The sequence below is a fragment of the Bradyrhizobium sp. AUGA SZCCT0222 genome (genome assembly GCF_018130205.1).
Classification (GTDB): Bacteria; Pseudomonadota; Alphaproteobacteria; order Rhizobiales; family Xanthobacteraceae; genus Bradyrhizobium.
In genome coordinates, this window is record NZ_JAFCLX010000015.1 from 57,672 (window position 1) to 113,658 (window position 55,987).

Annotated in this window: 57 protein-coding genes and 2 tRNA genes (2 of these 59 only partly in view); 29 read left to right on the forward strand and 30 right to left on the reverse strand. The window is 62.8% G+C overall.

Features of this window, described 5'->3' with window-relative positions; all coding sequences use genetic code 11:
* The 3 genes from addB to trxA all read left to right on the forward strand — a co-directional run.
* On the forward strand, positions 1-1,008 hold the end of the coding sequence (gene addB, locus JQ629_RS15590; protein ID WP_212413438.1) for a double-strand break repair protein AddB. 2,139 nt of this gene lie to the left of the window's left edge; 1,008 of the gene's 3,147 nt are visible here — the last part of the coding sequence; its start codon lies beyond the left edge, outside the window; the stop codon is at positions 1,006-1,008.
* Positions 1,002-4,529, forward strand: a complete 3,528-nt coding sequence (addA, locus tag JQ629_RS15595) for a double-strand break repair helicase AddA (protein ID WP_212413439.1) — start codon at positions 1,002-1,004, stop codon at positions 4,527-4,529. The genes addB and addA overlap by 7 nt, the downstream gene beginning before the upstream one ends.
* Before the next feature lie 68 nt (positions 4,530-4,597).
* Positions 4,598-4,918 carry a thioredoxin gene (gene trxA / locus JQ629_RS15600; protein WP_192736238.1) on the forward strand — a complete coding sequence of 107 codons (321 nt, stop codon included), beginning with the start codon at positions 4,598-4,600 and terminating at the stop codon, positions 4,916-4,918.
* A 36-nt stretch (positions 4,919-4,954) separates the two neighbouring features.
* On the opposite strand, the gene JQ629_RS15605 is transcribed toward trxA, so the two are convergent.
* The 11 genes from JQ629_RS15605 to rpsA all read right to left on the reverse strand — a co-directional run bounded on the left by JQ629_RS15605 (position 4,955) and on the right by rpsA (position 15,689).
* The gene (locus tag JQ629_RS15605) at positions 4,955-5,644 is read right to left on the reverse strand and encodes a class I SAM-dependent methyltransferase (RefSeq protein WP_212413440.1); all 690 of its coding nucleotides are present in this window, start codon (positions 5,642-5,644) and stop codon (positions 4,955-4,957) included.
* A 5-nt stretch (positions 5,645-5,649) separates the two neighbouring features.
* Entirely contained in the window at positions 5,650-6,390 is a 741-nt protein-coding gene (locus JQ629_RS15610; protein WP_212413441.1) for a metallophosphoesterase family protein, read from the reverse strand.
* A 62-nt stretch (positions 6,391-6,452) separates the two neighbouring features.
* The gene (locus JQ629_RS15615; RefSeq protein ID WP_212413442.1) at positions 6,453-7,814 is read right to left on the reverse strand and encodes a bifunctional folylpolyglutamate synthase/dihydrofolate synthase; all 1,362 of its coding nucleotides are present in this window, start codon (positions 7,812-7,814) and stop codon (positions 6,453-6,455) included.
* Positions 7,811-8,752: an acetyl-CoA carboxylase, carboxyltransferase subunit beta gene (gene accD / locus JQ629_RS15620; protein ID WP_212264070.1), complete on the reverse strand. Its 942-nt coding sequence runs from the start codon at positions 8,750-8,752 to the stop codon at positions 7,811-7,813. The genes JQ629_RS15615 and accD overlap by 4 nt, the downstream gene beginning before the upstream one ends.
* Before the next feature lie 163 nt (positions 8,753-8,915).
* Complete coding sequence (gene trpA / locus JQ629_RS15625; protein WP_212413443.1) at positions 8,916-9,752, reverse strand: tryptophan synthase subunit alpha; 837 nt, start codon at positions 9,750-9,752, stop codon at positions 8,916-8,918.
* A complete protein-coding gene (gene trpB / locus JQ629_RS15630; protein WP_212386295.1) occupies positions 9,749-10,978 on the reverse strand; it encodes a tryptophan synthase subunit beta in 1,230 nt (409 codons plus the stop codon). The genes trpA and trpB overlap by 4 nt, the downstream gene beginning before the upstream one ends.
* Positions 10,975-11,634, reverse strand: coding sequence for a phosphoribosylanthranilate isomerase (locus tag JQ629_RS15635; RefSeq protein ID WP_212264072.1), 660 nt, complete (start codon positions 11,632-11,634; stop codon positions 10,975-10,977). The genes trpB and JQ629_RS15635 overlap by 4 nt, the downstream gene beginning before the upstream one ends.
* A 64-nt stretch (positions 11,635-11,698) precedes the next feature.
* Positions 11,699-12,091, reverse strand: a complete 393-nt coding sequence (locus tag JQ629_RS15640) for a lipopolysaccharide assembly protein LapA domain-containing protein (RefSeq protein ID WP_212264073.1) — start codon at positions 12,089-12,091, stop codon at positions 11,699-11,701.
* Between the two features lie 154 nt (positions 12,092-12,245).
* Entirely contained in the window at positions 12,246-12,551 is a 306-nt protein-coding gene (locus JQ629_RS15645; RefSeq protein WP_192736230.1) for an integration host factor subunit beta, read from the reverse strand.
* Between the two features lie 170 nt (positions 12,552-12,721).
* Positions 12,722-13,702: a signal peptide peptidase SppA gene (gene sppA / locus JQ629_RS15650; RefSeq protein WP_212413444.1), complete on the reverse strand. Its 981-nt coding sequence runs from the start codon at positions 13,700-13,702 to the stop codon at positions 12,722-12,724.
* Positions 13,703-13,988: 286 nt separating this feature from the next.
* On the reverse strand, positions 13,989-15,689 hold the full coding sequence (gene rpsA / locus JQ629_RS15655; RefSeq protein ID WP_192736228.1) for a 30S ribosomal protein S1: 1,701 nt from the start codon (positions 15,687-15,689) through the stop codon (positions 13,989-13,991).
* A 507-nt stretch (positions 15,690-16,196) separates the two neighbouring features.
* On the opposite strand from rpsA, the gene JQ629_RS15660 reads away from it, so the two are divergent.
* Positions 16,197-16,367 carry a hypothetical protein gene (locus JQ629_RS15660; RefSeq protein WP_212413445.1) on the forward strand — a complete coding sequence of 57 codons (171 nt, stop codon included), beginning with the start codon at positions 16,197-16,199 and terminating at the stop codon, positions 16,365-16,367.
* A 10-nt stretch (positions 16,368-16,377) separates the two neighbouring features.
* On the opposite strand, the gene cmk is transcribed toward JQ629_RS15660, so the two are convergent.
* Positions 16,378-17,007: a (d)CMP kinase gene (cmk, locus tag JQ629_RS15665; protein ID WP_212264076.1), complete on the reverse strand. Its 630-nt coding sequence runs from the start codon at positions 17,005-17,007 to the stop codon at positions 16,378-16,380.
* A gap of 251 nt (positions 17,008-17,258) precedes the next feature.
* On the opposite strand from cmk, the gene JQ629_RS15670 reads away from it, so the two are divergent.
* A complete protein-coding gene (locus JQ629_RS15670) occupies positions 17,259-18,248 on the forward strand; it encodes a Bug family tripartite tricarboxylate transporter substrate binding protein (protein WP_212413446.1) in 990 nt (329 codons plus the stop codon).
* A 16-nt stretch (positions 18,249-18,264) separates the two neighbouring features.
* Here JQ629_RS15670 and aroA read toward each other — a convergent pair whose 3' ends face one another.
* On the reverse strand, positions 18,265-19,614 hold the full coding sequence (gene aroA / locus JQ629_RS15675) for a 3-phosphoshikimate 1-carboxyvinyltransferase (protein ID WP_212413447.1): 1,350 nt from the start codon (positions 19,612-19,614) through the stop codon (positions 18,265-18,267).
* A 147-nt stretch (positions 19,615-19,761) separates the two neighbouring features.
* On the opposite strand from aroA, the gene JQ629_RS15680 reads away from it, so the two are divergent.
* From JQ629_RS15680 to JQ629_RS15690, 3 genes are all read left to right on the forward strand, one after another.
* Positions 19,762-20,181 (forward strand): TIGR02300 family protein, encoded by a 420-nt coding sequence (locus tag JQ629_RS15680; protein ID WP_192736224.1) that lies wholly within the window; start codon positions 19,762-19,764, stop codon positions 20,179-20,181.
* 65 nt (positions 20,182-20,246) lie between these two features.
* Positions 20,247-20,322, forward strand: a tRNA-Ala gene (locus JQ629_RS15685).
* A gap of 133 nt (positions 20,323-20,455) precedes the next feature.
* Entirely contained in the window at positions 20,456-20,692 is a 237-nt protein-coding gene (locus JQ629_RS15690; protein ID WP_212413448.1) for a GIY-YIG nuclease family protein, read from the forward strand.
* Between the two features lie 11 nt (positions 20,693-20,703).
* On the opposite strand, the gene JQ629_RS15695 is transcribed toward JQ629_RS15690, so the two are convergent.
* Entirely contained in the window at positions 20,704-21,159 is a 456-nt protein-coding gene (locus JQ629_RS15695; protein WP_212032002.1) for a MarR family winged helix-turn-helix transcriptional regulator, read from the reverse strand.
* Positions 21,160-21,321: 162 nt separating this feature from the next.
* On the opposite strand from JQ629_RS15695, the gene JQ629_RS15700 reads away from it, so the two are divergent.
* The 8 genes from JQ629_RS15700 (at position 21,322) to JQ629_RS15735 (ending at position 28,562) form a co-directional block, all read left to right on the forward strand.
* Positions 21,322-21,750, forward strand: coding sequence for an organic hydroperoxide resistance protein (locus tag JQ629_RS15700; RefSeq protein WP_212264080.1), 429 nt, complete (start codon positions 21,322-21,324; stop codon positions 21,748-21,750).
* Between the two features lie 155 nt (positions 21,751-21,905).
* Complete coding sequence (locus JQ629_RS15705) at positions 21,906-23,108, forward strand: CaiB/BaiF CoA transferase family protein (protein WP_212413449.1); 1,203 nt, start codon at positions 21,906-21,908, stop codon at positions 23,106-23,108.
* 230 nt (positions 23,109-23,338) lie between these two features.
* On the forward strand, positions 23,339-24,652 hold the full coding sequence (gene ugpB, locus JQ629_RS15710) for a sn-glycerol-3-phosphate ABC transporter substrate-binding protein UgpB (protein ID WP_212264082.1): 1,314 nt from the start codon (positions 23,339-23,341) through the stop codon (positions 24,650-24,652).
* Positions 24,653-24,716: 64 nt separating this feature from the next.
* Positions 24,717-25,598, forward strand: coding sequence for a sn-glycerol-3-phosphate ABC transporter permease UgpA (ugpA, locus tag JQ629_RS15715; RefSeq protein WP_212413450.1), 882 nt, complete (start codon positions 24,717-24,719; stop codon positions 25,596-25,598).
* Complete coding sequence (gene ugpE / locus JQ629_RS15720) at positions 25,598-26,446, forward strand: sn-glycerol-3-phosphate ABC transporter permease UgpE (protein ID WP_212413451.1); 849 nt, start codon at positions 25,598-25,600, stop codon at positions 26,444-26,446. Before ugpA ends, ugpE begins: the two co-directional genes overlap by 1 nt.
* Positions 26,447-26,482: 36 nt before the next feature.
* Positions 26,483-27,574 (forward strand): sn-glycerol-3-phosphate import ATP-binding protein UgpC, encoded by a 1,092-nt coding sequence (locus JQ629_RS15725; protein WP_212413452.1) that lies wholly within the window; start codon positions 26,483-26,485, stop codon positions 27,572-27,574.
* Positions 27,575-27,819: 245 nt separating this feature from the next.
* On the forward strand, positions 27,820-28,245 hold the full coding sequence (locus JQ629_RS15730) for an Hsp20 family protein (protein WP_024584318.1): 426 nt from the start codon (positions 27,820-27,822) through the stop codon (positions 28,243-28,245).
* 50 nt (positions 28,246-28,295) lie between these two features.
* Positions 28,296-28,562: a BQ00720 family protein gene (locus JQ629_RS15735; RefSeq protein ID WP_192736215.1), complete on the forward strand. Its 267-nt coding sequence runs from the start codon at positions 28,296-28,298 to the stop codon at positions 28,560-28,562.
* Between the two features lie 226 nt (positions 28,563-28,788).
* Here the strand turns inward: JQ629_RS15735 and ptsN are convergent, their stop codons facing one another.
* The 7 genes from ptsN to JQ629_RS15770 all read right to left on the reverse strand — a co-directional run bounded on the left by ptsN (position 28,789) and on the right by JQ629_RS15770 (position 35,378).
* Positions 28,789-29,250 (reverse strand): PTS IIA-like nitrogen regulatory protein PtsN, encoded by a 462-nt coding sequence (gene ptsN, locus JQ629_RS15740; protein WP_192736214.1) that lies wholly within the window; start codon positions 29,248-29,250, stop codon positions 28,789-28,791.
* Positions 29,251-29,494: 244 nt separating this feature from the next.
* On the reverse strand, positions 29,495-30,094 hold the full coding sequence (hpf, locus tag JQ629_RS15745) for a ribosome hibernation-promoting factor, HPF/YfiA family (protein WP_212264086.1): 600 nt from the start codon (positions 30,092-30,094) through the stop codon (positions 29,495-29,497).
* A 71-nt stretch (positions 30,095-30,165) separates the two neighbouring features.
* On the reverse strand, positions 30,166-31,836 hold the full coding sequence (gene rpoN / locus JQ629_RS15750) for an RNA polymerase factor sigma-54 (protein ID WP_212264087.1): 1,671 nt from the start codon (positions 31,834-31,836) through the stop codon (positions 30,166-30,168).
* A gap of 93 nt (positions 31,837-31,929) precedes the next feature.
* Positions 31,930-32,961 carry an LPS export ABC transporter ATP-binding protein gene (gene lptB, locus JQ629_RS15755; protein ID WP_212413453.1) on the reverse strand — a complete coding sequence of 344 codons (1,032 nt, stop codon included), beginning with the start codon at positions 32,959-32,961 and terminating at the stop codon, positions 31,930-31,932.
* 189 nt (positions 32,962-33,150) lie between these two features.
* Positions 33,151-33,870, reverse strand: coding sequence for an LptA/OstA family protein (locus JQ629_RS15760; protein ID WP_212413454.1), 720 nt, complete (start codon positions 33,868-33,870; stop codon positions 33,151-33,153).
* Complete coding sequence (gene lptC, locus JQ629_RS15765; protein ID WP_212413455.1) at positions 33,867-34,610, reverse strand: LPS export ABC transporter periplasmic protein LptC; 744 nt, start codon at positions 34,608-34,610, stop codon at positions 33,867-33,869. The genes JQ629_RS15760 and lptC overlap by 4 nt, the downstream gene beginning before the upstream one ends.
* Before the next feature lie 153 nt (positions 34,611-34,763).
* Complete coding sequence (locus tag JQ629_RS15770; RefSeq protein ID WP_212413456.1) at positions 34,764-35,378, reverse strand: ribonuclease D; 615 nt, start codon at positions 35,376-35,378, stop codon at positions 34,764-34,766.
* A 165-nt stretch (positions 35,379-35,543) separates the two neighbouring features.
* Between JQ629_RS15770 and JQ629_RS15775 the strand changes: the two genes are divergently transcribed.
* Positions 35,544-36,299, forward strand: a complete 756-nt coding sequence (locus JQ629_RS15775; RefSeq protein WP_212413457.1) for an NYN domain-containing protein — start codon at positions 35,544-35,546, stop codon at positions 36,297-36,299.
* Between the two features lie 282 nt (positions 36,300-36,581).
* Entirely contained in the window at positions 36,582-37,853 is a 1,272-nt protein-coding gene (locus JQ629_RS15780) for an MFS transporter (protein WP_212413458.1), read from the forward strand.
* A gap of 222 nt (positions 37,854-38,075) precedes the next feature.
* Here the strand turns inward: JQ629_RS15780 and JQ629_RS15785 are convergent, their stop codons facing one another.
* Both JQ629_RS15785 and JQ629_RS15790 read right to left on the reverse strand, forming a co-directional pair.
* Positions 38,076-39,299, reverse strand: coding sequence for a PepSY-associated TM helix domain-containing protein (locus tag JQ629_RS15785; RefSeq protein ID WP_212413459.1), 1,224 nt, complete (start codon positions 39,297-39,299; stop codon positions 38,076-38,078).
* A gap of 15 nt (positions 39,300-39,314) precedes the next feature.
* Positions 39,315-41,603: a TonB-dependent siderophore receptor gene (locus JQ629_RS15790; RefSeq protein WP_249135077.1), complete on the reverse strand. Its 2,289-nt coding sequence runs from the start codon at positions 41,601-41,603 to the stop codon at positions 39,315-39,317.
* Between the two features lie 129 nt (positions 41,604-41,732).
* On the opposite strand from JQ629_RS15790, the gene JQ629_RS15795 reads away from it, so the two are divergent.
* A complete protein-coding gene (locus tag JQ629_RS15795) occupies positions 41,733-42,404 on the forward strand; it encodes a TetR/AcrR family transcriptional regulator (RefSeq protein WP_212413460.1) in 672 nt (223 codons plus the stop codon).
* A gap of 157 nt (positions 42,405-42,561) precedes the next feature.
* Here the strand turns inward: JQ629_RS15795 and JQ629_RS15800 are convergent.
* Positions 42,562-42,648 (reverse strand) — tRNA-Leu (locus JQ629_RS15800).
* Between the two features lie 225 nt (positions 42,649-42,873).
* Between JQ629_RS15800 and JQ629_RS15805 the strand changes: the two genes are divergently transcribed.
* On the forward strand, positions 42,874-43,842 hold the full coding sequence (locus tag JQ629_RS15805; RefSeq protein WP_212413506.1) for a complex I NDUFA9 subunit family protein: 969 nt from the start codon (positions 42,874-42,876) through the stop codon (positions 43,840-43,842).
* 165 nt (positions 43,843-44,007) lie between these two features.
* Here JQ629_RS15805 and JQ629_RS15810 read toward each other — a convergent pair whose 3' ends face one another.
* A complete protein-coding gene (locus tag JQ629_RS15810; protein ID WP_212413461.1) occupies positions 44,008-44,814 on the reverse strand; it encodes an undecaprenyl-diphosphate phosphatase in 807 nt (268 codons plus the stop codon).
* Positions 44,815-45,202: 388 nt separating this feature from the next.
* On the opposite strand from JQ629_RS15810, the gene JQ629_RS15815 reads away from it, so the two are divergent.
* From JQ629_RS15815 to JQ629_RS15825, 3 genes are read left to right on the forward strand one after another with little or no spacing between them, the layout of a single operon-like run.
* Positions 45,203-45,895 (forward strand): glutathione S-transferase family protein, encoded by a 693-nt coding sequence (locus JQ629_RS15815; RefSeq protein ID WP_212031986.1) that lies wholly within the window; start codon positions 45,203-45,205, stop codon positions 45,893-45,895.
* On the forward strand, positions 45,844-47,037 hold the full coding sequence (gene queG, locus JQ629_RS15820) for a tRNA epoxyqueuosine(34) reductase QueG (RefSeq protein WP_212413462.1): 1,194 nt from the start codon (positions 45,844-45,846) through the stop codon (positions 47,035-47,037). The genes JQ629_RS15815 and queG overlap by 52 nt, the downstream gene beginning before the upstream one ends.
* A 34-nt stretch (positions 47,038-47,071) precedes the next feature.
* Positions 47,072-47,869, forward strand: a complete 798-nt coding sequence (locus JQ629_RS15825) for an acyl-CoA thioesterase domain-containing protein (protein ID WP_212413463.1) — start codon at positions 47,072-47,074, stop codon at positions 47,867-47,869.
* Between the two features lie 103 nt (positions 47,870-47,972).
* Here the strand turns inward: JQ629_RS15825 and JQ629_RS15830 are convergent, their stop codons facing one another.
* Positions 47,973-48,443 (reverse strand): nuclear transport factor 2 family protein, encoded by a 471-nt coding sequence (locus JQ629_RS15830; RefSeq protein ID WP_212413464.1) that lies wholly within the window; start codon positions 48,441-48,443, stop codon positions 47,973-47,975.
* Positions 48,444-48,509: 66 nt separating this feature from the next.
* Positions 48,510-49,334, reverse strand: coding sequence for an alpha/beta hydrolase (locus JQ629_RS15835; RefSeq protein ID WP_212413465.1), 825 nt, complete (start codon positions 49,332-49,334; stop codon positions 48,510-48,512).
* Between the two features lie 249 nt (positions 49,335-49,583).
* Between JQ629_RS15835 and infC the strand changes: the two genes are divergently transcribed.
* Positions 49,584-50,123, forward strand: coding sequence for a translation initiation factor IF-3 (gene infC, locus JQ629_RS15840; protein WP_212264220.1), 540 nt, complete (start codon positions 49,584-49,586; stop codon positions 50,121-50,123).
* Positions 50,124-50,222: 99 nt separating this feature from the next.
* Here the strand turns inward: infC and JQ629_RS15845 are convergent, their stop codons facing one another.
* Both JQ629_RS15845 and JQ629_RS15850 read right to left on the reverse strand, forming a co-directional pair.
* On the reverse strand, positions 50,223-51,215 hold the full coding sequence (locus tag JQ629_RS15845) for a Gfo/Idh/MocA family protein (protein WP_212413466.1): 993 nt from the start codon (positions 51,213-51,215) through the stop codon (positions 50,223-50,225).
* Between the two features lie 75 nt (positions 51,216-51,290).
* Positions 51,291-51,710: a hypothetical protein gene (locus JQ629_RS15850; protein ID WP_212413467.1), complete on the reverse strand. Its 420-nt coding sequence runs from the start codon at positions 51,708-51,710 to the stop codon at positions 51,291-51,293.
* Between the two features lie 265 nt (positions 51,711-51,975).
* On the opposite strand from JQ629_RS15850, the gene rpmI reads away from it, so the two are divergent.
* Together rpmI and rplT are read left to right on the forward strand one after the other, a co-directional pair.
* Positions 51,976-52,176: a 50S ribosomal protein L35 gene (rpmI, locus tag JQ629_RS15855; protein WP_008539890.1), complete on the forward strand. Its 201-nt coding sequence runs from the start codon at positions 51,976-51,978 to the stop codon at positions 52,174-52,176.
* Between the two features lie 80 nt (positions 52,177-52,256).
* The gene (gene rplT / locus JQ629_RS15860; RefSeq protein ID WP_192736192.1) at positions 52,257-52,616 is read left to right on the forward strand and encodes a 50S ribosomal protein L20; all 360 of its coding nucleotides are present in this window, start codon (positions 52,257-52,259) and stop codon (positions 52,614-52,616) included.
* A gap of 36 nt (positions 52,617-52,652) precedes the next feature.
* Here the strand turns inward: rplT and JQ629_RS15865 are convergent, their stop codons facing one another.
* Positions 52,653-53,057, reverse strand: a complete 405-nt coding sequence (locus JQ629_RS15865; RefSeq protein ID WP_212413468.1) for a hypothetical protein — start codon at positions 53,055-53,057, stop codon at positions 52,653-52,655.
* Between the two features lie 145 nt (positions 53,058-53,202).
* Between JQ629_RS15865 and pheS the strand changes: the two genes are divergently transcribed.
* From pheS to pheT, 3 genes are all read left to right on the forward strand, one after another.
* Positions 53,203-54,285, forward strand: coding sequence for a phenylalanine--tRNA ligase subunit alpha (gene pheS, locus JQ629_RS15870; RefSeq protein ID WP_192736190.1), 1,083 nt, complete (start codon positions 53,203-53,205; stop codon positions 54,283-54,285).
* A gap of 180 nt (positions 54,286-54,465) precedes the next feature.
* On the forward strand, positions 54,466-54,915 hold the full coding sequence (locus tag JQ629_RS15875; RefSeq protein ID WP_212413469.1) for an endonuclease domain-containing protein: 450 nt from the start codon (positions 54,466-54,468) through the stop codon (positions 54,913-54,915).
* On the forward strand, positions 54,912-55,987 hold the start of the coding sequence (gene pheT, locus JQ629_RS15880; RefSeq protein WP_212413470.1) for a phenylalanine--tRNA ligase subunit beta. 1,333 nt of this gene lie beyond the right edge of the window; only the first 1,076 of its 2,409 coding nucleotides appear in the window; its start codon is at positions 54,912-54,914; the stop codon falls past the right edge of the window. Before JQ629_RS15875 ends, pheT begins: the two co-directional genes overlap by 4 nt.

The window sequence follows — 55,987 nt, forward strand, 5'->3', positions numbered from 1 at the left end:
GAGGCCGTCGCCGGCAAAGAGCACTGGAAGCAAGCCACACAGGCCGGCAAGGATTATGTCCGCTTCGCCGCCGAACTCGACCGGCCGGCAAAGATAGAGCCGATCCCGCAGCCCGCGCCAAAGCCGCCGCGTGCGACGCGCCCGCTGAAATTGTCGGTGACGGCGATCGAGGACTGGCTGCGCGATCCCTACACGATCTACGCGAAATACATTCTGCGGCTCGACCCGCTCGATCCCGTCGATATGCCACTGTCAGCTGCCGATCGCGGCTCGGCGATCCATGAAGCGCTCGGCGAATTTACAAAAACCTTCGCCGACACATTGCCGGCCCAGCCTGCGCTCGCGCTGCGCGGCATCGGGGAGAAATTTTTTGCGCCGCTGATGGAGCGCCCCGAGGCCCGGGCGCTGTGGTGGCCGCGGTTCCAGCGCATCGCCGCATGGTTCGCCGATTGGGAAATGGCGCGCCGCGATCACATTCACCGGATCGATGCCGAGATCAAGGGCGAAATCGGTATTCCGCTCGACAACGAACGAACCTTCATCCTGTCAGCCCGCGCCGACCGCATCGAGCAGCGCGCTGACGGCCGCTTCGCGATCCTCGACTACAAGACGGGCCAGCCGCCGACCGGCAAGCAGGTGCGGATGGGACTGTCGCCGCAGCTCACCCTCGAGGCCGCAATCCTGCGCGAAGGCGGCTTCAAGGATATCGGCGCGGATTCGTCGGTCGCCGAACTCGCCTATGTCAGGCTCAGCGGCAACAACCCGCCGGGCGAGCACCGTTCGCTGGAACTGAAGATCAGAAACAACGATACGCCGCAGCCACCGGACGAGGCGGCGGATTACGCGCGGCTGGAGCTGGAAAAACTGATCCGCAAATTCGAAGACGAGAACCAGGCCTACACCTCGTTGAACCTGTCGATGTGGTCGAACCGCTACGGCGCCTATGACGATCTCGCCCGGATCAAGGAATGGTCTGCGGCCGGCGGGTTGGGGATCGAGGAATGGTGAAGGCTCCCCGCATCATTCCTCCCAATGTGCGCGATACCCAGGCGCGCGCGTCCGATCCGGCGGCGTCCTCGTTCGTGTCGGCCAATGCCGGCTCGGGCAAGACCCATGTGCTGGTGCAACGCGTGATACGGCTGCTGCTGGGTGGCGTGGCGCCGGAAAAGATCCTCTGCATCACCTTTACAAAAGCCGCCGCCGCCAACATGGCGGAACGGGTGTTCTCGACGCTGGGACATTGGGTCACGCTCGACGACGCTTCGCTGGATGCCGCGATCAAGGAAGTAGGGATTGCGAATCCCAATGCAAAGCTGCGGAAAACGGCGCGCCAATTGTTCGCCTGCGCGCTGGAGACGCCGGGCGGGCTGAAAGTGCAGACCATCCACGCGCTGTGCACGCGCCTGCTGCAGCAATTCCCGTTCGAGGCCAATGTGCCCGCGCGCTTCGCCGTGCTCGACGACCGCGACCAGAACGAGATGATGGAGCGCGCCAATCTCGCGGTGTTTCTGGAGGCGTCGCGCCACCCCGACAGCGCGACCGGCCAGGCGCTCCGGATGGCGATGGCCAGTGCGGCGGACGTGACCTTCAAGGAGGTTGTACGCGAGGCCTGTCTTAGCCGCGATCATTTCATGGCATGGACGGACACCGCCGGCAGCGCTCACGCCGCGGCGAGGCAGACCTCTGCTGCGCTGGGTGTCGATCCTGAGGATCGTATTGAGGATGTCGAGTGCGCCATTGTCGATGGACCGAACCTGCCGCGATCGCGCTGGTCGGAGATCTCCGGAATTCTCGACACCGGCAGCAAGACCGACCAGGATCAGGCTGCCCGGCTTCGTGCAGGGCTGGTGTTCACCGGCGCTGCGCAGGTCGACGAATATCTCGGCCTGTTTCTCACCGAGACCGACCGCACCCGCCGCAAATCGGTGGTGACCAAGAAATTCGTCGACAACAATCCGGCCATCGGCCGGCTGTTCGAATCCGAGGCCGATCGCATCGCCCCTCTGATCGAACGCCGCCGCGCCTTGACGGCCCGGGACCGCACCGAGGCGCTGCTGCACATCGCAACCGCTTCTGCCGCGAATTACCGGCGCGAGAAGCTGGAACGTGGACTGCTCGATTATGACGATCTGATCGACAAGACGCTTCGGATGCTGGACCGCGTCTCCTCCGGCTGGGTCCATTACAAGCTTGATCGTGGCGTCGATCATGTGCTGATCGACGAGGCACAGGACACCAGCCCGCGGCAATGGGACATCGTCGCACACATCATTTCCGAATTTACTTCCGGCGCGGGTGCGCGTGATGGCGTGATGCGTACCGTGTTCGCAGTCGGCGACGAGAAACAGTCGATCTTTTCGTTTCAGGGTGCGGCCCCCCGCGAATTCGACCTGCGCCGGCGGGCATTGAAGAAGAAGTTCGAAGATGCCGGCCTGAAATTCGATCCGGTGTCTTTCAACTATTCGTTTCGTTCCGGGCCGGCGATCCTGCATTCGGTCGATCATGTTTTCCGCGAGCAGGAAATCTTTCGAAGCATCCACGCGGTCGAGAACGGGTACCCGATCCATCATGCGCTGGAAGACGCAGGCCCAAGCCTGATCGATCTCTGGGAATTGGCCGTAGCCGACGACAGGCCAGATATGGAAGGCTGGCGCGCGCCGTTCGACGGCGTCGCCGTGACCAGTCCCGAGGTAAAGCTCGCCCGGCGGATTCAGGCCGAGATCAAATCGCTGGTCGAAAGCGGCACCATGACCGGCAGCGCCAGTGACCGCCGTCCACTGCGATACGGCGACATGCTGGTGCTGGTGCGCCGGCGTGGCAATGCGTTCGATGCGGTGATCCAGGCGCTGAAGCACGCAAACGTCCCGGTCGCCGGTGCCGACCGACTCAAACTGACTGAGCACATCGCGGCCATCGACCTGATGAACCTGGCGGACGCATTGCTGTTGCCGCAGGACGATCTGGCGCTGGCGGTGGCATTGAAGAGCCCGCTGTTCGGTCTCTCTGACGACGATCTGTTCAAGTTGGCTTGGCAGCGAAAGGGATCGTTGCGTGCGGCATTGAGCGCGCGCGCCGCGACCGATGGCTTGCTGAGGGACGCGCTCTGGCGGTTGGAGCAATGTGAGCGACGCGTTGTCAACGCGACGCCGTTTGCCTTCTATTCCTGGCTGCTTGGCGGCGACGGCGGCCGTGCACGGATCCTGAACCGGCTCGGGCATGAAGCCAATGATGCGCTCGATGAATTTCTGGAACTTGCGCTGAACTATGAGCGCAAGGCGCCTGCCTCGCTACAGGGCTTCATGGCGTGGCTGCGTGCGGCCGATACCGAGGTCAAGCGCGACATGGAAATCTCGCGCGACGAGGTTCGCGTCATGACCGTGCATGGCGCCAAGGGCCTGGAAGCTTCCGTAGTGTTCATGGTCGATACCACGACATCTCCCTCGGATACGCAGCGGCTGCGGCTCATCAACCTGCCACAAGGCAATGCTGGTCCGCACGCCCCCGGAATCGTGGTTTGGGCCGGCCGCAAGGCCGAAGATCCCCCCGCCCTCGTCACCGCACGGGCGGCGAAGCTAGGCGATACCGAGGATGAATACCGCCGCCTGCTTTACGTGGCGATGACGCGCGCGGCCGATCGCCTGATCGTCGGTGGCTGCATGCCCGGCAACAGGAAGGATGTTCGCCCCTCCTCCTGGTATGATCTTATCAGCAAGGGCCTCGACCGTTCCGAATTGCAGCTCGAGGAGATCATGACATCGAGCGGCGTCGTGAAGCGCTATTTGCGGGCCGAGAAAGTCGCGCCTGCCACGGGATCAGTTACGCCGGCAAAGACGCCATCGATCGATTTTCCATCGTGGTTGCTGACACCGGCGCAGCCGGAGCGTCCGGCGGAGGGTTTGCTGCGCCCGTCCGATCCCGCTGACGACGACAGCCATCCGGTCCGGTCAGGCGAATCGATCCTCGCCCGCGCCAAGGCGCTCAAGCGCGGCACGCTGGTGCACCGGTTGCTGCAGTCGCTGCCCGATATCGCCGCCGAACGCCGCCGCGAGGCCGCGCTGTCGTACCTCGCCCGCAACGCCGACGGCTGGACCGAGGACGAACGGCTCACGCTGGCGGAAAACGCGCTGGCGCTGATCGCGGATGCGCGCTTTGCGCACGCCTTTGCGCCGGGCAGCCAGGCTGAAGTCTCGATCGTGGGGCGGCTGGACCGGCCCGGGCAGCCACCGGCGCTGGTTTCCGGCCAGATCGACCGGCTGGTGGTCACCGAGCGGGAGGTCTTGATCGTCGATTACAAGACCAACCACGCCCCGCCCAAGCTGCCTGCCGAGGCGCCGCGCGGCTATGTCCGCCAGCTCGCGCTCTACCGGGCGGTACTGGCCAAACTTTATCCCCAGCTGCCGGTCCGGGCCGCGCTGCTTTGGACCGAAACGCCTGATTTGATGGAGATTTCCGCCCCCGCGCTGGACGCGGCGCTGGCATCCTATCATGTCGGCGTGACCGCGCTTGACCCGGCAAGATCGCGTTCATAGGTTCGTCAATATGATCCTAAGGCGCGATTCTCATCCGCGCGCTGTTTTCAACCGAACGAGGTATTCCCATGGCCGTTGGCAAGGTTTCTGACGCCGATTTCGAAGCCGAAGTGCTCAACGCGACCGGGCCGGTGGTCGTGGATTTCTGGGCCGAATGGTGCGGCCCCTGCCGCATGATCGCCCCGGCGCTCGACGAGATTTCCGGCGCGATGGGCGACAAGGTCAAGATCGTGAAGCTGAACGTCGACGAGAGCCCGAAGACGGCCTCGAAATACGGCGTGATGTCGATCCCGACCCTGATGATCTTCAAGGGCGGCGAGATGGCCTCCCGCCAGGTCGGCGCCGCGCCGAAGGCGAAGCTGCAGCAGTGGATCACTGCGGCGGTCTGAGGTTTTTCGCTATCTGATTTGTTGAGCGGCCGGCGATTAGCCGGCCGTTTGCGTTGAGCCATCCCTGATCCGACAGACCATGGTGGCATGATCCCACCATGGATTGACACCGACCTGCGTGTTCTGCACGCCGAAGCCCGCGTCCTCCAACTCCTGCACGAGATCCGGCAGGAGCCTCAGCGTCCGGTAGGGCCGGCCATTCTCCAACAAATGACCGGTTAGCGGGTCAAAGCGAGCCTTGGCCTCATCGGACTTCGGCAAACCGCACATGCTGCTGACGACGAAAACGCCGCCGGGCCGAAGAATGCGGCGAACCTCCCGAAGGCACCGGGCTCTGTCGCTTCCGATCAGGCAATGCAGACAGCTGCCGTCGACCGCGATGTCAAAGGACCTTTCGGGAAAGAACGTCATCTCGCAAACGCTGCCTTGCCGGAAGGAGCCGGAAAGACCGCATGCATCGAACAGTTCCCTGGCCCAGGCGACAGCGATATCGGAAATATCGATGCCGTACACCTCGTAAGCCTTGCGGGCCATCCATAGCGATGACGACATGCCATTGCCGCATCCGAGTTCGAGCACTCTTGCGGGCGGCCGCGGAAAGGTCTCGTGTTCCAGCCGATCAAGCGTTGCAGTCATCCGAGCGACGTTCTGGTGATGCCGGCTTCCTGCCCAACCCGAATGACCATCGGCCCGCACACGACGATACGCCTCGTCGTAGTCGGACATCGCTCTTACCCGATCCAACCCGTCGCCAGCGCAGAGGCCAGCTCAAGCTGGCCGTTCTGCCGCGCCAGGGCCGCCATCGCCTCATGGTCGTAGGGCACGTGGCGAAACGTCACGCGCCACGATCCGTCAATCAGTTCGAGGATCGCGTAGCGCGCATCCGGCGTGCCGGCTTCGATCACATGCGCAAACGGATGGGTGTCGCGATAGCCGGGCGAGCCGACGCTGCCGGGGTTGACGATTCTGCGGCCGTCGCGAAGCCGCACCGTGCGCGCGACATGGGTATGGGCGCAGAGGATCAGCGGCTGCGTGATCCCTTCGGCTTCCTTCTCGATCGCATCGAGCGAGGCCATGCAAACGGTGCCGTCTGATATCACCGTGTCCAGCCAATAGACTTCGTCATGCGCGGGTGTCGCGTGGCAGAGAAACACAAGGTCGCGATAGACGCGCGTCGGCGGCAGCGCGCGCAGCCAGTCGAAATGGGTCTTGTCGAGTTGCGCATGCGCCGGCCGGTCCCAGGAACCCATCTTCTCCGGCGGCCGGTCGATCAGATAGCGGTCGTGGTTGCCGAGCACGTGTACGGCATCGAGCGCCATCAGGGCATCCATGGTACGCCGCGCATCGAGCGGTCCGCTCGCCATGTCGCCGAGATTGACGATCTCTTTGATGCCCTGCGCGCGGATGTCGGCGATGACAGCTTCCAGCGCGAGATAATTTCCGTGCACATCAGCAATCGCGGCAAAGCGCATTATTCATTCCAATTACTATCGCAGCGTGAAGGGCGCTGCACCGCGTCCGGGACACGAGGGTGTTATGCAGGCGGCGTGCCATTGGCGGCCAGCACATGGCCCGCGAGGTATAGCGATCCTGTGATCAGGATGCGCGGCGGCACTTCGTAAGCCAGACGCGACAGTGTTTGAAGCGCGGCTTCGACGCTGGCGGCGTTCTCCACGCGCATGCCCAGCGCGCGGGCGGCATCCGCCAGCCGGTCCGGCGGCATCGACGCCGCCATCGAGCTCGCATTGTCGCGCCCGGGAATTGGCACCGCCATGATATGGCGCGTCAGCCCGGCGAAATTGGCGAGGAACGCGCCCGCATCCTTGTTCGCCATCATGCCAACGATGACGACCAGCGGCCGAGACACCCGCTCTTCGAGGTCACCTAATGCAGCCGCAGCAACACGCCCGCCTTCGGCATTGTGTCCGCCATCGAGCCAGATCTCGCAGCCCTGTGGGCCCTGCTCGACCAGCGCGCCCGAAACCAGGCGCTGCATCCGCGCCGGCCATTCGGCGTTGACGATGCCGGCCTCGAAATGGGGCATGCCGATCTTGAAGGTGTCGAGCGCACGCAAGGTCGCGATCGCGAGCCCGGCATTGTCGAACTGATGCCGGCCGAACAGTTTTGGCGCCGCCAGATCCATCAGGCCGCGATCGTCCTGATAGACCAGCCTGCCGCGCTCGACGCTGACATGCCATTGCTGGCCGGCCGCATGCAGCGGCGCGCGCATGCGGCGCGCCTGCGCCTCGATCACATCAATCGCTTCCGGCGCCTGCTCGGCACAAACCACCGGCGCATTGCGCTTGATGATGGCGGCTTTCTCACCGGCGATCTCGGTCAGCGAATTGCCGAGGAATTCCGTATGATCCATGCTGACCGGCGCAATCACGCTCGCAATCGGTGCATCGATCACATTGGTGGCGTCCAGCCGTCCGCCGAGGCCGACTTCCAGCAGCACGACATCGGCCGGATGCTGTGCAAACAGACAAAACGCCGCCGCGGTTTCGATCTCGAAAATCGTGATCGGATCGCCATTGTTGGCGCGCTCGCAATGCCCGAGCGCGGCGCACAATTCATCGTCATCGACCAGCACGCCGCCACCACTGCGGCCAAGACGAAAACATTCGTTGAGCCGCACCAGATAGGGCGAGGTATAGACGTGAACGCGCAGGCTAGCTGCTTCCAGGATCGCGCGCAGATAGGCGATCGTGGAACCCTTGCCGTTGGTCCCGGCGACATGGATCACCGGCGGCAGCTTGCTTTCAGGGTGATCGAGCCGCGCCAGCAGGGCCTGCATGCGATCGAGGCTGAGATCGATGCGACTGGGATGGAGCGCCGACAGCCGCGCGATCAATTCGTCGAGCGAGGGCTGCGGTCTGGCGGCGGGTGAGTTCACGCGTGCGGTGCGGCCGGCACCGCTTCCGGCGCCGAGACGATCTGGGCCGGGTCGGTGACCTGCAGCACGGCTTTCGACGCAACCTCCGGCGCCGGCGACTTCGTCAGCAGCCGGCACAGCCGCGCCAGGGTGGGACGCATTTCGTGGCGGTGCACCACCATGTCGACCATGCCGTGGTCGCGCAGATATTCGGCGCGCTGGAAACCTTCCGGCAGTTTCTCGCGAATGGTCTGTTCGATGACGCGCGCGCCGGCGAATCCGATCAGCGCACCGGGCTCGGCGATCTGCACGTCGCCCAGCATGGCGTAGGATGCCGTGACGCCGCCGGTGGTCGGATTGGTCAGCACGACGATGTAGGGCAGTTTTGCTTCGCGCAGCATCTGCACGCCGACCGTCGTTCGCGGCATCTGCATGAGCGACAAAATGCCTTCCTGCATTCGCGCACCGCCTGAGGCTGCGAACACGATGAACGGCGATTTCTTTTCGACCGCGAGCTCGAGCCCACGCACGATCGCTTCACCCGCGGCCATGCCGAGCGAACCGCCCATGAAATCGAAATCCTGCACGGCCACGACGACGCCGGCGCCTTCGAGCTTGCCATAGCCAACCTTGATGGCGTCGTTCAATCCGGTCTTGGCGCGGGCATCCTTGATGCGGTCGGCATATTTGCGCTCATCGCGAAACTTCAGCGGATCGGCGGTCACGTCAGGCAGCGCGATATCGTACCAGGTCTCGTTGTCGAAGATCGACTTCAGCCGCGCCACCGCGCCCATGCGCATGTGATAGTTCGAACCGGGAATCACGAACTGGTTGGCCTCGACGTCCTTGTAGAACACGAGCTGCCCGGAATCCGGGCACTTGATCCACAGATTCTCCGGCGTCTCGCGGCGCAGGATGCTGCGGATCTTCGGCCGGACGACGTTGGTGAGCCAATTCATGTTTCGCTCCGAAATGCGATTGGACGCATCGCGCTCTTATATTGACGCGTTTTCTTCACGCGAACCGGTATCCACTTCGCTCGAAAACGCTACGTTGACTATATGGCGGCCCGGGCCGGACCCGGCAAGCCGCTGGTAGCGCCTCATTCTACGCCAAAATGGCCTATTCTGCGGCCTGCTTGGCGCCCCTAACGCCCTGCGCCAGGGCGGCAACGAGGTCGGCCACGGCGGGTACGGTCCTGGCGGTGGCGCGCCCCTCGGCGTCAAGGCTGCCGCGCAGGGCATCGACCAGGGCGGTGCCGACCACGGCGCCATTGGCGTTCTCGGCGATCGCGCGCGCGGCAGCCGGCGTCCTGATACCGAAGCCGACGCAGACCGGCAGCTTGGTATGCCGTTTGATTCGGGCGACGGCTTCACCGACCACGTGGGAATCGGCGCTGGCGCTGCCGGTGATGCCGGTGATCGCGACGTAATAGACAAAACCCGACGTGTTCGCGAGCACCGCCGGCAGGCGCTTGTCGTCGGTGGTCGGCGTCGCCAGGCGAATGAAATTGAGCCCGGCCTTCATCGCCGGCAGGCACAGCTCGTCGTCCTCTTCGGGCGGCAGATCGACGATAATCAATCCATCGACGCCGGCGGTCTTCGCGTCGACAAGGAACTTGTCGACGCCGTAAATGTAGATCGGATTGTAATAGCCCATCAGCACCAGCGGCGTGGTGTCGTCGTCCTTGCGGAAGCCGCGCACCATCTCCAGCGTCTTTTTCAGGGTCATGCCGGCTTTCAGGGCGCGCAGGCCCGCCGCCTGAATCGACGGCCCGTCGGCCATCGGATCGGTAAAGGGCATGCCGATCTCGATCATGTCGGCGCCGGCCTTCGGCAGCGCCTTGAGGATGTCGAGCGAGGTTTTCGGATCGGGATCGCCAGCCATCAGGAAGGTGACGAAAGCCGAGCGGCCCTGCTTGGCGAGTTCGGCGAAGCGCGCGTCGATACGGGTACTCACTTCTTCTCACCCTTCAAGATTTCGGCGACCTGCGGGATGTCCTTGTCGCCACGGCCCGAGAGGTTGACGACCATCAGATGATCCCTGGGCCGCTTCGGCGCGAGTTCCACAACCTTGGCGATGGCGTGTGCCGATTCCAGCGCCGGGATGATGCCTTCCAGCCGCGACAGCAATTGGAACGCGGCGAGCGCCTCGTCGTCGGTGGCGCTCAGATAGGTGACCCGGCCGTTTTCATAGAGCCAGGAATGCTCCGGCCCGATGCCGGGATAATCCAGTCCCGCCGAGATCGAATGCGCGTCCTGGATCTGGCCGTCATCGTCCATCAACAAATAGGTGCGGTTGCCATGCAGGACGCCGGCCCGGCCGCCGGCGATCGAGGCCGCATGCAGCTGGGTCAGGCCATGGCCCGCCGCCTCGACACCGAAAATCTCGACCGAGGGATCGTCGAGGAAGGGATGAAACAGCCCCATCGCATTGGAGCCGCCGCCGATGCAGGCGACCAGCGAATCCGGCAAGCGCCCCTCGGCCTCCTGCATCTGCTCGCGGGTCTCGTCACCGATCACGCACTGGAAGTCGCGCACCATCATCGGATAGGGATGCGGCCCCGCGATCGTGCCGATGCAGTAGAAGGTGTTGTGCACGTTGGTGACCCAGTCGCGCAGCGCCTCGTTCATCGCGTCCTTGAGCGTGCGGGTCCCTGATTGAACCGGGATCACCTTGGCGCCCAGCATTTCCATGCGGAACACGTTGGGCGCCTGACGCGCGACGTCGACCGCGCCCATATAGACGATGCATTCCAGTCCGAACCGCGCGCACAGCGTCGCGGTGGCGACGCCGTGCTGGCCGGCGCCGGTTTCGGCGATGATGCGCTTCTTGCCCATCCGGCGCGCGACCATGATCTGGCCGAGCACATTGTTGACCTTGTGCGAGCCGGTGTGGTTGAGCTCCTCGCGCTTGAAATAGACTTTTGCGCCGCCGAGATGCTCGGTCAGGCGCTCGGCGAAGTACAGCGGCGACGGCCGTCCGACATAGTGCTTGAGAAAGCCCTTCATTTCCGCAGCGAACGACGGATCGGCCTTGGCCGCGACGTAGGCCTTCTCCAGATCCAGGATCAGCGGCATCAGCGTTTCGGCGACGAAGCGGCCACCGAAATTACCAAAATGCCCGCGCTCGTCGGGGCCGGTGCGGAAGGAGTTTGGCAAGGAGTTCGGCTGACCTGGATTCATCGGACCATCAATTCTTCGGTGGCGCGCGCGGCGCGGATAAAATCGCGGATCATGTCGGGATCCTTGACGCCGGGCGAACGCTCGACGCCCGAGGACACATCGACGCCGCCCGCACGGGTGACGCGAACGGCCTCGGCGAGGTTGGAGGCGTTGAGCCCGCCCGAAACCATGAACGGCAGTTCGAGGTCGAGCTTCTCAAGCAGGCGCCAGTCGAACACGGCCCCTAACCCGCCCGGGCGGGTGGCCTCTTTTGGTGCACGGGCGTCGAACAGGATGCGGTCGGCGACCGCAGCATAGCCCGCAAGCGGCACGAGATCGGCCGCGGTCTCGACCGGCAGCGCCTTCATCAGCGGCAGACCGAATTTCGCCTTGATGTCGCGCAGCCGCGCGGTGGTTTCCTTGCCATGTAGTTGCAGGATGTCCGGCCGCAGGGTCTCGACGATATTCTCGAGCGTCGCGTCGTCGGCATCGACCGTGAGCGCCACCTTGACGGCGCGGCCCTTGGCTTGCTTGCCGAGCTCGCGCGCGGTCTCGAGGCCGACATGCCGCGGCGACGGGGGGAAGAACACGAACCCGACCATATCGGCGCCAGCCCCCAGCGCGACGTCGAGCGTCTCGCGCGTGGACAGGCCGCAAATTTTGACGAGCAGGGACATGGTCTCTCGGGCGCGGCTTTCAAGCCGTGAAGTGCGGGTTGGAACGGAGCTGTTTGGGCGGGTTCTACAACGTCGCGCCCTGCTTGTCTCGCCCGGCGGCCCCGTAAAAGCCGCGCGGCGCCGGTGCTGCAAGCTGCGGCACGCCGCCCCGGGAGACCGCCGCCGCGGCGCGCAGATCGGCTATTTCCGACCGCGCCCGCCGGGCCTCGGCCTCGTGCTGGCGTGCGGCGCGGCGCCAGCGGCGCTGGCGGAACCAGGTCGCCGAGCCGCCCGCCGCGACCCCCAAAATCGCGACCGCAATAATCACGACGAACAGCGGCATCGACACCGCTACCGACGGATTGACGGAATCGAACGGATCGAACGACACCGTCACCGAATGACGGTTGGCGACCGCAAAGAAGATGAAGATGACGCCTAAGGGAATGACGACCAGCGCCGAGAAGAATTTTCGCATGACCATCTCTCGCAGTGCGGACTCTTGAAGCAGCTGACCATCGGCGAGCACGTGTCCCGCAACACCGCACCCGATCTTCAGAACCCGGTGGAGTCTTTTATTTGACGCGTTCTCTTCACGCGAACCGGGCCCACTTCGCTTGAAAACGCTATGGTTACGCGCCGGCCTCGGGCGAACCGCCCTCGCGGTTCAGCCGCTCACGCATTTCCTTGCCCGTCTTGAAAAACGGGACGCTCTTCTGATCGACCGGCACATGCGCGCCGGTGCGTGGATTGCGCCCTGCGCGGGCTGGACGATGCTTGACCGAGAAAGCGCCGAAACCGCGGAGCTCGACACGGTCGCCGCGCGCCAGGGCAGCGACGATCTCATCGAGAATCGCGTTCACAATGTTCTCCACATCCCGCTGATAAAGATGCGGGTTGTGCTCGGCGATGCGCTGAACAAGTTCGGATTTGATCATCGAGACTGGGGTCCACTGTCGTGCGGACTTCCATTTCCGTGAAAATGCCTTGAACTGTCAAGACGCTAAATCAATTTTGGGCCACGCGAAATGACGTGACAAATGGCCCGGAAAGGGGTTGTCGCAACACCCGCAATGCGGGAGGACCGCGCCAAACCTCGCCTGCGCGGTCAATTGGAGGCCGCGGGCCGCCACAGTGCCAGCATACCGTCCAGTGCCAGCTGGTCGACGGCTCCTGTGACGCCGGCCTGCTCGATCTGACGCGCGATCGCGCTCAGGCCGAGCGCATCGAAGCTGACCGAAGCGACTGCGCGCAGGAAAGTCATGTCGCCGAACCGCGGGGTCAGCTTGAAATCGCGCACCGGCAGATCGCTCTTGATCTTCTTCTCGGCGACCAGCCATGCCACCGCGGTTTTCTCGTCGCCGAGCTGATCGACCAGCTTCAGTTCGACCGCCTGGCGGCCGGTGAACACGCGTCCGTCCGCGACTTTGTCGAGCAGCGCCTCGTCCATGCCGCGTCGCGTCTTCACGAGGCCGCGGAACCAGGCGTAAGAGTCCTTGACCAGCGCGTCGAGCGCCGCCCGCGCCTCCGGGCTGGTTGGCTCAAAGCCGTTCGGCGCCGCCTTCAGCGGCGAGGATTTCACTTCCTCGACCTTGACGCCGACGGTCTTCATCAACTCGGTGAAATTCGGAAACTGAAACAGCACGCCGATCGAGCCGACCAATGAGCTCTGCTGGGCGATGATATGATCGGCCGCAAGCGCCCCGATGTAACCGCCCGAGGCGGCCAGCCCCTCGACCACCACGACCAGCGGCTTCTTGGCCTTCAGCCGCATCAGCGCATCGTAGAGCTGCTCGGAGCCGGCGGTGGTGCCACCCGGCGAATTGATGTGCACGATGACGGCGGCGGCCGACGACTTCTCCAGCCGCTCCAGCGCCTCGACGCGTTGCTGATCGCTGCGAATGAGGCCTTCGATATTGACGCGGGCAATCGAGCCGGACACCGACAGCGACGAGCGGCCGGCGGGTGTCGCGAGCACACCGACGACAACGACCGCGGCAAGAACGACCACGGCCGCCACCAGGCGCCAGAAGGTCAGCTTGCGGCGTATCCTGCGGCGATCGACGATCACGTCCGAATCGAGCGACATCGAAATTCTCCTGAGGTCGGCAGCGCGTTTTGCCTTCGCAGCGTCACCAGCGCATTATCCAATTACATCAATTGCGATGCAATATGAAGAAAACAAGGCCCGTTTGTCGTCCCGGCGAAGGCCGGGACCCATAACCCACCGATGCTGATTGTGGGAGCAGGTACCGCTCCAGCTTTCGCAACGATAGGTCACGGAGTATGGGTCCCGGCCTTCGCCGGGACGACAAACCATGAAAAAGGCCCCGGTCGAAACCGGGGCCTGGTCTTTGCGAACAGGGAAGCTGCGCTTACTTGTCGCGGTTCTTGAGCGCGGTGCCGAGAATGTCGCCCAGCGTCGCTCCCGAATCGGAGGAACCGTACTGCGCGATGGCTTCCTTCTCTTCGGCAACTTCCAGCGCCTTGATCGAGACCTGCACCTTGCGGGCCTTCTTGTCGAACTGGATCACGCGGGCATCGACCTTCTCGCCGACGGCGAAACGCTCGGCGCGCTGATCGTTGCGATCACGGGCCAGTTCCGACCGCTTGATGAAGGTGGAGAAATCGGTCCCCGAGATTTTCACCTCGATGCCGGCTTCCTTCACTTCGAGCACTTCGCAGGTCACGACCGCGCCCTTCTTGACGTCGCCAGGCTCCGCGAAGGGGTCGCCTTCGAGCTGCTTGACGCCGAGCGAGATGCGCTCCTTTTCGACATCGACGTCGAGCACCACGGCCTTGACCATGTCGCCCTTCTTGAAGTTGTCGATCACCTGCTCGCCCGGAAGCTTCCAGTCGAGGTCGGAGAGATGCACCATGCCGTCGACGTCGCCGTCGAGACCGAGGAACAGACCGAACTCGGTCTTGTTCTTGACCTCGCCTTCGACGGTCGCCCCGACCGGGAACTTCTCGACGAAGACCTCCCAGGGGTTGCGCATGGTCTGCTTGAGGCCGAGCGAGATGCGGCGCTTGACCGAATCCACTTCGAGAACCTGCACTTCGACTTCCTGCGAGGTCGAAACGATCTTGCCGGGGTGCATGTTCTTCTTGGTCCACGACATTTCCGAGACGTGGATCAGGCCTTCGATGCCCGGCTCCAGTTCGACGAACGCGCCGTAGTCGGTGATGTTGGTGACGCGGCCGGTAAAGCGTGCGTTCAGCGGATACTTCGCCTCGATGCCCTGCCACGGATCGTCCAGCAGCTGCTTCATGCCGAGCGAGATACGGTGGGTCTCGTGGTTGATCTTGATGATCTTGACCTTGACGGTCTGGCCGATGGTGAGCACCTCGGTCGGGTGATTGACCCGGCGCCAGGCGATATCGGTGACGTGCAAGAGGCCGTCGATGCCGCCGAGATCAACGAACGCACCGTAATCGGTGATGTTCTTGACCACGCCGTCGATCACCTGACCCTCTTCGAGGTTCTGCACCAACTCCTGGCGCTGCTCGGCGCGGGTTTCTTCGAGAACCGTGCGGCGCGACACCACGATGTTGCCGCGGCGGCGATCCATCTTGAGGATCTGGAACGGCTGCGAATTGTTCATCAGCGGCGCGACGTCGCGGATCGGGCGGATATCGACCTGCGAACGCGGCAGGAAGGCCACCGCGCCGTCGAGATCGACGGTGAAGCCGCCCTTGACCTGGTTGAAGATGACGCCGTGAACCTTCTCGTTGTTGTTGAAGGCCTTCTCGAGCTTGCCCCAGCTCTCCTCGCGGCGCGCCTTGTCGCGCGACAGCACGGCTTCGCCGAGCGCATTCTCGATCCGGTCGAGGAACACCTCGACTTCGTCGCCAACCTTGAGTTCGCTGTCGCGGCCGGGTCCTGCGAACTCACGCAGCGCCACGCGGCCTTCGGTCTTCAGGCCGACGTCGATGACGGCCATGTCCTTTTCAATTGCAACTACCTTGCCCTTGATGACGGAGCTTTCCTGCAAATTGCCGCCGGCGAAGGACTCGTCCAGCATCGCAGCGAAATCGTCGCGGGTAGGATTATAAGAAGCAGCAGTCGAAGCCATTTGTTCTCCAGATGCGGGTATCGCCGGCCAGTCGGGTTAAGGGGCGTATCGCGCGTGAAGTGTCAGGGGTCCGCAAACCCTAACGACCGCCGTTTGCGGGAAATCGCAAATAGCGGGCCGGCAGCATGCCTGCACGTTCGATACGTTGATTTATCCGGAGCCTGAAACGAGCGTATCGACTTCAAGAACCTGGAGCGGGCTTTCCTCCAATGACGGCATCGGTTTAGTTTGAATGCGTTCAAACCCGACGCCGGCCCGCTCGGACAGCCCTGATCTCATCGATGGCGGCCCGGATGGCCGGTGATATAGCCCCAAGGGGTCTTTTCGGCAAGCGGAAATGCCCGATTTACGGGGCTTTAGGGCTGACGGACGCTCGCCATGGGCCCATGTTTTCAACGCCTTGTTCACCGCATGACGCAAAAGGCCCGCAGTGTCAGGCGAGATGGAACCCGGCCTTAAGTGCCGCCCCCAACGATGGCACGGTTCAAAAACAGGGGGAGTGCCACCATGAAGAGCCTGATCGCTCTGACCGCCGTCGCCGCCTTTACCGTCGCTACGGCGGTTGCCGGCAAGCCGGCCTATTTTGCGACCGACAAGGCGATTGCCGCGGTCAAATCGAAGCCGGTGCTGATGGCCGAACAGCGATTGCCGTTCGACCGCGACCGCTCGAAGAACTGAACCGGAGACTTCACCGCCTGGCGCGGACAGCCTCGACGATCGCGATCGCGGCGCGAACGCCGCCTTCGATATCGAGATTGGAATTGTCCAGGACATGCGCATCGGGGGCCGCCTTCAGAGGCGCCGCCGCCCGATTGCGGTCCCGCTCGTCGCGCTTGAGAATATCGGCCAGCACCAGCGCTTCATCCGCCGCTTCACCCCGCGCGAGCGCTTCCAGCGTGCGGCGGTGGGCCCGCACCTTCGGGTCGGCGACGACGAAAATCTTCACTTCCGCATTCGGGCAAATCACGGTGCCGATATCGCGCCCGTCGAGCACCGCGCCGGGCGGATCTGCCGCGAACTGGCGCTGAAAACTGACCAGCGCTTCCCGCACTGTGGGAATGGCTGACACCACCGAAGCGGCATCGCCGATCCGCTGCGACTTCAGTTCGGGATGGCCGAAGTTTTCCGGATCGAGCGCCATCGCGGCGGCGACGGCGCGGGCTTCATCGGTGAGATCAAAACCCTGGTCCAGCAGCATTTTGGCCACGGCGCGGTAAATCACGCCAGTGTCGAGGTGGCGATAGCCGTAGTGCTGCGCGAGCCGCTTGCCCAGCGTGCCCTTGCCCGAGGCGGCGGGTCCGTCGATGGCGATGATCATGAGCGCCATGTGCGACAGAGCGGCAGGATGGTCAAGACCATGCGTTAGACGTTATCCGGCCACCGCTCCGGGAAACGGCGGCCTCACCGCCAGGAAACCTGAATTCCGCGATGCGGACATAGGCGCGCCAGATGCGTCCAAATGTGCCTCGCCCCCGCCGCTGCCGGTCTCTATCCTGAGACCAGCCGGGCATTCCATTCGCGTCTGCGAATCGCCCGATTCAAAAAAATGATAACGGCCGGAGGGATACGATGAGCACCATTTCACGACGTCAATTTATTGGCAGCGCCGCAGCAGCCTCGGCGATCCCGCTGCTCGGGAGTTCGGCCCACGCGCAGACCGACTGGCCGACCAAGCCCATCAAGATCATCGCCGGTTATCCCGCCGGAGGTCAGACTGATCTGTTTGCGCGGACCTATGGCGAATATATCCGGGCCACCACGGGCCAGAATGTGGTGGTGGAAAACAAGGCCGGTGCCTCAGGATCGGTCGCTGCGGTTGAAGCCAAACGCGCCGCGCCCGACGGCTACACGCTGATGTTCACGATCTCGACGACGATGATCATGAACCGCGTTCTGATCAAGGACATCGCTTACGACGCCGACAAGGATTTCACCCTCGTCTCGATCATGCCGGCAGGCAGCCTGCCGTTCGTGGCCGGCGAGAAAACGGGCGCCAAGACTCTCGCCGAATTTGTCGCCTACGCGAAGAAGGCCGAGAAGATCAACATCGGCACCTATGGCGCAGGGTCATACGCGCACATGGCGGTCGCCGAAATGAACAAGCAATACGGTCTCAAGATGGAAGCGGTGCACTATCGCGGCGAAGCGCCGATGTGGACCGATCTGGCCGGCGGATTCATCGATGGCGCCCACGGCAGCTATTCCGCGGCGTTGTCCGTGCTGCAGAGCGGCCGCGGCCGTGCGGTCGCGGTCTCGCGCAAGCGCATGTCGACATTGCCGGACGTCCCTTCCTTTGCAGAGCAGGGCACCACATCGCCGATCTTCAAGCTGACCGGCTTCCAGTGCTGCGCCGTGCCGACAGGGACGCCGCTGGAAATCGTTCAGAAGCTGTCAAAACTCCTCGTCGAGGGCGGCAAGACTGAAAAAGTGCTGCAGATGATGAAATCATTCGGCGTCGACGACACCGCGATGACCTTCGAGGAGACGCAGAAACTGTACAAGGAAGAAGCGCCCATCTGGCTCGAGGCAGTGACCAGCCTGGGGCTTGCGCCGTCCTGACCGCGCAAGCTCCGCTTTATGAAAATTCCGCCCCGAGCCCGCGCATCATCGGAATGAAATCCGGAAAGCTGGTGGCGATGAAGCTGGTGTCGTCGATCTTGACCGGCTTGTCGGCGGCAAGCCCCATCACCAGCGCCGACATCGCGATGCGATGATCCATGTGGGTGGCGACGAGGCCGCCGCCGGGCACGTGGCCACGGCCTTCGACGATCAGATCGTCGCCCGCGACCTCGACCTTGACGCCGTTGACGCGCAGCATGTCGGCGGTCGCCTCCAGCCGGTCGGATTCCTTGACGCGCAGCTCCTGCAGGCCGCGCATGATGGTGGTGCCTTCGGCAAACGCGGCCGCCACCGCGAGCACCAGATACTCGTCGATCATCGAGGGCGCGCGCTCCGGTGGCACTTCGACGCCGCGCAGTTTTGATGCCCGTACGCGCAGGGTGGCCATCGGCTCGCCGGCGTCGCCGCGCACGTCGCTCTCCTCGATCGAGGCGCCCATCTCGCGCAAGGTCGTGAACAGGCCGGTTCGCAGCGGATTGGTCATGACGTCGGAGAAGACGACGTCGGAGCCCTCGACGATCAGCGCCGCGACGATCGGGAACGCTGCAGACGAGGGATCGGCGGGCACTACGACCTCGGCGCCGTGCAATTCAGGCTGGCCGGTGAGCGCGATCTTGCGGCCATGGCTGCCTTCGTTGGTCGAGACGATCTGCGCGCCAAAATGCTTCAGCATCAATTCCGTATGGTCGCGGCTCGCCTCCTGCTCGATCACGGTCGTGACGCCGGGCGCAGCGAGGCCCGCCAGCAGCACCGCCGATTTGATCTGGGCGGAGGCCACCGGCGTCCGGTACAGGATCGGCACGGGATCGCGGGCGCCATGCAGCGTCAGCGGCAGGCGGCCGCCTTCCTTGGCCTCGCCGGTCCTGGCGCCCATCAATTCCAGGGGATCAAGGATCCGCCGCATCGGCCGCGAGCGCAGCGAGGCGTCGCCGTCGAAGACCGCCGAAATCGGGCAGCCGGCGACCGCCCCCATGACCAGCCGGCAACCGGTGCCGGAATTGCCGAAATCGAGCGGGCTTGCGGGTTGGGCGAAGCCCGCCACCCCGACGCCCCTCACCTGCCAGGCAAACGGGCCTGTTCGCTCGACCTTGGCGCCCAGCGCCTGCATCGATTTCGCCGTATTGAGCACGTCTTCGCCCTCAAGCAGGCCGGAAATCGTGGTCTGGCCGACCGAAAGCGCCCCCAGGATCAGGGCCCGGTGCGATATCGACTTGTCGCCGGGAACCCGGACTTTACCGGTCAGGGAACCGCTGGAACGGGATTCCAGCGGGGTCGGGTGGGCTGCAAGCCGGTCTGAATGGGTCAAGATTGTGTCCTCTCGCGCAGGGCGGCAGGTATCACATAGGCAACACCGCGTCACGCGGCCGTCTCATGCGCGCAAACCGCTATTGACAGCGGCCTAGCAACTAGCCAAGTGAAGCACCGTTTTTCAGAAATTCCCAGGACTCCACACGTGGCCAAATCCGATCTCGGAACCAAACGCATTTGCCCGACGACGGGTAAGAAGTTCTATGACTTGAACAAGAGTCCGGTGATCTCGCCCTATACCGGTGAGGTCGTGCCGATTGCACCGATTGCGCCGCCCCGGGCCGCCCGCGGTGATGCTGCACGCGCTGCCGCGGCAGCGAGCGCCGCCGCCGATGCGCCGGAACCGGCCGAGGCCGAGGAATTGGTCTCGCTCGAAGAAGCCGATGCAGAGGAGAACACCGGCAAGGTCAAGGCCGTCGTTCCCGAATCGGAAGACGACATCGAAATCGACGAGACCATCGAGGGTGACGAAGACGACGATTCGACCTTCATTCCTGACGAGGAAGAAGGCGATGAGGACGTCACCGACATCATTGGTGACGTCGGCGGCGACGAAGAGACTTGAGATCGGCCCTGAACTGTGGTTCAGGGTCATGCCTGCGCGTCGCCCAAGGCGCGCGGATCGGTTAAGGGGCCATAGCTCAGCTGGGAGAGCGCTTGCATGGCATGCAAGAGGTCGGCGGTTCGATCCCGCCTGGCTCCACCAGCCTTCGCTTGCTTCGCAAGCTACGGCTCGGCAAGCCACGCCGTGCCCTCTCGTAGCGAAGCAAGCGAAGGCTGCCGCGCCGTAGCCCGCAGGGCGAAGGCGGGCCGGGCAAGTCCCATCCGAAGGACAGCCAGTGAAATACGTCTACATTCTGGAAAGCCTTGATACCGAACACTTCTACGTCGGCATTACCGACGACCTGCGGGCCCGATTGGCAAAGCACAATGCCGGCGGGGTCCCACACACTTCAAAATACGGACCTTGGCGAATCAAGACTTACGTGGCGTTCAGCAACGAAGCGCAGGCCATTGCATTCGAAAAGTATTTGAAGTCTCCGTCCGGCCGGGCCTTCGCCAAGAAGCGTCTCTAACCGGCCGCCCCCTACTCCCCCAACGCCGCATTCAGCTTGTCGCGCAGCGCGAGCAGTTCGTTCTTCATCGCCACCAGTTCCCCCACCGAGCACGCCGAGCTTGCCAGAATACCCTGCGGCACCGCCCGGGCTTTTTCCCTCAGCGCCTGGCCTTTCGGCGTCAGTGCGATGAGGACCTGGCGCTCGTCCTCGGTGCTGCGTGTGCGCCGGATCAATTCGGCGGCCTCCATCCGCTTCAGCAGCGGGGTCAGCGTGCCGGAATCGAGGAACAGCTTCTCGCCGATATCCTTGACGGGCACGCCGTCGCGCTCCCACAGCACCATCATCACGAGATATTGCGGATAGGTCAGCCCGAGCTTGTCGAGCAAGGGCTTGTAGACGCGGTTGAAGGCATGCGCCGTGGAATACACCGCGAAACAGATCTGATTGCCGAGCAGCAGCGGATCGACCGCCGGTTTCCTAGCCATTTGCACCTCGCCAAGTGGGGACGCCCGTGATCATTTAGGGCCGCGGACGAGCCTAATCAATTGCATACAATTAAATTGCGGACCCCTTTATTTTTTCTATTGTGCACAATCTAATTGTGTGCAATATAATAACCATCGAAACCAAACCCAAGGGAGACCAACATGTCCGTGAAAGTCCTCTACAAGACCACCGCAACTGCCACCGGCGGCCGCGACGGCACCGCCTCGACGGCTGACGGCGCCTTCAGCGTCAAGCTTGCGACCCCGAAGGAACTCGGCGGCGGCGGTGGCGCCGGCAACAATCCCGAACAGCTGTTTGCGGCCGGCTATGCCGCCTGTTTCATCGGCGCGATGAAGGCGGTTGCAGCTCAGGGCGGCGGCGTGAAGGTGCCCGCGGACGCCTCCGTTACCTCCACCGTCGGCATCGGCCCGCGCTCGGAAGGCGGCTTTGGCCTTGATATCGACCTCGCCGTTTCCCTGCCCGGCCTTGCCCGCGCCGACGCCGAAGCGCTGGTCCAGAAGGCCCACCAGGTTTGCCCGTATTCCAACGCCACCCGCGGCAATGTGGATGTGCGCCTGACCGTGGCGTAACGACTGCGTCGAACGGCCCGCTGCAACAAGCCGCGGGCCGTTTTCGCGCGCCTTCTGTCTCCGCATGCGCCTACGCGCGCGCGGGCATTGCCGCCGCGCCCGAAGACCGCTAGCTCAAGAATTCCATTGGTCTTACTTGAGCGAAGGTTTTTTCCATGAGTTCTCCGGCTCCCGGCGCAATGACGGGCCTGCGCGTGATCGATCTCACGCGCGTGCTCGGCGGCCCCTATTGCACGCAGATCCTCGCCGACCACGGCGCCGACGTGATCAAGGTCGAGCCGCCCGCCGGTGACGAGGTGCGCGACTGGGGCCCTCCGTTCCATGAGGAGGACGCGGCCTATTTCGTCGGCATCAACCGCAACAAGCGTTCGATCGGCCTCGACCTCGCCTCCGAGGGCGGCCGCGCCGTGTTGTTGAAGATGCTGGAGACCGCCGACGTCCTGATCGAGAATTTCAAGCCGGGCACGCTCGACAAATGGGGCATCGGCAACGAGGTGCTGCGCGCGAAATTCCCAAAGCTCGTGCATTGCCGGATTTCCGGCTTTGGCGGCGACGGCCCGCGCGGCGGCAATCCGGGCTATGACGCGATCATCCAGGCCATGACCGGCATGATCGCCGCGACCGGTTCGGCGCAAAGCGGCCCGATGCGGATCGGCGTCCCGCTCGTCGACATCACCACCGGGCTTTATGCCGCGATCGGCATCCTGATGGCGCTGTCGGAGCGGCAGCGCTCGGGCCTCGGCCAATTCCTCGAGGCCACGCTGTACGAAACCGGCCTTGCGATCATGCATCCGCACACCGCGAATTATTTCATGCATGGCAAGCCGCCGAATCTAACCGGCAACGAGCATCCCAATCTCGTGCCCTATGCGATCTTTCCGACCCGCACCGACAACATCTTCATCGGCGTCGGCAATGACGGCACCTTCCGCAAGCTCGCCAAGGAAATCGGCAAGCCGGAACTCGGCACCGATCCGCGCTTTGCCCGCAACAAGGACCGCATCGCCAACCGCGATGCGTTGCGCGCCGAGCTCGCCGCGGTGTTCAGCCAGCACGATGCCGCGCCGCTGTGCGACCGCCTGCTCGCGGCTGGCCTGCCGGCCGGCCCGGTCCAGTCGATCGACCAGGCGCTGACCGCCGCCCACACGCTTCACCGCGGCGATGTCATCGAGCAGGACTGGTACAAGGGCGTCGCCTCGCCGATCCGCCTGGAGCGAACCAAACCGAGCCTGCGCCGGACCCCACCGAAATTCAGCCAGCACTCCGCCGAGGTGCTGGGCGAGTTCGGCTACTCCAAGAGCGAGGTCGAGGCGATGGTCGCCAAGGGCGTGGTGTGCGGACCGGAGCGGAAGCGGTAGCCGCTGTCGTCCCCTGCATTCGCCGCTCCAAGCCCTCGCCAATCTCCCGGGGCCAAACACGTTCGCAGGGGCGACGGGACAGATCGGATCCGTCACCCTTGGCCTATTTGACGGCTTCCCGAGGGGCCCGCTTCCCCGATACCATGCTTTCGCTTATACGGTCATTTGCACGTCATCCGGCGCTGCTATCGCGCGAAACGAAGATGACGACCCAACCTGGAGGGAATTACATGGCATTTCGACAATTCGGCGTAGCCGCGAGCGTGACTGTCGCGCTTGCGCTCGCCACGCCTGCCTACGCTGCGACTGAGATCCAGTGGTGGCACGCCATGACCGGCGGCAACAACGACATCGTCAACAAGCTTGCCGAGGATTTCAACGCCAGCCAGTCCGACTACAAGGTCGTCCCCACCTTCAAGGGCAGCTATCCCGACACCATGAATGCCGGCATTGCGGCGTTCCGTGCCGGCACCGCGCCGCACATCATTCAGGTGTTCGAGGTCGGCACGGCGACCATGATGAGCGCCACCGGCGCCATCAAGCCGGTTTACCAGCTGATGAAGGATGCCAACGAGCCGTTCGACCCCAAGGCCTACCTGCCGGCGATCACAGGTTATTACTCGACGTCGAAGGGCGACATGCTGTCGTTTCCCTTCAACTCGTCGTCGACGGTGATGTGGATCAACAACGACGAGCTGAAGAAGGCCGGCATCGCCGAGATTCCGAAAACCTGGCCGGAAGTTTTCGACGCCGCCAAGAAGCTGAAGGCGGCCGGGCACACGACCTGCGGATTCTCCAACGCGTGGGCGTCATGGGTGCATATCGAACAGTTCTCGGCCTGGCATAACGTCCCGATCGGCAGCAAGGCCAACGGCCTCGACGGTTTCGATACCGTGCTGACGTTCAACTCGCCGCTGCATGTGAAGCATCTGCAGAACCTGATGGACCTGCAAAAGGACAAGACCTACGACTATGCCGGCCGCGCCAACGCCAGCGAGAACCGCTTTGCGTCCGGCGAGTGCGCGATCTTCCTGACCTCGTCGGGCTATTACGCCACTGCCAAGAGCACCGCCAAGTTCGACTTTACCTCGGCGCCGATGCCCTACTACCCGGACGTTCAGGGTGCGCCGCAGAACTCGATCATCGGCGGCGCTTCGCTGTGGGTGATGGGCGGCAAGAAGCCTGAGGAATACAAAGGCGTCGCCAAGTTCTTCACGTTCCTGTCCGACACCAACCGTCAGGCCGACCTGCACCAGAAATCCGGCTACCTGCCGATCACCAAGGCAGCCTATGAAAAAACCAAGGCGGACGGCTTCTACGAGAAAAACCCCGTCCTGCAGACGCCGCTGAAAGAACTCACCAACAAGGAGCCGACCGAGAATTCGCGCGGCCTGCGCTTCGGCAACATGGTGCAGATGCGCGATCTCTGGGCCGAGGAACTTGAAGCGGCGCTGGCTGGCAAGAAGACCGCCCAGGAAGCCCTCGACGCCGCGGTCGCGCGCGGCAATGCGATGTTGCGGACGTTTGAAAAGACGGCCAAATAGTATCGGCGAAGACTCCCTCTCCGCCTTCCGGAGAGGGAGCACCTCTGGCATCACAGCGTCCTGAATGGAAAAGTCTGTCGTCTTCAACAACAAGCTGCTGCCATATCTGCTGCTGGTGCCGCAGCTCATCATTACATTCGTATTCTTCTACTGGCCGGCGAGCCAGGCGGTCCTTCAATCCTTCAAGCGCGAGGACGCGTTTGGCCTGACATCCGAATTCGTCGGGCTGGAAAATTACCAGTCGCTTTTCGCCCAGCCAGAATATTACAAGTCGATGCTGACGACGCTGATCTTCTCGTCGCTGGTCGCGGCGTTGTCGCTTTCCATTGCGCTGTTGTTCGCAACCCAGGCCGACAAGAACCTCAAGGCCGCCGGCACCTACAAGACGCTGATGATCTGGCCCTATGCGGTGGCGCCCGCGGTCGCCGGCGTGCTCTGGATTTTCATGTTCCATCCCTCGCTCGGCACGCTGGCGCGGCCGCTGCGCTGGATGAATTTCGACTGGAATCCGCTGCTCAACGGCAACCACGCCATGACCCTGGTGGTGATGGCCGCGGTGTGGAAGCAGATCTCCTACAATTTCCTGTTCTTCCTGGCCGGCCTGCAATCGATCCCGAAAAGCGTGCTGGAAGCCGGCGCGATCGACGGCGCGGGCCCGATGCGGCGGTTCTGGACCATCGTCTTTCCGCTGCTATCGCCGACGACGTTCTTTCTTCTGGTCGTCAATGTCGTCTACGTCTTCTTCGACACGTTCGGCATCATCGATGCGGTCACCGGCGGTGGCCCGGCCGGCGCCACCACCACGATGGTCTACAAGGTGTTTGCCGACGGACGGCTCGGCGGCGATCTCGGCGGCTCGGCCGCGCAGTCCGTGGTGCTGATGGTGATCGTGATCGCGCTGACCGCGGTCCAGTTCAAATATATCGAGCGCAAGGTGCAGTACTGATGGTCGAGCACCGCCCGCTCAACGACATCATCGCCTACGCGATCCTGACGCTCGGCGTCTTCATCGTCGCCTTTCCGGTCTATCTGGCGCTGATCGCGTCCACCCACGACGCCGCGACCGTGGTCGGGGGCAGCATGCCGCTGACGCCCGGCAGCCAGACGCTGGAAAACTACTACCGCGCGATATTCGTCGGCGGATCGCGGACCAGCCGCGAGCCGGTCGGCCACATGCTGATGAATTCCTTCATCTCGGCGCTCGGCATCGCGATCGGCAAGATCTTCATCTCGATCCTATCGGCCTACGCCGTGGTGTATTTCCGCTTCCCGTTCCGCAAGACCGCATTCTGGATCATCTTCGTCACGCTGATGCTGCCGGTCGAGGTGCGCATCTACCCGACCTACAAGGTGGTCGCCGACCTCAAGATGCTCGACACCTATGCGGGACTGATCATGCCGCTGATCGCTTCCGCCACGGGAACGCTGCTGTTCCGGCAATTCTTCATGACGGTTCCTGAGGAATTGCTGGAAGCATCGCGGATCGACGGCGCGGGTCCGTTCCGCTTCTTCTGGGATACGCTGCTGCCGCTGTCGGTAACGACGATCGCGGCGCTGTTCGTGATCCAGTTCATCTATGGCTGGAATCAGTATCTGTGGCCGCTGCTGATCACCACGCAGGATTCGATGCAGACCATCGTCACCGGCATCAAGAAGATGCTGTACACGACCGATGAGCTGGCCGAATGGCAGCTTGCGATGGCCACCGCCATCCTCGCGATGCTGCCGCCGGTCGCGGTGGTCGTGTTCATGCAGCGCCTGTTCGTGCGCGGGCTGGTCGAGACGGAAAAGTGAGGACGCAAGTGGCGCTGGTGACCCAAGGCAACGTAAATGGCTAACGTAACGCTGCGTAACGTCCGCAAGACCTATGCCGGTGGCTTCGAAGCCATCAAGGGCATCGAATTTGACGTCGGCGACGGCCAGTTCTGCGTGCTGGTCGGCCCTTCCGGCTGCGGCAAGTCCACGCTGCTGCGGATGGTCGCGGGGCTCGAGACCATAACCGGCGGCGAGATCGATATCGGCGGCCGTATCGTCAACCAGGTCGAGCCGGCCGACCGCGACATCGCGATGGTATTCCAGAACTACGCGCTCTACCCGCATATGAGCGTCTACAACAACATGGCCTACGGCCTGCGCAACCGCGGCATGGCCGAGCCCGAGATCAAGACCCGCGTCGAGGAAGCCGCGCGCATCCTCGAACTCGGCGCCATGCTCGACCGCAAGCCGCGGCAATTGTCCGGCGGCCAGCGCCAGCGCGTGGCGATGGGACGCGCGATCGTGCGCCAGCCGAAAGTGTTTCTGTTCGATGAGCCGCTGTCGAACCTCGACGCCAAGCTGCGTATCGCGATGCGGGTCGAGATCCGCAAACTGCAGCGCCGCCTCTCGACCACAGCGATTTACGTCACTCACGACCAGCTCGAGGCGATGACGCTGGCCGACATTCTGGTGGTGATGAATGCCGGCCAGGTCGAGCAGATCGGCAATCCGCTCGATATCTACCAGAAGCCCGCGACCACCTTCGTCGCCTCGTTCATCGGCGCGCCGCCGATGAACCTGATGCCGTTGCGGTCCGATGAACTGAAATCGCAACTGGCCACCGACGTCAGACTCAACGAGGCCGGCATCCTCGGAATCCGTCCCGAGGACTTCGTCATTTCAAATGACGCCGCCGCTGGTGGTGTGGCACTTGGCCTCACCGTCGAGGCGATCGAGCATGTGGGGGCCGAAACCTTCATCTACGGAGCCCGGCAGAACGAGACGCAGGCCGTGGCGGCAAACCCCGGCGAGCTGCCGCCCGGCGAGGTGATCGTGCGGATTCCCGGCGCCATCGGCCCCGCCATCGGCGAGCGAATCAGGGCGGTGGCACCAGCAGACAAACTGCATCTGTTTACCGCCGATGGCCGCAAGCGGGTGGGTGATTGATCCCGTCATTCCGGGATGGTGCGCTAGCACCAGACCCGGAATCTCGAGATTCCGGGTTCGGTCCTTTGGACCGCCCCGGAATGACGTGAAAACAGGCCGCCGCGGCCGATTTACGCAGTGCCTGGAGCGGCTTGAACCCTCCCCAAATCACCCCCATATTGCTGTTTGACCGGTCAGCAAACCCGCCGGCCGGTCGAATGGGGTGCCGCAAGGGCCCCTCAAAGTCGCTTCGAGAGGACTTTGTAATGTCTCGTGTTCCATCGTTATCCAGTCCGTTCCTGCTTGGGTTCGACGAAATTGAGCGTGCGCTCGATCGCGTCGTCAAAGGCGCCGACGGCTATCCTCCCTACAACATCGAGCGCTGCGACCGCAGTAATGGGCAACCCGAACGCTTGCGCATCACGCTGGCGGTCGCCGGGTTTACCCGTGACCAACTCGATGTGACCATTGAGGAAAACCAGTTGGTGATCCGGGGCCGTCAACAGGACGACAAGGCCCGGCAATACATCCATCGCGGCATCGCCGCGCGCCACTTCCAGCGCACCTTCGTGCTGGCGGAGGGGATGCAGGTGCTGGGCGCGGATCTGAAAAACGGGCTGTTGTCGATCGACCTTGCCAGGCCGGAACCTGAAAGGGTCATTAAGACAATTGCTATCAATGAGCACGAATAATGGAACGAGGAGCGGACTCGACCGCTTAGTCTCATAGAGGAGTCGAGACCATGAGTGATGTGAGTGTGACGTTCGAAACTGAAAAGGTTTCCGTTGAGGCGCTGGCCCATCTTGGTGAGGGCCATATCGCCTACGTAAAGCAAGTCCGTTCCGAGGACGTGCCCGGCCTGTTTCCGCAGGCGCCGAAGATCGCGCCAGGACTGAAACTGTTCGCGCTGCACGCCGCCGACGGTACCCCGATCATGCTGACCGACAGCCGCGAGGCGGCGGTCGCCAATGCATGGAGCAACGAATTGCAGGCCGTCAGCGTGCACTGACCCAGCACTTGCTGGTGTCACTGACCCGGCTTGCCGGTGTCAACTGATCCGACGCTTGTCGGTATCACTGATGCAGCGTTTGCTGCTGTCGCTGGTGCAGGCTTGGTAGCGGTCGCGTAGACCGCGATGAGAGTTCGCAATACGCGGGCATGTCCTCGGATCGGGGACGGCCCGCGTATTTTTTTGGCCGGCGCAATTCGCCAGCGTCAGTTCCAGAATGAGGATGTTACGCCGCGCTCGCCGGCGGCAGCGCCAGTACCGAGTAGATCGCCTGGGCGTCGCGCGAGGCGCGCAGTTTCTTGGCGACGTCCTGATCGCGCAGCAGGCGGGCAATCCGCGCCAGCGCCTTCAAATGATCGGCGCCGGCGCCTTCCGGTGCCAGCAGCAGGAATACCAGGTCGACCGGCTGGCCATCCATCGCTTCGAAATCGATCGGGCGTTCAAGCCGGGCGAAAAACCCGAACAGCTTTTCAAGCTTGGGCAGCTTGCCGTGCGGTATAGCAACGCCATAGCCGACGGCGGTGGTCCCCAGTTTTTCGCGCTGCAGCAGCACTTCGAAGACCGCGCGCTCGTTCTGCCCGGTCAGGGTCGCCGCCCGCGCCGCAAGTTCCTGCAACGCCTGCTTCTTGCTGATGACTTTCAACGCGGGGAGTATCGCCTCGGGTGCGACCAGATCGGTAATCGTCATGGGGCGTTCCGAGGTGAATTAAGCCGTCAGGGTGCGAAATGGGTTCGAGAACTTCAGCTTCAAGAATTGGGCGTCAAGAAGCTGAGGTGGGAGGCGGGCTTAGGCCCGGGTCCCGATTGGTCGGCTTCTACTCCAACGCATGACCGGTGCCAACTCCCACGGGCGAGTTCCCGCACGCTATCCTTAAAGGGCGGCGGACCATAGGGAGGGGCGCTTTGGGCGTCAATGCTGTCAGCCATGCTTGTCAGGGGGTAACCGCCGGCGGATCGACCCACCCGACATTGCCGTCCGTGCGCCGGTAGATGATGTTCACCCGGCCGCTCGAGCCGTGCTGAAACACGATGCAGGCGGCCCCGGTCAGGTCGAGCTCCATGACAGCTTCGCTGACCGACAGCCGCTTCAGCGACTTGGTCGCCTCCGCAATGATCACGGGGCTGTATTCAGAGACCTCGTCGTCGCCCTCCGGGGCCTCGATGACATAGCTCGGCGCGTCGAGACCCCCACCGTTCAACTCCGCGATCGCCATGGATGCCGCGTAGGTCTTGCGGGCCGAGCGGTCCTTCAGCCGGCTCTTGTAGCGGCGCAGGCGCTTCTCGATCATCACCAGCGCCTGGTCGGCGCTGGCATAGGCGTCGGTGGCGTTCGAATCGGCTTCCAGCGTAATGCCGGAATCGAGGTGCAGCGAACAATCGGTGCGGAAGCCGAAGCCATCCTTGCTCAGCGTGATGTGGCCGGAGTAATTGCCGTCGAAATATTTTCGCAGGACCTCATCGGTGCGCTCGCTGACGCGGGAACGAAGCGCTTCGCCGACGCTGATGCTTTTCCCGGAGATTCGAAGGGTCATTTGATGCCTCGCTTGATGCCTCGTTCACTCTGTCGGGAAACCGACACTATCGCGATTTGACGCGAACGCAATCAGGCCGGCGCCGTATCACGGGACCGGTCGGAGGAAGTGGCCGGGGCTGAGAGTGCGTTACCGAGCATGCTCTGTTTGTCACGGCGGCGCTGCACCGAGGAAGGAATTCGCATCGCTTCGCGGTACTTCGCGACGGTGCGGCGGGCAATATCAATGCCCGACTCGCGCAATCGTTCCACGATCGTATCGTCGGAGAGGATCGCGGCCGGGGCTTCCGCGTCGATCAATTGCTTGATGTGGTGGCGGACCGCTTCGGCCGAATGGGCCTCGCCGCCGTCGGCCGAGGCGATCGAGGCGGTGAAGAAATACTTTAGTTCAAAGCTGCCGCGATTGGTCGCCATGTATTTGTTGGCGGTAACCCGTGACACCGTCGATTCATGCATCTGGATCGCGTCCGCCACCGCCTTGAGGTTCAGCGGCCGAAGATGCGCCACGCCATGGGTGAAGAAGCCGTCCTGCTGGCGCACGATTTCGGTCGCGACCTTCAGAATGGTGCGGGCACGCTGATCGAGCGCACGGACCAGCCACGTCGCGTTCTGCAGGCAGTCGGTGAAGTAGGATTTGTCGCCGTCCTTGCGGATCGTCTTCGACAGCTCGGTGTAATAGACCTGATTGACCAGCACACGCGGCAACGTGTCGCTGTTGAGTTCAACATGCCAGCCGCCGTCCGGGCCCGGCCGTACGTAGACATCCGGCACCATGGTCTGGGTGCGCGCCGAGCCGAACTTCAGGCCAGGCTTGGGATCGAGCCGGCGGATCTCGCCGATCATGTCGGTGATGTCCTCGTCGTCGACACCGCACAATTTGCGCAAAGACGCGATGTCGCGCTTGGCCAGCAAATCCAGATGTTCGACCAGCGCCTGCATCGCGGGATCGTAGCGATTGAGTTCGCGCAGCTGGATCGCGAGGCATTCGCTCAAATTGCGCGCGCAAACGCCGGGCGGGTCGAATTTCTGCAGGACCGCAAGAACCGCATCGACATCGGCTTGCGCGGCGCCGAGCCGTTCGGCGGCCTGCCCGAGGTCCTGCGGCAGATAACCGGCATCGTCGACCAGATCGATCAGATATTGTCCGATCATGCGCTGCACCGGCCCGGGGAAGGCCACCGCCAGTTGTTCGGCGAGATGGCTGCCGAGGGTGATTTCGGCGGCGACAAAGGCTTCCAGGTTGTAGTCGTCGTCATTCGACGCGCCGCCGCCCCATTCGGTATAGGCGGTGGGCGCGGCATCCTGCGCCGCCCGGGCTGCCGCTTCTGCGGGCTCCTCGGAGAAGACGTTGTCGAGCGGGGTATCCAGCGTCTGCTCAATTTCTGTGCGACTGCCGAGATCGCGGTTCAGCCAGTCTTCCTGGCCGGCCTCGAACTGGCCGGGCTCAAAATTGTCGCCGGTGGAACCGGCCATCTCGCCCGGCTCGGCACCGCCCTCGTCGCCATAGCTCTGGGAATCACCGGAATTGGAGAATTCAGCCTGTTCCGGGACCGGCTCGCCCCTGACCGGTGCTTCGGGACCGTCGCTGGCCCGTTCGAGCAGCGGATTACGTTCCAGCTCCTCCTCGACGAAGGCCGAGAGGTCGAGGTTCGACAGTTGCAGCAGCTTGATCGCCTGCATCAGCTGCGGCGTCATAACCAGCGACTGCGACTGGCGGAACTCTAGTCTCTGCGTCAAAGCCATGGAGGCGAGAACCGATCCACTGAAAGTTGGTCCGATTCTTGCTTATCCTAGTCCAAAGCCGATGTACACGGCTTGACGTACGCTAAAAATGGGCTAGAGGCGGAATTCCTCGCCAAGGTAAAGACGGCGTACATCCGGATCGTTGACGATGTCGTCCGGACTGCCCTCAGTCAAGATTTCCCCGGCATAGACGATGTAGGCGCGGTCGGTCAGGCCGAGCGTTTCACGGACATTGTGGTCGGTGATCAAGACGCCGATGCCGCGATTGGTGAGATGGCGCACCAGATCCTGAATGTCGCCGACCGCGATCGGATCGATGCCGGCGAACGGCTCGTCGAGCAGCATGTAGTTCGGACGCGTCGCCAGCGCGCGCGCGATCTCGACGCGGCGACGCTCACCACCGGACAGCGCGATCGACGGAGACTTACGCAAGCGCGCGATGTTGAATTCATCGAGCAGCGCATCGAGTTCGGCCTCGCGCTTCTTCCTCGAGGGTTCGACCACCTCGAGCACCGCGCGAATATTCTGTTCCACCGTGAGGCCGCGGAAGATTGACGCTTCCTGCGGCAGATAGCCGATGCCCAGCCGCGCGCGCTGATACATCGGCAGCTTCGTGACGTCATGGCCGTCGAGTTCGATGGCGCCGCGGTCGGCCTTGATCAGCCCGGTGATCATGTAGAACACCGTGGTCTTGCCGGCGCCGTTCGGCCCCAGCAAACCCACCGCCTCACCGCGGCGAACATAGATGCTGACACCGCGCACGACCTTGCGGGTGCCAAAGCTCTTTTCCACGCTATGCACAGCCAGGTAGCCCGGCCGCTGGATCAGGCGGGGCGCAGCTGCGCCATTGGTCCTGGATTGGTTCTTGGGGGCTTGGGTCCTGGGGGCCTGCGCGCGCGGGCGCGGTTCCTCGTACGGCGGCTCCACCGCATGCTCCGGCGGCTGGGGCAATTCCAGTCCGGTCAGCGGGACGGCACGTGCCATCGGCGGCGCATCGCGCACCGGGTTCGTCAGCATGTCGCCAAAGGAATCGCCGAGCGCGGTGATGTCCTCGCGCGAACGCGCAAATCCTGCCGGCCCGCGTTTTGCGGGGCGTCGACGGAACATGCCGAGTAAATCCACCATCCCGCTTCGCTTAGCCTTTCACGGTGATCCCGCGACACCCGCCGGCGAATCGATCCGCCTGCAAAGCATGAATGAATGGATGTTCCCTGCCCAGTGGAACACCTTGCCGCGCCCGCCCAGTAGATACAGCCTCGGAACCCCGGCTTCAACCACGAGCGTCCAAATTAATACTTAAGGCTTTGACTTAGTTTATTTTTTTCCTGGCAGAAGCATGGGCAAGCCAGGCTTCGGGGCGCCAGGAGCTGGCGCCGCACCCGGCGCCGGTGCCGCCGTCGACCCGCAGCCCTGTGCTCCTTGGGTGAACATGCCTTGCACCTTGCCGGTATCGGATTCGACCCGCGATACGCCGGTCGTCATGTCGACCTTCAGGCGGTCGCCACGTAGCACGTTATTGCACTGGGTCAGCACGATGCCGCCGGTCATCGTGATCAAATTGGCCTTGGTATCGAAGATGGCGGTCTCACCGGTCACCACCTGATCCTTTTGCGTGACAACGACACTGCCCCTGGCTTCCAGTCGCCGGATCGACGAACTTCCGCCGGGCCCCGGGGTCGCGGACTGCATCGGCGCGGATGCGGATTTGGCGGCCTTGCTGTTGGCGGGCGGCGGGGTGGCCGGGGCCGCAGGGCCCGAATCGTAGAACACGACCAGCGTTTTCGACGTCATGGTGGTGTCGCCCTGCACGACCTTCACATTGCCGGCGAAGGTCGCTTCCTTTTTCTTGTCGCGCATCTCCAGCGACGCCGCCTCGATTTGAATCGGCTGATCGCGGTTCTGGGAAAAGCCCTGCATCGCGTTGGGCACGCCAGACACCGCGCCTTGCGCAGAGGCCGCACCAGGCGCGATCGGCGCAAGCGCCAACGCCGCCAGAGCCAGACTGCGCGAGAAAAACATCTTCATGAAAATCATTTCGCGTTGGAAGATTTGCCGGAGACGGATCGCGTCTTCGGCGCTGGAGCAACGGGTTCGGGCGCTGGCGCGGGCTGAGCGGGCGCAACGTCATCACCCAGTTTGTCCAGATTCATCACGACATTGCCTTCGAACCGCACCACCTCGCCGCTGTTGAGGATTCTGAGCCTGTCGGCGACCAGCGTTCCGTTCAGCAGTTTGACATCGACGTGTTCATCCGAGGTTACCGTGCCCTTGTTGATGTCGATATAGGCCTGCGACATGCGGGCTTCATAGCCGGTGGAGGATTGCAGGAAGATATCCTTACGCAGATCGAGCAATTGCTGCTTGCTGTCGTAATAGCCGGTGCGGGCGTCCATCGTCACCGTGCTCTTGTCTTCCAGCATCACCTTGGCGCGCGGCGCCTTGAGTTCCATATGGTCGGGATCGGTCAGATCCTGGATCGCGGCCTTGGCCCAGACTTCGTACGGCCGCTGGTCGGTCGAAAAGCCGGCGAGATGCGGCGATTCCATCGTAATCTTGGTTCCGGAAACCACCAGATTGCCGATGTCGACCGGGAGCTTCGGCAACAGCATCCGGAACGGGTTGAAAACCGACACGGCGACGATGCTCGCCATCGCCAGCACCACCGCCGACGGCACCGCGATCCGCAGCATCCGTACCATCCGGCTGTGGCGCGCCGCGCTGGCAAAGCGCGCCTCCATTCCGGCGACATAGGCTGGGTTCTGTGACGAGTTCACCGCTGCTCCAGAGCGAGGTTAGCCCGCCATTGTAGCCGGGATTGCCTCACGATGCAGCCCGGACCACGCTTTACCAGTGTGACCGAAACGGGGCGTAAACACCCCCCAGGCGCCATGAAAGCCCCCCTGGGGACTGCTTCAAATCGCCCCGGTTCAGGAATGCGCAAAAATATCCTCGGCCTCCCAGCCGCCGAGGTCGAGCCTGGCTCGGGTCGGCAGGAAATCGAAACAGGCCTGCGCCAGTTCGGTGCGCCCCTCGCGCGCCAGCATGGCGTTGAGCCGTTCACGCAGTCCATGCAGATGCAGCACATCGGAGGCCGCATAGGCGAGCTGCGCCTCGCTGAGGCTGGCCGAGCCCCAGTCGCTGGACTGCTGCTGTTTCGACATGTCGATATTGAGCACCTCGCGCACCAGATCCTTCAGGCCATGCCGGTCGGTGTAGGTGCGGCTCAGTCGCGAGGCGATCTTGGTGCAGTAGACCGGCTGCGGCATCACGCCGAAGGCGTTGTAGAGGGCAGCGAGATCGAAGCGGGCAAAGTGGAAGATCTTGGTGATCTTGGGATTGGCGAGCAGCGCCTTCAGGTTCGGCGCATCGCTGTGGTCTTTCGGGATCTGGATCACGTCGGCGGAGCCGTCGCCATTCGACATCTGCACCACGCAGAGCCGGTCGCGATGCGGATTGAGCCCCATGGTCTCAGTGTCGATCGCAACCGAATCCGTGTAGCGGGAAAGATCCGGCAGATCGCCGCGATGCAGGCGGATGGTCATGGCGTTGGGAACCTCTTCGAATCGGCAGAGCCTAAAGTCCTAAGATAACGTCGAAATCGCCGCCAAACGAGGGTCCGGCTCGCCAAATCGCGTACTTTATGGGGCCTTTTCCAGAATCGGCGGAGTTGCGTCAATATGGACAGCGACCACAAAGGGGGTGCACCGATGAAAGCCGAACAGCAGCGATTGCCTCGTTTTGCCGTGCTGATCGATGCCGACAACACCTCGCCGCTGATTGCCGGCGGCTTGTTCGAGGAAGTCGCGAAATTCGGCGAGGCCAGCGTGCGCCGCATTTACGGTGATTTTTCCGGGCCGCACCTCAAATCATGGTCCGAGATCCTGCAAAAGCACGCCATCGATCCGTACCAGCAGTTTGCCTACACCAAGGGCAAGAACGCGTCTGATATCGCGCTGGTCATCGACGCCATGGACCTGCTGCACAGCGGACGGTTCGACGGGTTTTGCCTGGTGTCGTCAGACAGCGACTTTACGCGTCTTGCCTCCCGCATGCGCGAGCAAGGTGCCGACGTTTACGGCTTCGGCGCCCAGAAGACGCCGGAGAGTTTCCGGCAGGCGTGCCGCAGGTTTATTTACACCGAGAATCTTTTGCCGGCGCCGCCGACCTCCAACGCGGAGACACCCTCCAGGGCGACCTCCTTGCAGCCGCGGAGCGCTGCAATTCCGATGCTGAACAAAGCGATCTCGCAGATCGAGGACGAGGACGGCTGGGTCATGCTGGGGCAGGTCGGCACGCAGCTCTCGAACCTGTTCTCGGATTTCGACGTTCGCTCCTACGGCCATCGCAAACTCAGCGACCTCGTGCGGAAAACGGGTGCTTTTGACGTTGAGAAGATTGATGACGCGAATATGCGTATCAGGGCCAAGGCCGAAGCTGACCGTCCCAAAAGCAAGGCGAAGTAGGGTTTTCCCGGCCAGGATACAAAAGCACTTGCGCGAACCTATCGCAGCCCTTGCTAGCGATACAAGGTGCCGGGCAAGGCGTTGAAACTTCCCTTCACATCGTCGCGATAAACGACACACACACTTTCGGAGTTTCGACAACCTCTCGCCCGATTCTAACGCTCAATCGCCGGCGGCCTCGGCTTGCGCCGTCCGCGTGAATCGCATCTGTCCCAGCTCATATGTCCCAATGCGGCGTCGGTCCGGCGCGCCGCACGGCATCGCTCCCGACGAAAGAATGTCATGACCGAACAAAGCTCGGCGGCGCCAATCGAGGAACAACCGGAGCAGGAGCGCGGCTTTTCGCGCTACCAGTCATTCCTCATCGCGCTGCTGGCATTCGCGCAGTTCACGATCATTCTCGACTTCATCATCATGTCGCCGCTCGGCGCCATCCTGATGCCCGCGCTCGATATTACCGCCGGGCAATTCGGCGTCGCGGTTTCGGCCTACGCGTTCAGCGCCGGCATTTCGGGCATCCTTGCGGCCGGCTTTGCCGATCGATTCGATCGCAAGCGCCTGCTGCTGTTTTTCTATGTCGGCTTTACGTTGGGCACGCTGCTGTGCGCGCTGGCGCCGAACTATCATTTGCTTCTGCTCGGCCGGGTCGTGACCGGACTGTTCGGCGGCGTGATTGGCTCGGTGGTGCTCGCGATCGTCACCGATCTGTTTCCGCTACAGCTGCGCGGCCGTGTGATGGGTTTCGTGCAAACCGCCTTCGCCGCCAGCCAGGTGCTCGGCATTCCGGCCGGACTTTTTCTCGCCAACCACTGGAGCTGGCACGTCTCTTTCGGCGCGATCGTCGGCCTGTCACTCGTCGCGATGGCCGCGATCCTGTTCGCGATGCGGCCGGTGAACGCGCATCTCCAACTAAAGCAGGACAGGAACGCGTTCGGGCACCTGATCGCGACCATCGGACAGCCGCGCTATACGCTGGCTTTCGCGGTGACGACGCTGCTGTCGACCGGCGGCTTCATGCTGATGCCGTTCGGCAGCGCCTTCACCGTGCATAATCTCGGCATCGATATCCTGCATCTTCCGACCATCTATCTGGTTTCCGGCGTTTTCAGCATTTTCATCGGTCCGCTGGTCGGACGGGCGAGCGACGCGTTCGGAAAATTCCCGACCTTTGCGTTCGGCAGCGCCGTTTCGGTGGTCATGGTGCTGATCTACACGCATCTCGGCCACGTCAGTTTGACGACCGCGATCATCGTCAACGTCCTGATGTTCGTCGGCATCTTTTCACGCATGATCCCGTCGCAGGCGCTGATTTCAGCGATACCCGACCCCAGCCAGCGCGGCTCGTTCAGCGCGGTCAGCGCTTCCCTGCAGCAACTCTCCGGCGGACTCGGGTCAGTGTTCGCCGCAGCGATCATCGCGCAAAATCCGGACGGCACGCTCCGGCATTTCGATTGGCTAGGATACGTCGTGGTCGCGACGTCGATCCTCTCGCTGATCATGATGTATTTCGTGCAGAAGTCGGTCGCGAATCAGGCCGCCAAGCGCATGGTCTGAGATGCGAGCGGTTCGCCTGCGGTCAGACAGAGGATCCCGAAGCCCCCCGTGCGCCGCGAATGAGGTAGAAGACGCTGCCTGCGCACGGCACTGCGAGCGCGATCCAAGAAGCCAGCCACCAGAGTCCGCCCTCTCCGATCAGCGCCGAAAACAGACCGGCCACGGTAATGAGCGCCAGCCCCGTGGGGATGGCCCACTGTCGAGAGCTCGATCGAGCGACGCTCATTCGGCGAGCCTCGCCTCGAAGGCGATCGTGGCGGGCTTTGCGGATCGGCGTTTTGCGATCCAAAGATACAGGCCGCTCACGAGAATGATGACGGTAATGAGATCAAGAACCGCCCATATGATCTTCAAAGGCAGGCCGCCGTAATCCCCGAAGTGCAGTGGCTGCGAGACAAAAAGTGCGGTCGCATACCAGGGCATATCGCGAACTGACACGACCTTGCCGTTCGTCGCATCCACCAGGGCGGGCTTCAAGATGCGGCTCGTTAGCGGGGTGTCACCCGTCAGGAAGGCGGCGTAATGATTTGGCGTCGAAAACGGACTGCCGGGAAGCGCCAGCGTCAGGATCGTCATGCCAGGCACCGCTGCGCGAACCTCTGCCAATACGTCATCGACCGAAGCGCGGCGTGTTTCCGCACCCTTCGCATCGGCTTGCGCCGCCATTTCCAGCAACTGATTGGATTGCCACATCAGCTCGATCGGCGCAGCGAGGGTGTTGATCACGCCAGTGAGGCTAACGATGCCAAACCAGGCCAGCGCTATGACGCCGAGAAGATTGTGCAGATCGAGCCAGCGCAGTCGGTTGCTGCCTTGCTTTCTAACTTCACCGAATTTGACGCGTCGGGCGAACGGGCCATACAGCACCGCACCGGATACAATCGATACAACCAGCAGGACTCCCATTCCACCGAGGAACAGCGTGCCTTTGATGCCTGAGAACATGTCGACGTGAAGCCGAAGCATGACGTAAATGAAACCTTCATTGGGTTGGTCAATCGCGAGGGCCTTGCCCGTGCGCTTGTCAAACACGCTATAAAAGAAGGTATCCGGCGCCGCCGTCGCGCTGGCAGCCGTCGGAATCTTTACGATGGGTTTTTCCCGGTCGTAGAAGACATAGGGGACGACCTCGCCCGGCCGCTTCGCTAGCGCCTGGGCAATCATGGTGTCGACCGAGGCCCTCGCGTGAGGATCGTCAACCCTCTCCAGCGCTGGATTTGGGCCCAGCTCTTCTCGGAAGATCAGCGGAAGACCCGTGAGACACAACAGAAGCGCAAAGATCGTGCAGATCAAGCTGCTCCATTTATGGAGCCATGACCATGTTCGAACCTGACTAGAGCCATTTCCGTTCCGATGGAATCGGAACGGGGCTCTAGATTTTTGGTTTGACGCGTTTTCTTGACGCGAACCGGTATCCACTTCGCTGGAAAACGCTCTAGCTTTCATGGCTCAACAAATCTCTCACCACCTGTAACGCAAGCCTGCGAGCACGAGGCGGCCATTGCCGAACTGGCAGTAAATGTTCGAGCTGCAGCTCGTGTAATAGCTCTTGTCGAGGAGGTTGGTGACGTTGAGAGTGACCTCGGCGCCCTTCCAGGCACGCGCTAAATTGGCCAGGTCGTAGCGCGCCACCGCATCGAACACGACATATCCTGGTGATACGAGGCTATTGATGTCGTCTCCGAAGCTTGGACCGACCGATCGCACGCCACCGCCGACGGTCAATCCAGCCAGACCTCCGGTCAGGAAGCTGTAGTTCACCCAGAGAGACTCGAAATGAGCGGGAACGGCTTGCGGGCGTTTACCGATCGCAAGCAGGTCGGTCGATTGGGTAACCCTGGTATCGAGAATGGTCGAAGCCGCGATGATCTCGATATTTGCGCTCACCCGGCCCCGCGCCTCGAACTCGACACCGCGTGACCGTATTTCCCCTTGCTGCACGCTAATGCCCGGCACGGCCGAAGGCGTCAGGGTATTCTGCTGACGAAGATCGAAGAACGCCGCCGTGAACAACATATCCGCAAACGCCGGCTTGAACTTCAGGCCCGCTTCATACTGTTCGCCCGTGGTCGGGACAAACGGCAGTCCGTTGCCCCCAACCCCGATGACGGGTTCGAACGATGTCGAATAGCTTGCATAGGGCGCGAGGCCGCTGTCGAACAGATAAAGCAACCCGGCCCGGTAGGTCTGCTTGTCACTGTCTTGAGGCTGCGAGGTTGCGGTTAGCCGGTTGTCCGACTTTTGCTCGGTCCAATCGTGGCGTGTTCCGACCGTCAGACGGAAGCCACCGAACTTCATCTGGTCCTGAACATAGACACCGGTTTGCGATAGCGTCTGATCGCTGTTGATGAACGTGGCCAACGCCCCCACCGGCTGGTTGTAAACCGGATTTACAACATCAAGCGATGTCGCGCCCCCGAATTGGTAGAGCCATGAGCTGCGTGAGTTCTGCTGATCGACGCCCGCCAAAACAGTGTGATCGATTGCCGAAGTTGAAAAGTCGAAGCGCAATCGATTGTCGGCCGCGAGCCCATCTGCTCGCTCAGACGAGCTGATCGCTGCGCGAGGAATTGTGCCGGCCGCCGTGATCGCCCCCATCATCTGGAGGCTTCGAAAATCGGTATCGACCTTCGAGTATCTCAATGCCGAGTGAAAACTGACGACATCGTTCAAGCGCCGGTCGAAGACATATCCGACCCCGGCTTGCTCGCGGTCGAACCGGTCGAACCCGGGGTCGCCAATATTGAGGTTTCTGTTCAGCAACGGGCGATAGGCGGCAGGTGCCAGCGACTGCGGGTAGAGCGAGTTGAAATAGCCACCCCTGGGATCACGCTGATAAAATCCCGAGACCGTTAGTTGCGTGTCAGAATCCGGACGCCAGGTAATCGCTGGCGCCACGCCGACACGCTGCTCTTCGACGCCCTCGTATCGCGTGCCGGACATCCGGCCGATGGCGCTAATGCTGTAGAGCCACTGCTTCGCAGCATCGAGCGGCCCTTGGCTTGTAATCCCGCCCTGAACCCGTCCGAAACTGCCGCCTTCGATGCGAGCCTCATTGTAGGGAATTTCGCTCGGCTGGCGGCTGACCAAATTGACGAGCCCACCCGGGCTGATCTGGCCATACAGAACAGCTGATGGTCCTTTGATAACCTCGATACGATCAAGCAGGAACGCGTCGATTGAGGTGACTGCAAACGCTTGCCCGCGGGGCAATTTCAGGCCGTCAAGAAAACTGACGAAGTTGGTCGATATGCCGAATCCTCCAATGCCGCGCAGGAAAACACTGTCGTAGCGCGACGTCGCATCGACGTCTGAAAGCACGCCTGCGGTATATCTAAGAGCATTCCCGACAGTTTGGGGGTTTTGGTCGTCGATCTGGCGACGCGTGACGGTCGAGACGGACTGTGGTGTTTCCAGGACGGGCGTCGACGTTTTCGTCGCGCTCGATTGATTCGTTGCGAAGACTTGATCGCGGGTGTCCTGGCGCCCGGCGCCAACAGCGGCAGGAAGCGGCGTCAATGATCCGTCCGGTGCACGATCGGACGTCGAGCGGACGCTTCGGCGAACTGGAGCGGATTGGCGTTGCGAAGCTTGCGCCCGCGCGGGTCGCCGTTCCTTTGGAGCATCGACCGTGACAGGCGGCAAACTGGAGCTTTGCGCGAGTGCCGGCCAATTCAAGGCAGGCACGGCGGCCGTGCCGAGCAGAACGGCCATTCGCAGTGAAGCCTGCGACGCTTTGATAATCCCCATTTGCGCCCCTTTGAATTCGCTGGGCGATTAAACAAAACGGGACGGTCCTGTCCAGTTTATATGATGGCGTTTACAATGATTTAGACCTATTACAAATCGGGGACAGGAAGCGGACTTGCAGGGAGCAGGATGAAGCCGGGACCAAAGATCGCAAGGCGTGGCCAGCGGGCTCCCATTCGGCGAGGCGGCCGCCCGACGAAGGCCGAGGCGCAGTTCGTTGAAGACCGCATTCTTGCAGCCGCTGCGGAGTTGTTCGCGAAGGACGGCTATGCGGCGACGTCGGTCGAGCGCGTGGCGTCAGTGTGTGGTGCCGGCAAGGACACCATCTACCGTCGATATCCGTCGAAGCGTGCTCTGTTCGATGCCGTCCTGGGGCGGAGTCGCAGCCGAATCATCGCGCGTCTCGATGATATTGAAAGCCACAACCCGGAACACGGCAGCCTTACTCAACTCCGAGACCTGACGAGCTGCCTGCTCGATATCAATCTCGATCCAGAGCTTGTTGCGTTCAAACGGATCGCTTTGAGCGAGATGCTGGTTGCCGATGGCAGTTGCGCCGCTCCGGAGCCAGACGCGATCATGAAGCTACTGCGCTCTCGCATCATGCAGGCCCAGGAGGACCGCCACCTCATAGCCGACGATCCGAGCTTCCTGACCGAACACCTTATCAATAGCATCATTGTGGGTCCGACCACGCTGGCCATGTTTGGCTTCAAGCCACTCTCGTCGGTGCAGGAGCGTCAGTCGTATTTCGACAAGGCCTGGAAATTGTTTCTTGGTGGCGCAGGTTCAGATCGATAGCGGGAATATGCCCGTTCGGGCCAAGCCCCCACTGGCCGTCCAAGAGCAAGGCTGGGCAGCCCTCGGATTGCCCCGCCCAATGGCCATCTCCCGGCCTGGCGTACCGGTCTGTCGGCTGGTAAACCCGCCATTCAGCGACATCATGGGCATGGGCAAATGGTGCCCAGGAAAGGACTCGAACCTTCACGGCCGTTAAGCCACTGGCACCTGAAGCCAGCGCGTCTACCAATTCCACCACCTGGGCCCGGGCGGGTTAGTAAGGATCAGTCGCGAGCTTGTCAAATTGATGAATTGCGGGCTGCGCTATAAATTTTTGGCCCATCGCCCTTGCGGAAAACCGGAGCCCACTTTTCCGGGGCGATGTGCAAATATGCTGTACAGCGACAGCGGGTTGGCGTATCGCGAATCCGCTAAATTCGCCCACGATCTCTCGAATTTGACCGCAGGAATGGACCCGGCAATGGACCCGATGGCATCGAACCAGGAAACGCTCGTCACGATCTTCGGCGGATCGGGCTTTCTGGGGCGAAACGTGGTCCGGGCGCTGGCCAAGCGCGATTATCGCATCCGGGTGGCGGTGCGGCGGCCGGAGCTGGCCGGGCATCTGCAGCCGCTTGGCAGGGTCGGCCAGATCCACGCCGTTCAGGCCAATTTGCGCTATCCGGCCTCGGTCGAGGCCGCCATGCGGGATTCCCAGATCGCGATCAATCTGGTCGGCATCCTGACCGAGGGCGGCGCGCAGTCCTTTGATGCCGTGCAGACCAAGGGCCCCGAGACGATCGCCAAGGCGGCCGCGGCCGTTGGCGGGCGGATGGTGCATGTCTCCGCGATCGGCGCCGACGAGAACTCGCCGTCGGGCTATGGCCGCTCCAAGGCCGCCGGCGAACAGGCCGTGCTGGCTGCCGTGCCTTCCGCCACCATCCTGCGGCCGTCGCTGATGTTTGGCCCCGAGGATCAATTCACCAACCGTTTTGCCGCGCTCGCGCGGATGTCGCCGGCGCTGCCGCTGATCGGCGGTGGCGAGACCCGGATGCAGCCGGCCTATGTCGGCGACGTCGCGACCGCGGTCGCGGAAGCCGTCGATGGCAAGGCAAAGCCAGGCGCGACCTATGAGCTCGGCGGGCCGGAAGTGCTGACCATGCGCGAGATCATGGAAATCATTCTTAGCATCACCGAACGTAAACGTGCGCTGGTTTCGCTGCCGTTCGGCCTGGCGAAGCTGAACGCACTGTTCCTGCAATTCGCACCGGGCGCGCTGAAACTGACGCCGGATCAGGTCGCCATGCTGCGCTCGGACAACGTGGTGTCGGATGCGGCGAAGGCCGCAGGGCTGACCCTGGAAGGGCTCGGCATCGCGCCCGATTCGATGGAAGCGATCGCCCCGCAATATCTCTGGCGCTTCCGCGCCGCGGGCCAGTTCCAGAGGAAGACGGTGTAGCTTGTCGTCCCGGCGATGGCCGGGACCCATACGCCGCGGCCAAAATTGCCAAAAAAGGAAGACAACGACCAGCGTGTACAACCAATGCCCGCTGGTGGTTATGGGTCCCGGCCCCCCGTGCGCAATTGCGCACTAGGCCGGGACGACATAAATAGCGCGCGCGAATTACCGTCCCAGCGCCAGCGCGATCAGGCCGAGCGTGCCGGCGATGATGCGCCACCACGCGAAAAACGTGAAGCCGTGGCGCGTGACGTAGGTCAGGAAGGTCTTCACCACGATCATCGCTGTAATGAAGGAGACCACGAAGCCGATCGCGACGACGCCGATGTGATCGGTCGTCATCTCGCCGCGGTTCTTGTAGAAATCATAGGCGAACGCACCGATCATGGTCGGGATCGCCAGGAAGAACGAGAATTCAGCGGCCGACCGCTTGTCACCGCCGAGCAACATCGCCGCCACGATGCTGGCGCCGGAGCGCGACACGCCGGGAATCATCGCCACGCACTGCGCGATGCCGATCCACAGATACATCATCAGCGGATACCGCGTGGCGTCGTCCTCGCGCGGCTTGAGATCGAGCTGATCGACCCAGATCAGGATTGCGCCACCGACGATCAGCGAGAAACACACCACCCACGGATTGAACAGCAGTTCCTTGATGTATTTGCCGGCAACCAGGCCGACCACCACCGCCGGCAGGAACGCCACCAGCACGCCGATGACGAAGCGACGGTCGTCGGGATTGGAGAACATCCCGAGTGCGACCCGCCACAATTTGGTGAAATAGAGCACCACGATCGCGAGAATTGCGCCGAGCTGAATCAGCACGACAAAACTCTGCCAGAAATTACCCTCACCGAGGCCGAAGAAGCGTTGCGCCAGCAGCAAATGGCCGGTCGAGGAAACCGGCACGAATTCCGTGACACCCTCGATGATGCCGAGAATCACCGCCCGCACTGCATCTGACATCATGATTGGGTCCGTTCCGATCGAAATCAGCCGAAAAAGCCGCGCCCTTCTCGCCTATTCGAACCCATCTCGCAATCGCAAAAAAACAGCAAACACCGGTTGCCTCGTATGCAGGCTCGGCTATAGCGTTTCGAGCGAACCGAACCCGGATCGCGTAGCAATCTGCCTTACGCAGATTGCGTAAACTTAGCTGCGGCGGAAAACGCGTCAAAACAAGCGATTGCGGCCCCCTTCTGATTTCAATCGGGACCCGGATCGGCTCTAGTGTCTCCGTTCGATGACGCGGCCATGAAAAGATTGAGGGTTTCTTAAGCGCCGCGAGCTAACCCCAAGGATTAATCCAAGGATAAATCCAAAGGATCAATCCAGGGACTTCCAAGCCAAGGACTTCATGTACACGCTGCACCATCATCCGTTCTGCCCGCATTCGCGCTTCATTCGCCTGGTCCTCGGCGAACACGGTCTCGATTTGCGCCTGGTGGAAGAACGGGTCTGGGAACGTCGCGAGGCGTTTCTCGCGCTCAACCCCGCGGGCACCACGCCGGTCCTGATCGCCGAAGGTTATCCTGCGATACCCGGCGTCGGCATCATCGCCGAATATCTCGATGAGGTGCATGGCCCCAGTGCCGACGAGCGGCGGATGCTGCCGGTCTCGATGGGCGAGCGCATCGAGGTGCGCCGCCTGATGGCATGGTTCAACGAGAAGTTTTTCGAGGAGGCCTCCAATCCGCTGGTGACCGAGCGCATCTACAAGCGCTTCATGGCTGAGGAGAATGGCGGCGGCGCCCCGGCGGCCGACGTGATCCGCGCGGCCAAGGTCAATGTGCGCTATCATCTGGCCTATATCGGCTGGCTGGCGCAGACGCGGAACTTCCTTGCCGGCGACCGGCTGACCTACGCGGACCTCGCCGCCGCGGCGCATCTTTCGGCGATCGATTATCTGGGCGACGTGCCATGGAGCGAGGACGACGCGGCAAAGGCGTGGTACGCGCGGGTGAAATCCCGCCCGTCGTTCCGCCCGTTGCTGAGCGAATGGCTGGCCGGCGTGCCGGCGTCGCAGAGCTACGTGGACCTCGACTTCTGAACCAGGCCAAACTCTCCGGCGAAGACCTCAAGGCCGCGCTGGCGCATGAAGCGCGCGCGCTCGGCTTCGATGGCATCGGCGTCACCGGTCCCGAAGCGATCGCGCAGGCCGGCATGCATTTTCGCGAATTCCTCCAGACCGGCGCCCATGGCGACATGGACTGGCTCGCCGCCAGCCCCGAGCGCCGCACCGATCCGCGCGTGTTGTGGCCCGGCGTGCGCTCGGTGATCATGCTCGGCGTCAATTACGGGCCGGATGAAAATCCGCTGCACATTCTCGAAAAGCGCACGCGCGGTGCGATCTCGGTCTATGCGCAAGGTGACGACTATCACGATTTGATCAAGAAGCGCCTCAAGGCGCTCGCGCGATGGCTGGTCGCGATGTCGGGCGACGAAGTCAAAGTGTTCGTCGATACCGCGGCCGTGATGGAAAAGCCGTTGGCGCAGGCGGCTGGATTGGGCTGGCAGGGCAAGCACACCAATCTGGTGTCGCGCGAGTTTGGATCATGGCTGTTTCTCGGCGCGATCTACACCGCCTCCGACCTGCCGCGCGATACGGCGGACGCGGACCATTGCGGCTCCTGCCGCGCGTGCCAGGACATCTGCCCGACCGCGGCATTCCCGGCGCCCTACAAGCTCGATGCGCGCCGCTGCATTTCCTATCTCACGATCGAAAACAAAGGCCCGATCCCGCGCGAATTCCGCAAGGCGATCGGCAACCGCATCTATGGCTGCGACGATTGCCTCGCCATATGCCCGTGGAACAAGTTCGCCCAACAAGGGCGCGAAACAAGACTCGCCGCCCGCGCGGCGTTGCGTGCGCCGGCACTTTCGGAATTGGCCCGGCTCGACGATGGCGCGTTTCGCGCGCTGTTTGCGAAATCGCCGGTCAAGCGTATCGGCCGCGACCGCTTCATTCGCAATGTGCTGATTGCGGTCGGCAACTCCGGCGATGCATCACTGGCGCATGAGGCCGAACGATTGCTTGACGACGAAAGCGCGCTGGTGCGGGGCGCAGCGGCCTGGGCGCTGTCGCAGCTGATGGCGCCTGAGACCTTTGCCGCACTGGCGAGCCACGCGGCAGCCGGCGAGACCGACGCGACTGTTCGCGCGGAATGGATGGATTGCGCCCTGCCCGCTTGATTTTATCGCGCGGTTTCCGTCATGTTCGCCGGCCATGACAAATCAGCCATTCTTTGCCAAAAACGGCGACGCCTTCATCCCCAATCCGGTCTCGAACGGTCCGTGGGACCCGAGCTCGATGCACGGTCGCGTCGTCGTCGGTCTGTTGGCCCACGTGATCGAGGAGCGTCACGGCTCCGACGAATTCGTGCCGGCACGGCTGACGGTCGATATGTTCCGGCTGCCGGACATCCACACACCTGTGGAAGTCACCACGCGGCTGATCCGCGAGGGGCTGCGGATCAAGGTGGTGGAAGCCGAGTTTTTCTCCGGCACCACCCGCATGGCGCGCGCTTCCTGCCAGTTGTTGCGCCGGACGGAAAATGCGCCGGGCAATGTCTGGTCACCGTCGAACTGGGACGCGCCACTGCCCGAAGCAATCCCGGCGCCGACCGACCCAAAGCTCGGCATGAACGGCAAATGGACGACCAGGCCGATCACAGGCCACATGGGCTCGCTCGGCCCCCGGCGGTTGTGGATGAGCGAGGTCCGTGAGTTGGTCGAGGGCGTGCCGATGTCACCCTTCGTCCATGTCGCGACGGGCGCGGATTTCGCGAGCCCGTTTGCCAATGCGGGCGATAAGGGCCTCGGCTACATCAACAGCGACGTCACATTGTATCTGCACCGCCTGCCGGTGACGCGATGGATCGGCTTTGACGTCGTCAACCATCACGCCAGCGACGGCGTCGCCATCGGCGAGTGCTGGCTCTATGACGAAAAAGGCCCGATCGGCACGTCGACGGTCGCCGCACTGGCGCAGAAGAAGCCGATGACGAACGTGCCGCCGCCGTGAGGCCCTCTGCGTCATTCCGGGGCGATGCGCAGCATCGAACCCGGAATCTCGCGCCACAACTTCTGGATTCCGGGTTCGCGCTTCGCGCGCCCCGGAATGACGGCTATTCCGCCAAATGCCGCGCCATCTCGGGCCGCGCCTTCAGCGCGGCGCCCTGCTTGGCGACGATCTTGGCGATCCGCTCGGGCGCAAAATTCAGTTGGACAAAAGCCGGCGCGGTGTTGGCGACCTCGTGGTATTCGAGAATCTTGCCATCGCGCAGCCGCATGATCGAAACGCCCTCGAACATCGCCCGCGCGCCCTCGGCCTCCGGCAGCGTCGAGCGGTAGCTGAACGTGTAGCGCGCATAGAGCGTCTGGCCGTCGCTGACCGGGCTGTGCATGTCCCAGCGAAAGTCGGTGGCCGTGCGATAGAACCAGTCGTCGATCAACTCGGCGATTTTGGCGCGGCCGGCGAAGGCGCCGTAGAACACGTCGTGATAGACGCCGTCTTCGGTGAACAATTCGGCGAACGCCTTGCCATTGTGCTGTTCGACGCCGTCGCAGAACGCGCGCAGCAGCTCCGATGTGTTCATGGCGTTTCCTTTCCCGTTGCGGCGTTTTCCTTCCTTTCTCCCCTTGTGGAGAAGGGAAGAAGGAACTTACCCGATCTCCGCCACGGCGGCGATGATCCGCGCGATGTCCTGCGGCCGCGACAGGCGGTGATCGCCGTCCTGGATCATGGTCAGCACCACATCCTCGCTCGGCAGCCGGTGCGCCAATGCGAACGCGTGCTGCCACGGCACGTCAGGGTCCTGCGCGCCCTGCAGGATGCGGACGGGGCAACCGACCTCGATGGCGCTGCCGAGCAGAAGGTGGTTGCGGCCGTCCTCGATCAGCGCGCGCGTGATCGGGTAGGGCGCGCCATCGCCATAGGGCGACGGCCGCATCCAGACACCCTTGGTCTGGATCTCCTGCTGAATTTCGGGCGTAAAGTGATTCCACATCAACTGCTCGGTGAAATCAGGCGCCGGAGCGATCAGCACCAGTCCCGCCAGGCTCGCTTGCGATGCCTGGCTCGCCTGCGATGCCGCCAGGCTCGCTTCCCGCTTTGCGATCTCGCGCGCCAGCAGCAGCGCCATCCAGCCCCCCATCGACGAGCCGATCACGACCTGGGGGCCGCGACAAAACCGCGCGAACACGGCAACGCTCTCCTCCAGCCAGCGCCCGATGGTGCCGTCGATGAAGGCGCCGCCGGATTCGCCATGGCCGGAATAGTCGAACCGGACGCAGGCACGGCCCTGTTCGGCGGCCCAGGCATCCAGCGCCAGCGCCTTGGTGCCCTTCATGTCGGAGTTGAAACCACCCAGCCAGATCAGGCCGGGAGTACCTCCGGCCCGGGCCCGCACCGCGATTTTGCGCTGGCCATCGCCGCTACCCACCTCGATGAAGGCCGGTTCCTGATCGTTTACCGCTGAATTGGTCATGGATTCACTACTCTTGCCCGCTGCTTTGTCGGCGAGCCCACCTCTTGGGTCAACCACCGGTCAACGCCGGCAAACGCACAGGCAATATCGGGGCTGTCCTTGCGGAACGTGCCGTTGCGCTATATTTGCCGGGCGTGACCAAAATGCCTCGCATTTGACGGTTTTCGAGCGCAGATGGCGAGTTCGCTTGCTCAGCGCCGCGTATTGCTTCAAAATATAGCCTTCCTTCACAGCATTGGAGAATTACCCATTCGCCGTCCCAACAGAGCCCCGCCCGCTGCAGCCAAAGACGGGCCGCGCACCAATGATGAAATCCGCAACGCGCAGATCCAGCTGATCGATCAGAACGGCCTCAACCACGGCACCGTCGAAACCGTGCTGGCCGTCAAGATGGCCCTTGAAGCGGGCATGGATCTTGTCGAGATTTCGCCGAACAATAATCCTCCCGTTTGCAAAATCATGGACTACGGGAAGTTCAAATATTCCGCGCAGAAGAAAGCCGCCGAAGCCCGCAAGAAGCAGAAGGTCGTCGAGATCAAGGAGATCAAGCTGCGGCCGATGATCGACGATCACGATTACGACGTGAAGATGCGCGCGATGCAGCGGTTCTTCGAGGAAGGCGACAAGGTCAAAATCACCCTTCGCTACCGCGGCCGCGAAATGGCCCACCAGGAGATCGGCACCAAGCTGCTGGACAAGGTCAAGGCCGACGTCGCCGAATTCGCCAAGGTCGAGCAGGACGCGCGATTCGAAGGCCGCCAGGTCGTGATGGTACTGGCGCCGCGCTAACCAGCGAAACGCGTCGTTCGTATTTGTAGATCAATAGTGTGACACGCCCTTGGAGTTGCTCCGGGGGCGTTTTCATTTGCATGGCCGAGGCCCTTGGCGTCACGCCGAAACCTCGACGTCCCGGCGTTCGCGGGCCGAAATCATGGCGGCATCGATGCACGCAATGATGTGCCGCCCGTAGTCGCCGGTAACCGGCACATCCGTGTCATGAACGATCGCCGCCGCCATCGCCTGCCATTCCCTGACGACGGCGTTCTGCATCCACGCGGGATCATGGGAGTTCGGAACGTCCGTCCACTTTCCATTCTGTCCGATGGCGACCCCGCGATCTAAATCGATCCGCAGCGTGCCGCGCTCGCAGACGAGGTCGAGATCGAAGGTTCCGCCGCCGTCCCGGAAGCCGATGCTGGCCGCCTGGGCGAACCGGCCGTCGGTAAAGCGCAGCAGCATCATGGCGCTGTCATCGGCTTTTTGATCGTGAAACGACGTGCCGACCGCGGCCGAAACCGACCCGACCCGGCCATTCATCAGCCAGATCAGATGGTCCAGCGCATGGATCCCGGCGGTCATCAGCATGCCGCCGCCGGTTAAGGGATCAAGGTGCCAGCCACGGCGGTTCTGCTCCATCCAGATTTTCTGCAGCGAACTCGACCCCGTCACGGGCTTGCCGAGTTCACCGCGATCCAGGATCTGGCGCGCGACGACGAGGCAGGGCCACACGAAATGCATGATCTGCCCGACCATCAATTTGCGACGGCCGGTTTCAGCGGCCGCAATGATGCGGCTGGATTCGGCGACGGACAGCGCCATCGGCTTTTCCAGCAACACATGCTTGCCGGCCTGCAGCGCGGCCACCGCCAGCTCGCAATGCAGGTGATGCGGGGCCGTGATCGCGACGGCATCGACCGACTTGTCACCCAGCATCGCGCGCCAGTCGCCATATGGCTTGCCGCCATGTTCCGCGGCGAAAACTTCGGCGAGCGCCAGTTCCTCCGCGCACACCGCGACGACGCTGATATCCGGAACGGCCGCAATCGCGCGCGCATGAAAGGCGCCGAAAAATCCGGCGCCCAGAATACCGACTCCCAGCATCAGGTGCCCCTTGATCGAACCGCGTCTTTCGCGCGTGTCGTCAAGCTACAGCCAATGCGGCGGATACGGCAAAAATCAGCTGCGGGTGGCCTGCCAGGTGCCGCTGCAGCGATCGCCGGTGATGATGCCGCTCCATGAGCCGGCGCCGCTGGTGCCGGCGAGCCGGCCGCCGCCGCTGGCCTTGGATGCGCCAACCGACACGTTGACGGCAACCGCGCCGCCACGGCTGACCGAGCCGGAGACCCTGCCCCCGCCTGCCGATGACACCCGGGTTCCCATCACCTGGAACGGGACGCTGTAGCCGGAACTGCAATTACCCCGCGTGGTGGCGAACACCACGTTCCAGGTGCCGTTGTAGGCGCCTGAGGCTCTGGCCGCGTCGGCGGTGGAGGGCACCACGGTCACGGCAAGCGCCGTAAACACGGGGAGCCAGCGCAGGGCCGAGAAGTGGGAAAAGGCGGGGGAGCGGGAAATGGAACGATGAAATCTGGTCATTTTGGTCCTGTTTCGGCTGAGACTGGGATCACATCAACGACTACGTCACAGCACAGGGTTTACCGGTTCAACGTTGCAAACATGCGTCTGGTCTGCCATAAGCCCAGCCTTCATCGCCCGGCTGATTAAGGGCTGCCGTGTCGATGACCCCGTGCGGGTGGTTTCGTTTTCGAAAAAACCTGAGCACTTTCAACGCTCTAACGAGCATTTTAAGCCGCAAAAGCGCCCCTCGGGGCGCGTTTTCTTGTGGCCATAGGAGAGCCAAATGCCCAAGCTGAAGACCAAGTCAGGCGCTAAAAAGCGCTTCAAGGTGACTGCCACCGGCAAAGTGATGCACGCCCAGCGCGGCAAGCGCCACGGCATGATCAAGCGGACGAAGAAGCAGATTCGTCAGCTCCGCGGCACACGCGTGCTGTTCAAGACCGACGGCGACAACGTCAAGAAGTACTTCTTGCCGAACGCCTGATCGCGCTCGCGTTTCCGATTTAGCCGGCCGCGTGCGCGCGGCAATCCGTCACCTGATTTCAGATTTTAAGGATAGCAGTCATGTCTCGCGTCAAACGCGGTGTGACCTCTCACGCCAAGCACAAGAAAGTCTACAAGGCCGCCAAGGGCTTTTCCGGCCGCCGCAAGAACACCATCCGCGCCGCCAAGGCCGCGGTCGAAAAGGCCGGGCAATATGCCTTCCGTGACCGCAAGCGCAAGAAGCGCACGTTCCGCGCGCTCTGGATCCAGCGCATCAATGCCGCGGTCCGCCCCTTCGGCATGACCTACAGCGTCTTTATCAACGGCCTCTCGAAGTCGGGCATCACGGTGGACCGCAAGGTGCTGTCGGATCTCGCCATCACCGAGCCGGCGGCGTTCCAGGCGATCGCTGAAAAGGCCAAGGCTGCGCTCGCAGCCTGAGGCCCGGGTGTTGGCTTAGTGCGCTGACTTCAAGCGTTAACGGGCCGGTGCAGGGCTCGCGGCCTTCAGCGCACGCTGCGAGTAACGCTGGGCGACCTTCGCCCGGCAGAACGCCGCGAACGAAATATACATGGTGCCCTCCTCACCGCTGTACTTGCGGTCGCAGGCATCCTTTTCGTGCTGATAGGCCTTTTTCTGCGGCCGCTTGAGGCGGGCGAGGAAGTCGCCCTCGCATCTTTCTTCAACGGCGTCGGTGAGGCCAACGTCGCCGGTGGCCCCGCCTGAGCAGGCCGAGGCGATTTGCATGGCACGGTTGCAGCTCGCCGCCTTCATCGCGATCAAGACATCGTCCCTCGACTTCGCCGGACAGTCCTCGGCGGCGGCGGGTGCGGCAAACGACAGAACGAGGGCCAGAACGGCCACCCCAGGTCCAAAACGCATCAATTGCTCCTTCTCGAACTCACCGTGAGTAGAGCGTACGGGATCGAGGGTTCAAAAGCCGCCTGCTTCAGTTACGGGCTTTTTGCTTGACGTTTTAGCCCGGGAGCGGCGACAACCGGCGGCCTTTTGCGAAAGAGATTTGAACGTGTCCGACCTCACCACACTCGAACAGACCATCCTCACCGATATCGCTACCGCCGCCGACGAAGCCGCGCTCGAAGCGGTGCGCGTTGCCGCACTCGGCAAGAAGGGATCGATCTCGGCGCTGCTGGCAACGCTCGGCAAAATGTCGCCGGACGAGCGCAAGACCCAGGGCGCCGCGATCAACGTCGCCAAGGACAAGGTCACGCAGGCGCTGACCGCGCGCCGCGATATCCTGAAATCGGCCGCCCTCGACGCCCGCCTCGCTTCCGAGACCATCGACGTCACGCTGCCGCTGCGCGACGCGGTTGCCGAACAGGGCCGCATCCATCCGCTGAGCCAGGTGTTCGAAGAGGTCAACGTCATCTTCGCCGACATGGGATTTTCGATCGCCGAAGGTCCCGATATCGAGACCGACGACTACAACTTCACCAAATTGAATTTCCCCGAAGGCCATCCGGCGCGGGAGATGCACGACACGTTCTTCTTCAATCCGAAGCAGGACAATTCGCGCATGCTGCTCCGCACCCACACCTCGCCGGTGCAGGTGCGCACCATGCTGAATCAGAAGCCGCCGATCCGCGTGGTCTGCCCGGGCCGCACCTATCGCATCGATTCCGACGCGACGCATACGCCGCAGTTCCATCAGGTCGAAGGCCTCGTCATCGACAAGGGCTCGCATCTCGGCCACCTCAAATGGATCCTGCACGAATTCTGCAAGGCGTTCTTCGAGGTCGACCACATCAACATGCGGTTCCGCCCGTCGTTCTTCCCGTTCACGGAGCCCTCGCTCGAGGTCGACATCCAGTGCCGGCGCGACAAGGGTGAAATCCGCTTCGGCGAAGGCGAGGATTGGCTGGAGATTCTCGGCTGCGGCATGGTGCATCCGAACGTGCTGCGCGCCTGCGGCATCGATCCCGACGTCTATCAGGGCTTTGCCTGGGGCATGGGCATCGATCGCATCGCGATGCTCAAGTATGGCATGTCGGATCTGCGGCAGCTGTTCGACAGCGACGTGCGCTGGCTCAACCATTACGGCTTCAAGCCCCTCGACATCCCGACGCTGGCGGGAGGCTTGAGCACGTGAACCTCCGAGACCACCGTTGCGGAGAGAGCCCCCACCCTAACCCTCCCCCGCAAGAGCGGGAGAGGGAACGGACCGCGCTTGGGGTAAATAGCTTTCATTCCATCCGCACGACAGGTCGGACTCCCTCTCCCGCTTGCGGGGGAGGGTTGGGGTGGGGGTCTCTCCACACCGGAGGTATCCATGGTTGATCCGGAAGCTCCTGCCTGGAACGTCTCGAAGAAGCTCCGCACGCACGCGCGCGAACTCCGAAAGAATTCCACCGATGCTGAACGCATCCTCTGGTCTGAACTCCGCGATCACAAGCTGAACGGCATCGGCTTCCGGCGCCAGGTGCCGATCAAAAACTACATCGCCGACTTCGCCTGCCATGCCGCGAAACTGGTGATCGAGCTCGACGGTTTTTCAGATCAAGCCGAGCAGACTGATGCCGTTCGAGCGTCCGTGATTGAAACCAGAGGCTTCAAGGTACTTCGCTTCAGCAATCACGACGTGATGACGAATCGCGCAGGCGTCCTTGAAACAATTGCCGCCGCCGTCGCGGAGAGAGCCCCCACCCTGACCCTCAAAGAGCGAGCTCCGCTCGTCTCGACCCGCAAGCGGGAGAGGGAGCAAGAAAAGCAACCGTCATGAAATTCACGCTCTCCTGGCTGAAGGAACATCTCGACACCGACGAGCCGCTGGAAAAGCTCGCCGACAAGCTCACCATGATCGGGCTTGAGGTCGAGCAGATCGAGGACAAGGCCAAGGCGCTTTCACCGTTCTCGATTGCGCGGGTGATTTCGGCCGAACAGCATCCGAACGCGGATCGCCTGCGGGTCTGCATGGTCGACACCGGCGACGGTGGCGCACCGGTGCAGGTGGTTTGCGGCGCGCCGAACGCGCGCGCCGGCCTGATCAGCGTGTTCTCGCCGCCCGGCACCTTCATTCCCGGCAAGAACATCACGCTCGGCGTCGGCACCATCAGAGGCGTCGAGAGCCGCGGCATGCTGTGCTCGGCGGCCGAGCTGCAGATTTCCGAAGACCATGACGGCATCATGGAGCTGCCGGCCGATGCGCCCGTCGGTGCGCCCTACGCGCAATGGGCCGGGCTCGGCGATCCCGTGATCGAGATCAACCTGACGCCGAACCGGCAGGATTGCACCGGCGTGCACGGCATCGCCCGCGATCTTTCCGCCGCCGACATGGGCAAGTTCAAGGATCCCGGTATCCGCCCGATCAAGGGCGAGTTCCCGTGCCCGGTGACGGTGAAGGTGGACGACGCCACGCTGTGCCCGGGCTTTGCGCTGCGGCTGGTGCGCGGCGTCAAGAACGGCCCGTCGCCGGAATGGCTGCAGAAGCGGCTGACCTCGATCGGACTGCGTCCGATCAACGCGCTGGTCGATATCACCAACTTCATGACCTACGACCGCGCCCGGCCGCTGCATGTGTTCGACGCCAAAAAGGTGACGGGTAATCTCACCGTGCGCCGCGCGCGCGACGGCGAGAGCCTGCTGGCGCTCGACGGCCGCACCTACCCGCTCGATCCCGGCATCTGCGTGATCGCGGACGAGCATGGCGTGGAGTCGCTGGCCGGCATCATGGGCGGCGAAGCCTCCGGCTGCGACGAGAACACCACCGACGTGCTGATCGAATCCGCGCTGTGGAACGCTATCAACATCGCCCAGACCGGCCGCAAGCTCGGCGTCAATTCGGACGCGCGCTA

Coding starts and splice junctions, on each gene's coding strand:
- JQ629_RS15770 (WP_212413456.1), bottom strand. CDS start 35,378: ATGACCATCCGCCTGCATCGCGGCGATCTGCCGGATCTTTCCCGCTAC.
- JQ629_RS15605 (WP_212413440.1), bottom strand. CDS start 5,644: ATGTCCGACTACGACGAGGCGTATCGTCGTGTGCGGGCCGATGGTCAT.
- JQ629_RS15705 (WP_212413449.1), top strand. CDS start 21,906: ATGAGTTCTCCGGCTCCCGGCGCAATGACGGGCCTGCGCGTGATCGAT.
- rplT (WP_192736192.1), top strand. CDS start 52,257: ATGTCTCGCGTCAAACGCGGTGTGACCTCTCACGCCAAGCACAAGAAA.
- JQ629_RS15700 (WP_212264080.1), top strand. CDS start 21,322: ATGTCCGTGAAAGTCCTCTACAAGACCACCGCAACTGCCACCGGCGGC.
- JQ629_RS15735 (WP_192736215.1), top strand. CDS start 28,296: ATGAGTGATGTGAGTGTGACGTTCGAAACTGAAAAGGTTTCCGTTGAG.
- ptsN (WP_192736214.1), bottom strand. CDS start 29,250: ATGACGATTACCGATCTGGTCGCACCCGAGGCGATACTCCCCGCGTTG.
- JQ629_RS15780 (WP_212413458.1), top strand. CDS start 36,582: ATGACCGAACAAAGCTCGGCGGCGCCAATCGAGGAACAACCGGAGCAG.
- rpmI (WP_008539890.1), top strand. CDS start 51,976: ATGCCCAAGCTGAAGACCAAGTCAGGCGCTAAAAAGCGCTTCAAGGTG.
- queG (WP_212413462.1), top strand. CDS start 45,844: ATGGCTGGCCGGCGTGCCGGCGTCGCAGAGCTACGTGGACCTCGACTT.
- JQ629_RS15835 (WP_212413465.1), bottom strand. CDS start 49,334: ATGACCAATTCAGCGGTAAACGATCAGGAACCGGCCTTCATCGAGGTG.
- rpoN (WP_212264087.1), bottom strand. CDS start 31,836: ATGGCTTTGACGCAGAGACTAGAGTTCCGCCAGTCGCAGTCGCTGGTT.
- JQ629_RS15725 (WP_212413452.1), top strand. CDS start 26,483: ATGGCTAACGTAACGCTGCGTAACGTCCGCAAGACCTATGCCGGTGGC.
- JQ629_RS15790 (WP_249135077.1), bottom strand. CDS start 41,603: ATGGGGATTATCAAAGCGTCGCAGGCTTCACTGCGAATGGCCGTTCTG.
- ugpE (WP_212413451.1), top strand. CDS start 25,598: ATGGTCGAGCACCGCCCGCTCAACGACATCATCGCCTACGCGATCCTG.
- trxA (WP_192736238.1), top strand. CDS start 4,598: ATGGCCGTTGGCAAGGTTTCTGACGCCGATTTCGAAGCCGAAGTGCTC.
- sppA (WP_212413444.1), bottom strand. CDS start 13,702: ATGTCGCTCGATTCGGACGTGATCGTCGATCGCCGCAGGATACGCCGC.
- lptB (WP_212413453.1), bottom strand. CDS start 32,961: ATGGTGGATTTACTCGGCATGTTCCGTCGACGCCCCGCAAAACGCGGG.
- JQ629_RS15795 (WP_212413460.1), top strand. CDS start 41,733: ATGAAGCCGGGACCAAAGATCGCAAGGCGTGGCCAGCGGGCTCCCATT.
- JQ629_RS15845 (WP_212413466.1), bottom strand. CDS start 51,215: ATGCTGGGAGTCGGTATTCTGGGCGCCGGATTTTTCGGCGCCTTTCAT.
- trpB (WP_212386295.1), bottom strand. CDS start 10,978: ATGAATCCAGGTCAGCCGAACTCCTTGCCAAACTCCTTCCGCACCGGC.
- JQ629_RS15810 (WP_212413461.1), bottom strand. CDS start 44,814: ATGATGTCAGATGCAGTGCGGGCGGTGATTCTCGGCATCATCGAGGGT.
- JQ629_RS15785 (WP_212413459.1), bottom strand. CDS start 39,299: ATGAAAGCTAGAGCGTTTTCCAGCGAAGTGGATACCGGTTCGCGTCAA.
- JQ629_RS15805 (WP_212413506.1), top strand. CDS start 42,874: ATGGCATCGAACCAGGAAACGCTCGTCACGATCTTCGGCGGATCGGGC.
- JQ629_RS15830 (WP_212413464.1), bottom strand. CDS start 48,443: ATGAACACATCGGAGCTGCTGCGCGCGTTCTGCGACGGCGTCGAACAG.
- ugpA (WP_212413450.1), top strand. CDS start 24,717: ATGGAAAAGTCTGTCGTCTTCAACAACAAGCTGCTGCCATATCTGCTG.
- JQ629_RS15610 (WP_212413441.1), bottom strand. CDS start 6,390: ATGCGCTTTGCCGCGATTGCTGATGTGCACGGAAATTATCTCGCGCTG.
- JQ629_RS15695 (WP_212032002.1), bottom strand. CDS start 21,159: ATGGCTAGGAAACCGGCGGTCGATCCGCTGCTGCTCGGCAATCAGATC.
- JQ629_RS15640 (WP_212264073.1), bottom strand. CDS start 12,091: ATGCGAAAATTCTTCTCGGCGCTGGTCGTCATTCCCTTAGGCGTCATC.
- JQ629_RS15775 (WP_212413457.1), top strand. CDS start 35,544: ATGAAAGCCGAACAGCAGCGATTGCCTCGTTTTGCCGTGCTGATCGAT.
- hpf (WP_212264086.1), bottom strand. CDS start 30,094: ATGACCCTTCGAATCTCCGGGAAAAGCATCAGCGTCGGCGAAGCGCTT.
- JQ629_RS15815 (WP_212031986.1), top strand. CDS start 45,203: ATGTACACGCTGCACCATCATCCGTTCTGCCCGCATTCGCGCTTCATT.
- cmk (WP_212264076.1), bottom strand. CDS start 17,007: ATGATCATCGCCATCGACGGACCCGCCGCCTCGGGCAAGGGCACGCTG.
- JQ629_RS15850 (WP_212413467.1), bottom strand. CDS start 51,710: ATGACCAGATTTCATCGTTCCATTTCCCGCTCCCCCGCCTTTTCCCAC.
- rpsA (WP_192736228.1), bottom strand. CDS start 15,689: ATGGCTTCGACTGCTGCTTCTTATAATCCTACCCGCGACGATTTCGCT.
- accD (WP_212264070.1), bottom strand. CDS start 8,752: ATGAATTGGCTCACCAACGTCGTCCGGCCGAAGATCCGCAGCATCCTG.
- addA (WP_212413439.1), top strand. CDS start 1,002: ATGGTGAAGGCTCCCCGCATCATTCCTCCCAATGTGCGCGATACCCAG.
- JQ629_RS15645 (WP_192736230.1), bottom strand. CDS start 12,551: ATGATCAAATCCGAACTTGTTCAGCGCATCGCCGAGCACAACCCGCAT.
- JQ629_RS15635 (WP_212264072.1), bottom strand. CDS start 11,634: ATGTCCCTGCTCGTCAAAATTTGCGGCCTGTCCACGCGCGAGACGCTC.
- JQ629_RS15825 (WP_212413463.1), top strand. CDS start 47,072: ATGACAAATCAGCCATTCTTTGCCAAAAACGGCGACGCCTTCATCCCC.
- JQ629_RS15865 (WP_212413468.1), bottom strand. CDS start 53,057: ATGCGTTTTGGACCTGGGGTGGCCGTTCTGGCCCTCGTTCTGTCGTTT.
- JQ629_RS15875 (WP_212413469.1), top strand. CDS start 54,466: ATGGTTGATCCGGAAGCTCCTGCCTGGAACGTCTCGAAGAAGCTCCGC.
- JQ629_RS15730 (WP_024584318.1), top strand. CDS start 27,820: ATGTCTCGTGTTCCATCGTTATCCAGTCCGTTCCTGCTTGGGTTCGAC.
- ugpB (WP_212264082.1), top strand. CDS start 23,339: ATGGCATTTCGACAATTCGGCGTAGCCGCGAGCGTGACTGTCGCGCTT.
- JQ629_RS15760 (WP_212413454.1), bottom strand. CDS start 33,870: ATGATTTTCATGAAGATGTTTTTCTCGCGCAGTCTGGCTCTGGCGGCG.
- JQ629_RS15660 (WP_212413445.1), top strand. CDS start 16,197: ATGAAGAGCCTGATCGCTCTGACCGCCGTCGCCGCCTTTACCGTCGCT.
- JQ629_RS15670 (WP_212413446.1), top strand. CDS start 17,259: ATGAGCACCATTTCACGACGTCAATTTATTGGCAGCGCCGCAGCAGCC.